We start from the raw sequence: 56,654 nt of genomic DNA, 5'->3' as shown, positions 1-56,654 counted from the left end.
TCCAGCGCGCCCATCACGCCGCTGGTCTCGTAGCCATGCACGCCACCGGTGACCAGCGCAGCCGGCAGCGCCGGGTTCCAGTCGCGGCTGCGCAGGGCGTACAGGGTGTAGGTCTCGCCCGCGTAATCGAGCTGGCCATAGGCCACCTTGTCAAAGCGCGATGCCAGCGCTTCGATGCGCGGCAGCACCTCCTCGTCGTAGCGACGCAGGCGCTGCTGGCGGCCACGCCACGCCTCCCGTTCCGCCGCTCCCCACGGCTGGCCAGGGGTTCCGACGGGGTAGAAAGCAGCTTGGGACATGGCGGATCTCAGCGAGTCAGTAAGCAATCTTCCACTTTACCACCGGGCCACCGGCATGAACCGGAGACGCATTCCATTGACGAATGGAATCAGCAATAATTCTCATTTACGACCTTCCACAACCTGCCCCGATGCCCACTCACGCCCTGCAACCGGCCCGCCTGCCCTTGGCCGCCGCCCTCGCCCTGTGCCTGCTTCCGGCTGCCAACACCTTCGCCCAGGACGGTGCCACCACGCTGGACAGCATCCAGGTTTCCGGCAGCTGGCTGGGCACCGGCCTGCATGACAGCGTCAAGAGCTTCGCCGGCGCGCGCACGGTGGTCGACCGCCAGCGCATCGAGGCCAGCGGCGCGGCCAGCATCGGCGATGCCATGCGCCGCATCCCCGGCGTGCAGGTCACCGACAACTCCGGTACCGCCGGCAGCTCGGTGTCGCTCAACATCGGCGTGCGCGGCCTGACCGGGCGCTACTCGCCGCGCTCGACCGTACTGCTGGATGGTGTACCGCTGGCGGTGGCACCGTATGGCCAGCCGCAGCTGTCGTTCGCACCGACCAGCCTGTCCAACATCGAGTCGATCGACGTGGTGCGTGGCGGCGGCGCGGTGCGCTACGGGCCGCAGAACGTGGGCGGCATCATCAACTTCAGCACCCGCGCCATTCCCACCGAGGCCGGCCTGCACGGCGAAGCGGGCGTGCGCTACACCGCCTACGACCATGGCGGCGGTGACAGCACCCAGTACAACGCCTTCCTCGGCGGCACCGGCGACAACGGCCTGGGCGCGGCCCTGCTGTACTCCGGCCAGGATGGCCGCGGCTGGCGCCAGGGCAGCGATGACCGTTTCAACGACCTCGCGCTGAAGTTCGCCTATGCCATCGACGAACAGCAGGAACTGCGCGCCAAGCTGTCCTACTACGATGTGCGCTCGCTGACGCCGGGCGGCCTGACCCGCGCCCAGTATGAGGCCGACCCGTTCCAGAACACGCGCCCCACCGATTTCTGGAAAGGCCACCGCACCGGCATCGACCTGGGTTACACCAACACGCTGTCGGCCAACAGCGAGTTCGAGGTAGTGGCCTATTACAACGAAAGCAGCCGTGCCAGCTCGCTGATCAACGCCGCCAATACCCAGCTGACCGTGCAGCCGCGCGACTACCGTGTGCTCGGCATCGAGCCGCGCTACACCCAGCGCCTGCACTGGGGCGCCAGTGTGCACGACATCACCGCCGGCTACCGCTTCCTGCGCGAGCGCGGCAACGACCGCAGCTACACCGTCACCCGCCGTACCGGTGTGGCCAGCGCAACCAACCGCTTCGACAACGCCACCGACGCACATGCCTTCTACATTGACGACCGCATCGCGATCGGCCAGTGGCGGATCACCCCGGGCGTGCGCATGGAGTGGATCGACATGGACCGCCGCCAGGCCGGAGGCGCGGCGACCTTCAGCAGCCGCAACGACAAGGCGCTGCCCTCGCTCAACATCGCCTACCTGCTGACCCCGCAGCTGACCGTGTTCGGCAACTACACCACCTCGTTCGGGCCGGTGCAGAACATCCAGCTCAATTCGCAGACCGCCAGCAACCCGCTGAATCCGGAAATCGCCAAGACCACCGAACTCGGTGCGCGCTGGCAGGACGGTGCACTGCGCGCGGAAGTGACCGTGTTCAAGATGCGCTTCGACAACCAGATCCTGCAGGTGCCGGGCATCACCCCGCCGACCTTCCAGAACATCGGCGCCACCGACCACAAGGGCGTGGAGAGCGCGCTGGAGTACCACTTCAGCGAAGACAGCGCACTGGCTGGGTTGGAGCTGTACGCCAACTACACCTGGACCAAGGCGATCCAGCAGTCGGGCGACAACCGTGGCCTGGACGTGCCGTTCTACTCGCGCGACACCGACAGCGTCGGCGCCCGCTACGCACTGGCCGGCTGGACCTTCAATGTCTCCAGCACCCACCAGAGCGGCCAGTTCTCCGATGCGGCCAACACCTGGGCCGAGAGCGCCGATGCGCGCGTGGGCCGCGTGCCCGGCGTGCGCCTGTGGAACGCGCAGGTGGCCTGGCAGGTGCCGGGACTGGGTGACAGCGAGATCGCGCTGGGCGTGAACAACCTGGCCGACAAGCGCTGGTACACCCGCAACGTCGATGGCAACGCCGGCCGCATGGTGGCCGCGCCACGCACCTTCTACCTGCAGGGCCGCTACCGCTTCTGACGCAGTAACCGCCCGATGCAGTGACGGCGGCGATCACGGTGGCGGCGTATCATGCCGCCACCATGTCACTGCCTGTTTCGCCATCGCGCCTGCATGCGGCCTTCCAGGGCCTGCGCCTGCGCCTGCGCGGCAGTGACCTGTGGTTCATTGCGCTTGCCCTGCTGGTCGGCCTGATCGCCGGCTACCTGACCCTGCTGCAGTCCGGCATCGCACGCTCGCTGCAGGGCACCCTGTACGGGCTGGACGAAGGCATGCGCCTGAGCTCCCTGCCCTCGCTGACCTGGACCGCGCTGCTGGTACTGCCACTGGGTGGCCTGCTGGTCGGGCTGGTCAGCCTGGCCGCGACCCGGCTCAAGCGGCCCCTGCTCGATGCGGTGGAAGCCAATGCCCTGCACGGCGGCCGCATGTCGATGCGCGACAACCTGATCGTGCTGACCCAGACCCTGCTGTCCAACGGCTGTGGCGCCTCGGTCGGGCTGGAGGCTTCCTATACGCAGATGGGCGCCGGCAGCGGCTCGCAGCTGGGCCGGGTGATGCGCCTGCGTCGCAACGATGTGCGCATTCTGGTCGGCGCCGGTGCCGCCGGTGCCATCGCCGCCGCCTTCGGTGCACCCTTGGCCGGTGCGTTCTACGCCTTCGAGATCGTCATCGGCGCCTATACCCCGGCCGCACTCGCCCCGGTCGCGGTCGCCGCACTGGCCGGCGCGTTCGTGGCCGACCAGGCCGGCATCGAGGCCTACCTGCTGCCGGCGGCCTCGACGATTGATGTCCGCGCCGCCGACTACGCCATCTACGGTCTGCTGGGGTGCTGCTGCGCGATGGTCGGCATCGCGGTGATGCGGTTGATCGCCTCGATCGAAGGCACGGTCAAGCGCAGCCCGTTGCCACTGTGGGGCCGGCCGGTGGTGGGCGGCCTGCTGCTGATTCCGCTGGCACTGGCCAGCCCACAGGTGCTGTCGTCCGGCCATGGCGCGCTGCACCTGGACCTGACCACGCATCTGCCACTGATCTGGATCGGCGGCCTGCTGACCCTGAAGTGCCTGGCCTCGGGCATCTCGCTGGGCTTCGGCTTCCGCGGTGGCCTGTTCTTCGCCTCGTTGTTCATGGGCACCCTGGTCGGTGCCCTGTTCGCCGGCCTGCTCGCCATGGCCACCGGCGTGCCGGTGATCGACGCCACCTCCGCCGCGCTGGCCGGCATGGCCGCACTGGCCGCTGCGGTGGTCGGCGCACCGATGACCATGGCCATGCTGGTGCTGGAAGGCACCCACGACTTCCTGCTGACCAGCGTGGTGATGAGCGCGGTGCTGGTCTCCAGCACGCTCGTGCGGCAGTGGTTCGGCTATTCGTTCTCGACCTGGCGCATGCACCTGCGCGGCGAGACCATCAAGAGCGCCCGCGACGTGGGCTGGGTGCAGAACCTCAACGCCGGCCGGTTGATGCGCAAGGGCGTGGCCACCGCCCCGGCCGACCTCGATGCCGCCGCCTTCCGCCAGCGCTTCCCGCTGGGCTCGGGCAGCCGCGTGATCCTGATCGACAGCGAAGGCCATTACGCCGGGATCGTGCAGATTCCGCGCGTGTACGGCGACGGCGTGAAGCCCGAAACCACGATCGGCGAACTGGCGGAAAACCGCGACGTGTCACTGCTGCCAAGCGCGGACGTGGTCACCGTGATGCAGCGCTTCGACCACACCCAGGCCGACGAACTGGCCGTGGTCGCTGCCGACGGCCAGGTGCTGGGCGTGGTCTCCGAAGCCTTCGTACGCAAGCGCTACGCCGAGGAACTGGACAAGCGCCAGCGCGAACTGATGGGCGAGCGGGTCGAGGACACCGACTGACCCCGCAAAAAGGGGACGGAGGGGATTAAGTCGTTCCTGGCCCCCTCGAAATCCACGCATGGCGTGGATCTACTGTCACGTCGGCGCGGTAGACTCCGGCCATGCGTTTCATTGAAACCTTCCAGGCCGGTCCCTTCGCCGACACCGTGGTCAGCCTGCTGGCCGCCTTCGTGCTGGGCACGCTGATCGGCGCCGAGCGCCAGTACCGGCAACGCACCGCCGGCCTGCGCACCAACGTACTGGTCGCCGTCGGCGCCGCTGCCTTCGTCGACCTGGGCATGCGCATCGCCGGCAGCGCCGAGGCGGTGCGGGTGATCTCCTACGTGGTCTCCGGCGTCGGCTTCCTCGGCGCCGGCGTGATCATGAAGGAAGGCATGAACGTGCGCGGCCTCAACACCGCCGCCACCCTGTGGTGCTCGGCGGCGGTCGGCAGCTGTACCGGCGCGGACATGCTGGCCGAAGGCGTGCTGCTGACAGTCTTGATCATCGCTGGCAACACCCTGCTGCGGCCGCTGGTGAATGCGATCAACCGCATCCCGATCAACGAGACGGCCACCGAGGCCACCTACGAAGTGCGCCTGAGCGTGGATGCCGAAGCCGTGCCGCGCGTCCGCGAGCGCCTGGTCGATGCGCTGGAAGCGGCGCAGTATCCGGTCGGTGATGTGCAGGTGGTCGAGCATGCCGACGCGCCCACCGATGTGATCGCGGTGCTGGTCAGTACCGCCGTCAGTGCCGACGAGCTGGACGTGGTGCTGGCACGGATGGAGCATGTGCCGGGCGTGCTGCACGCCACCTGGGAAGTCAGTACCCGCGATTGATTCATCCACCCGCCAGGCGCTGCTGGGCCCGCAGCAACTTACGGAACGAACCGCACTGGCGCGCATCCTGCGCTTCCGGGCAGGCCGCCGCGCGTTGTAGATGGCGGCGTACCCGCTGCAGCTGGGTGATCTGCTGCTGCAGCACATCGGCCTGTGCCAGCAGGGCTTCGCGATCCAGCGTAATGCATCCGCGCTGAGGCGGCAGCGACAACCCGATCTGCTGCAGCGACAACCCGGCCGACTGGCCAAGGCCGATCAACGCCAGGCGCTCCAGCACCTGCTCGTCGTACTGCCGGCGCAGGCCGCGACGGCCCAGCGACTGCAACAACCCGAGCTGCTCGTAGTAACGCAGGGTCGAGGCCGGCACGCCGCTGCGCTTCACCACCTCGCCGATATCCAGTTCACGCATGGGCTTGACCTCAAGTCGCCTTCAAGCATCAACCTATGGGCAACTTCCCGGCAGGACAAGGCCATGGCCAGTACATCCCCCGTTGATCAGAATGCGCTCTGGAATGGCCCTGGCGGCCAGATCTGGGTCGCCCAGCAGGCCATCCTCGACGGCCTGTTCCAGCCCATGGCCGACCTGCTGGTGGCCGAGCTTCCGCAAACCGTCACGCAACTGCTCGATATCGGCTGTGGCACCGGCGCCAGCCTGCTGGCATCAGCCGCCGCTCGCCCGGCGACACACAGCACCGGCCTGGACATCTCCGCGCCGATGCTGGCACTGGCCCGCCAGCGCGCCGAGGCGGCAGGACTGGACGCGGACTTCATCGTGGCCGATGCGCAGCAGCATCCGCTGCCCTCCGCGCACTTCGACTGGATCCAGTCGCGGCTGGGTGTGATGTTCTTCGAGGATACCGGCGCGGCCTTCGCCAACCTGCACCGCGCCGCGCGACCGGGTGCCGGCCTGCGTTTCATCGCCTGGCGCAGCACAGAGGAGAACCCATTCATGACGACGGCCGAGCGTGCCATTGGCGATGAACTCGATCTACCCCCACGCGCACCAGGAGCACCCGGCCAATTTGCCTTTGCCGATGGCCAGCGCGTGCAGCGTCTGTTGCAGGCCGCCGGCTGGAAGGATGTGGAGTTGGTCGCGGTAGACCTGCCGTGCTCGATCGCCCGCGATGAACTGCCGACCTATGTCGGCCAGCTGGGCCCGTTGGGCTTGGCGCTGCGGAACCTGCCCGAAGACCGCGCCGACGCACTTCGAAACAAGGCGCTGGCCGCGTTCGCGCCCTTCATCGAAGGCGACCGTGTGCGCGTCGATGCCGCCTGTTGGCTGGTCCGCGCCCGCGCCTGATACAAAAAAGGGGACGGAGGGGATTAAGTCGTTTCCGGCACAGCCGGGGCAAGAACGACTTAATCCCCTCCGTCCCCTTTTTCTACTACAGCGCCTCGCCGGCGTCCGCCAGGCGCGATTCAATCAGCGCATACCACTGCTGCAGCACGTCGATCAGCATGTCCAGCTCGGCGTCGGTGCGCTGCGCGCGCCCACTGCGCAGGCAGGCCTGCGCTTCCTGCAGCTGGGCCAGGAAGCCGGCCACGGTGTCTGCCTGCAGGATCAATCCCGGCAGTCGCCGCCCGGGAATGCGCACCACCGCATGATTGCCGAGCTGGCCGTACACACTCAGTGTGGTTTCCGTCTTCATGGAAAGAGGCAGGAATTGGGCGTTCATCGCGTGCACCATGGAAAACCTGAGCCGCCGGCAGGCGTGGACAACGGGGGAGACGTGGCCACGTCCTGCCGGCGGTCAGGGGGGACTCGAGATACCGGGGCGTGGCCCCGGTGCGGGACTCTCAGCGCGGCTGGGCCATTCCGGCGATCTGCACGCGCCGGTTCGGCGCCAGGCAGGCGATCAGCTCGCGACGGTTGCGCTGCTCGCACTGCACGATCGGCTCGGCCGCGCCGCGCCCTTCGGCACTGATGCTGGCTGCAGGCACGCCGCCCTGCACCAGCGCGCTGCGCACGGCCTCGGCACGTCGCTGCGACAGTGCCTGGTTGTAGCTGGCACTACCGATACGGTCGGTATACCCGGTCACCCGGATTGACTGCACCTGACTGGCCTCGCGCACCTGCGCCAGCACGCCCTGCACGGCCTGCTGGCCTTCGGCACTGAGCACCGCGCTGTCGAAACCGAACAGCGCATCGGCGGACAGGCGCAACGGCTGCTCCGGCAACGGCGCCGGTGCAGGCGGGGCCGGCGGCCGCGGCGGGTCCAGCACCGCCGCACATGATTCAGGCTTCCAGTAGCCACCCTGGGCGATGCCCTTGCTGTCGAATCGCACCTGGAACTGGCAGGTGAAGTACTCCGCGCCCTGCGCAGTGCGGAAGTTGAACAGGTAGTTCCACTCGCGCACGCCCCACATGCCCTCGTTGAAATGCGGCGTGCCCAGCAGCGTGTACAGCTGGCGCTTGCTCATGCCCGGCGCGAAGCGGCGCAGGTCGGCGACGTCGGGATAGATGCCTTCCTTCAACGAGGCCTTCGAGGCCTCCGGGAACTGCACGGCGGTGGTTTCGGCAGGACCTTCGGCGACCGGCGCATGGCTGCGGCAGGCGGCCAGCAGGCCCATTCCCAGGACCAGGCCCAGCACTGCGGCCATCTGGCCGGTGCGGGCGATGCGATGCTGTTTCATGTCATTCCCCCTTTGGACGTTTCCGCGATGCCGGGCCGCGCGTGCGGCCCGGCGGCGGGGATCACCACTGGATGCCGGCACCGACGGCCACACCGGCCTCGCCACGGCTGTTGGTGGAGCCGCTGAACTTGTAGATCCAGCGCCCTCCTTCGGAGACACCGGAGATACCAACCGCCACGCCCGACTCGCCGTTGTAGCTGCCGGCGGCGACCGAGGCCATGCTGCGGCCCGCTTCGCTGGGCTGCGGCAGTGCTGCGGTGGCCATTGCCGAGGCGATACCGGCCGAGGCGCGGTTGTCGGTCTTGCGCAGGTCGCGCTCGAAGCCACCCATGCGCTCGTCGGTGTAGGCCTTCGACCAGTCCAGGGTCTGCGCCATGCCCGACTTCAGCTGGTCGACGTTGACTGCGTCGGTACCGGCGGTGCCGGCGGCGACGTTACGCACCGTGGTCGGGCCGCTGTTGGTGCTGCCCAGCGTGACACTGTTGTAGTTGGTCGCGCCGTTCACCGTGGTGTCGTAACGGATCGTACCCTGCTGCGAGGCCTGCAGCTGGCGTACGTTGACCGCGTCGGTCGCCTGCGAACCGTCGGCCACGTTGACCACCTGGCGTTCGGCACCGGCGGCACCCACTGAGACCGTGTTGGCCCGGTTCGCCACCGAACCCGCACCCAGCGCCACCGAGTTGTCGGCCTGCGCCTGCGAGCCATTGCCCAGCGCGGTGGAGTTGGCACCGGCGGCGGTGGAACCTGCGCCACCTGCGGCCGAGTTGGCACCGCTGGCGGACGGATCGGCCAGGTTGTTGGTGTTGTTGGCGCGGAAGCTGCCGGCCACGTTGGTGATGTTCTGGATCTTCTGGTCGGTGTACTTCTTCGATTCGTCGATGGCGTAGTTCACGCCGTTCTTCAGCTGGCCGACGTTGGTTGCGTCGTACGTATCGGAACCGTCGGCGACATGGGTGATCTTGCGCTCGCTGCCGGTGCTGCCGACCGAAACCTCACCGGCCGAGTTGCTGGCGCCGGTCTGGCCATAGGCGCCGGTGTAGCCGCTCTGCGCACCGACGCTGGCCACCGACCCGGCACCCAGGGCGACGCTGTTGCCGGCATTGGCGCTGGCGCCGTTGCCGACCGCCACGCTGTTGGCACCGGCCGCACTGGCCTGCGGGCCGACCGCCACCGCTTCCGCACCGGCAGCCGTTGCAGGCGCTGCGGTCGAGTTCACTGCCAGGTAGGCACTGCCACCGCTGTTGTTGGTGATGCGTTGGTTGAGGACCTTCAGCGAGCCGTCCACCGCAGTGAAGGCGGCGGTGACATTGTTGTAGTCGCCGCTGGTGAAGGTGCCGTCGGTGGCGATGCTGGAGATGCTGAACTTCGGCGCGGTCCACACGTTGGTGGTGCCGTTGTACGCGGTGGTGCCACCGAAGTAGTTGGCGATGGTGCTGTTCGTGCTGAACAGCTGGTCGCCGGTGATGGCATCACTGCTGCCGGCCAGGATGCTGCCGGCGGCGACGTTGGTGATCTTCACCGCGCCGGTGCCGGTACCCGTCAGCGTCACGCTGTTGAGCACGTTGCCACTGCCATCGACGTCGTACTTCACGGCCAGCTTGTCGATCTCATCGGTCTGGTCGGCAACGTTGGCCAGCGAGTTGCTGACCGCATCGAAGGCGGTACCGACGTCGTTGTAGCTGCCCCTGGTCACGGTGCCGTTGGCGGCGACGTTGTTGATCGAGTAGGTCGGTGCGGTCAGCACGCCGCTGGCGTTGACCGCCGCGCCACCACCGAGGTGGGTGGCCACGGCCTGGTTGGCCGCAAACAGCTGGGCACCGTTGATGGCCTCGCTGCTGGTGGCACTGACCTGGCCCGGGCCGAGATTACGCAGCGTGGTGGCCGTGCCGGTCTGGCCGAGCGTGGCACTGGCGTAGTTGACGCTGCCATCGCCATTGAGGTCATAGCGCAGTGCCCCCTGTTCCGACGCCTGCAGCTGGCCGACATTGACCGCATCGGTGGCGGCGGTACCCGCAGCCAGGTTGGTGACCTGACGCTCGGCACCGGCGGCACCGATGGACACGCTGTTGGCACGGTCAGCCAGGCTGCCGGCACCCACCGCGATGCTGTTGGCGGCGGTGGCGCGGGCGTTGGTACCGACCGCGATCGAGTCGGCGCCGCTGGCCAGTGCCTCGGTACCGGTCGAGTTCACCCGCAGATACTTGGTGCCACCGTTGCGGATGTCGGTGATCTGCGTGTTGAGGTTGACCAGCGAACCATCGACCGCGGCGAAGGCATCGGTGGCGTTCTCATACAGACCCTTGGCGATCGCACCGCCGGTGGAGATGGTGCTGATCTCGAACAGTGGTGCGGTGAAGGCACCGCTGGCCGGATCGAAGGCTGCGCGACCGCCGAAGAAGCTGGCGATGGCCGCATTGGTCGCCGCCAACTGGCCGCCATTGACCGCTTCCAGGCTGCCGGCGGTGACCGCACCGCCGGCCAGGTTGCCGATGGTGGTAGTGCCGGTGCCCGCACCGAGCGTGACGCGGCGATAGTTCGGATTGCCGGCACCGTCCAGATCGTAGGTCACCGCAGCGGCCGCCACATCATCGATCAGGCTGATGGCACCCTTCAGCTGGGCCACGTTGACCGCATCGGTATTGACACTACCGGCGGCCACGTTGGTGATCTGGCGCTCGCCGCCACCGGCGGTACCCACCGACACTTCACCGGCCGAGACCTGCGGCGCAGTGAGGCCATAGGCGCTGTAGCTGGCCTGGGCACCGCGCAGCGCGGCCGAACGGTAGCCCAGTGCGACCGAATTGGCCTGGTTAGAGGTCGCCTCGGCACCGAGCAGGGTCTGCCCGTTGGCCGTGCCCACCGCGCTGTCGCCGACGATCACCGAATGGCCCATGCGTGCGGCGTAGTCCGCGGTCGGCACGCCGGTCGGGTTGCTCGGGTCATTGGTGCCTGCACCCGGGAAGGCGACGTTGGCATCGACCTTCGGCAGCTCGTGGCGGGCATTGGCACCGATCACCACTTCCTTCGAACCGTTGGCAAAGGCGCCGTCACCCATCAGCACCTGGTAGTCCTGCGCGGCGTTGACGGCCCAGCAGGAGATGTCGGCGAGGACAATATCCAGGCACTTGGCCGCCCATGCCGGCGAATCCTTCGGCAGCAGCAGCCCGAGCAGGCCGCCCGGATTGCCGTTGTTGATGTTGTAGATGTAGCTGTCGGAGGTGACACCACCGATCAGGGTCAGGTGCGAGCTGCCGCCGGTGACGGCGCCACCCAGGCCATTGAGGGTGCTGCCGACCGGCGACAGGTTGACCACGGGCAGGCCCAGCACATTGACCGTCGAGTAGGTCTGCATCACGTTGGCGTTGCTGAGCTTGAGGTTGCCGTTGCTCAGGTAGCCGTTGCCGCCGAACAGGCTGGTGGTGGTCGGGCCGATCAGCTGCCCGACATTGCCGACCAGGCCACCGGTGCCGATGATCAGGCCCGCGTTCGGATCGGCCGGAGCCGGCGCCTTCGGGCTGGTCGGCGGGATCGCCGAGGGCTTGGTCAGGCCGAGACCGCCGAGGGTGCCGCCGACCAGGCCGCCTACGGCACTGCCGAGATTGCCGATGGTGCCGTTGAGGTTGCCATTGAGCAGGTTGCCGACGGCGCCGCCGACATTGCCGAGCGTATCGCCCAGCAGGCCCCCCAGGCCGCCGGTGCTGCCACCTGTAGCGCCATTGAGTACACCGCCGACGGTGCTGCCCACTGCACCCACTGTATTGTTAAGCGTGCCGCCCACGGTGCCGCCCACTGCACCCACCGTGCCAACTGCACCGTTGAGTGCACCGCCGACGGTGCTGCCGACCGAACCGACCGTGCCGTTGAGCGCACCACCGACGGTGCCGCCAACCGCACCAACCGTGCCAACTGCACCGTTGAGTGCCCCGCCGACGGTGCTGCCGACCGAGCCGACCGTGCCGTTGAGTGCACCACCCACAGTGCCGCCGACTGCACCAACCGTGCCAACCGCACCGTTGAGTGCGCCGCCGACGGTGCTGCCGACCGAACCGACCGTGCCGTTGAGCGCACCACCGACGGTGCCACCGACTGCACCAACCGTACCAACGGCGCCATTGAGCGTGCTGCCCAGTGCGCCGCCTACCGTTCCAACCGTGCCGTGCAAGGCGCCGCCGACCGCACCAACCGTGTTGCCGACGGTGCCATCAAGCACGCCACCCACGGCGCCACCTGCCGCGCCGACAACGCCGCCCACCAGGCCACCCACGCCCAGTGCGCTGTTCTGCGCTGCCACAGTCGCTTGGCCGGCCAGCTTCAGATTGCGGTCGGCCACGACTTCCTGGCCATCGGGCGCCTGCACGCGCACTTTGCCGGCAACACCGGTATCGAAAGCTGCGGTGATCGCACGATCATGGGTCTCGCCCGGCAGCTCCTCCTTTGCCGGCAACGTGACCGCCGCCGTCGCCTTGACCTGCCCCTGACCGTCGATCTGGTGGCCCGCCAGCTTCAGCTGCGAATCCACCTTGCCGTCAACGGACGCCTTGAGGCCGGACAGCGAGCCAGCGGATGCGCCAGCAACAGCGGCGGCCGCCTTGGCACCGGTATCGATCGAGGCCGCCTGGGCACCGGCGATGCCAACCCTGGCCTTCGCCTGCGCATCCGCAGCCACACCGAGCGGCGCATGCGCGGACGGCGCAACGTTGGCCGCCAGTGAGGCATCAATCTTCGCCACATTGGACGCTGCGTGCCCCAGCCCGACATTGGCGCGAACATCGGCGGCCAGTGCAGGAACCGCGACCTGCTTCGGCGCGGCGTTCGCCGCCAGCTTCACCTGTACGGTAGCCGGCAGCACGTCGCGCACGATCGGCAGCGAGGTCGTACTCAGCTGCAGGCCCACACGCGCGTCTGCGCTGATCGCCGGACTGCTTTGCGCCTGGCGCGATGCCGCGGCCAGCGCGACTTCTGCGTCGACCTTGACCGGCATCGGCTGCGCGTATTTCGCGGCCAATGCCTGCAGATCACGCAGCGACTGATTGGATTCGGATGCTCCTGCATGCCCGCTGGCCAGCGCACACAGCAGGGCCAGCGCCAGTGCGGTCGGCATCAGCAGGACACTGCGCGGATCGCGGGCGGCGCTGCCGCCGCTATCGCCGGTGGCCAGTTCCGAGGCCACAACCAAAGCATTGAGCTGGCGGTTCCATACACGCCGGTAGATGCGGTTCATGAGCATTTCCCCCGTAGGCGAACAACTGGAATGTCAGTGGACTTGCCGTTAGGCAGGTGACTGACATTTCAGCGTTTGCAACGGCGGCTGCGCACTTCATTCCGGCACGGCAATCGCGCATTCCGGCAAATCCACGGTCGGAATCGGCAGCCGGTTATGCAGAAGCGGCAACCATATCGGCAAGCGGATATGCAATTCCGGCAGGAACCGCCGGGAAACCCTTATGGGGCCTGGATCAGGCGGGCTGGCCGATCTGCGCGGGTGCGCGCATCAGCGTGTCACGCGGCAGTTCACCGAAGACCTTGCGGTAGTTGTCGGCGAAACGCGAAAGGTCCCACAGGCCACAACTGAGGGCGATGGCCTTGACCGAACGGCGGCTGGAATCGGCCATCGACAGGCTGCGGCAGGCTGCGCACAGGCGCAGCATCGACAGGTAACGATTGGGCGACGTACCGAACAGGTCCTCGAACGCGTAACGCAGCCCACGCTCACTGACACCGGCAGCGTCGCAGATCTCATTCATGTAGATATTGCGGCGCAGGTTGAGGCGCATGAAGTTTTCCGCCCGCTGTGCGATCAGATAATGGGTGCGCCGCGCACGGCTGCAACCCGGGCGTTCGGCGGAACCCGCACCCAGCAGTGCCTGCACGTGTTCGTGCAGCAGCCGCTCGGTTTCTTCCGGCTGCAGGCCCGTGCCCTGGCCCAGCTGCAGGTGCAGCTGCTGGTAATGCTGTGCCAGCGGGGCGGCCTCGCTGGCGAGATTGAACAGTGAAAGCGCCTGTCCGGCCGGCGGCGTGCTGCGCAGGCTCAGTTCGGTCAGCTTGCGTTGCACCCGTGCCACCGGCACCAGCATCAGGGTCATGTGCGTGCCCGGGCTCAGGGTGAACTCGCTGATGCCCTCGGGCATCACGGTCAGCGCCATCCCAGGGGCAAGCGGTACGCCATGGCACCAGCTCAGGGTTTCATCGGTCGCATGCAGATACCCCAGCATCGCCCAGTCCGGGGGCAGCATGAAACGTCCACGGCAATGGAATCCACAGCTGATGCTGCAGAACAACGCCTCCTCGTGCACGCGTGACGCGAAGGCCGCCCGCGGCCCATTGCCATCGAGCAGAAGCAGTTCGACATCACATACACGAAGCACGCCGCTCAGCGTCGCCAGGTCGATCGACCGCAGGCCGCTGTCGTCGCTGTCTCCTACCCCACCATCGACCATGACAGTGTCGTCCCCCCGATTATCCGCCGTGCGGTACGGCCCCCACTGCCTGACAGGGCGCGCACCTCTCATGGAATCTCTTCCATCACCGGAATGCGCGCCGCCAAGGTGCGCACCCCAAAAGAAACGCGAGTACTTGAATGCGAGTATGCCCGATAATTCAGCGGGGTAAACATCTGCACCGCGCTGAATAAGATGGATACAGAGGTGAAAATCAGATTGTCGCGTTTGGCACAGTTTTCGCATGCGGCCTGAAGCCTGCCTCACATTATCTGCACGTCGATGAATCGTTGTGCGGGCGAACGGATTTCCGTCACAGAACCCGGCCTGAAAATTAAGAACCAATGGGATTCTGCCGAATTTGCATATAGGTTCCGGTTGCAGCCGGCCGCCATTCAGGCAAAGTCGATAACACGGTGATCCGGTCTTTGATAATGACCGCACCCAGGGGGACAGCATGACCATGCACGTATCGCTCGACACGTCGACCACCGGCCCCGCGCCGCGCGGTCGCGGTTGCGCGAACGGCGTCCCGCCTGGAAACGATCACCCCGCTTGAGCACAGCGGGTCCATCCCGCCGTGCCTCCTCCGCCAGGACGTGCGGAGGTCCACGGACGATCCCGGCGGAGCCGGGCCACCGCCCAACAGGTGTCCTGTAGCAGACAGGTAGAGGGAGACAAACGTCATGAACGCATCGATCCGCAAGTTCCTGAAGGAAGAAGATGGCGTTACCGCACTCGAGTACGGCCTGCTGGCGGCTGTGATTGCCGGCATCCTGATCGCGGTCGGCAATGCGCAGATCAAGTCCTTCTTCGAGACCCTGTTCACCAATCTCTCCGCATTGGCCACCAAGGCCTCCGGTAGTGCAGCACCGCCTGCCGGCGGCGGGGGCTGACCGGGACCGCGCGCAGCCGTCGGCTGCGCTTGCGGCTCATTGCAGAAGGCGGCGGCTGACCGTCCACTGACGGACAATGGAGGGTGCGATGACACTGCTGGGATTGCTGGCCATCGGTGTGTGCCTGCGGATCGCGATCAGCGATCTGTACGCCCGTCGGGTGCCCAACGCCTGGCTGCTGTCCGCATGCGCGATCACCGTTGTCGTGCTCATCGCCGGACAGTTCAACGCGCCGCGCCTGCCGTGGGCTTCCCACGTTGCCGGCGCGGCGCTCGGCCTGGTCGCATTGCTGCCTTTCCACGCAGTGCGCTGGATGGGCGCCGGCGATGTCAAATTCTTTTCGGTACTGGGATTGATGCTGGGCTGGCAGGCACTGCTGCCGATCTGGATCGCGGCCAGCCTGGCAGCGGGCGCACATGCCGCACTGGTGCTGGTATCGCGCCGGTTGGGCCCAGTACTGCCCATCGGCCTTCAAGCCCATATGCATCGGGCAAGTTCGCAATGGCATTCGCACCCGGCGCTGCGCGGGATGCAGAGCGCCCGCCAGGGACGCCAAGGCATTCCCTACGCCGCCTACCTGGCGGTATCCGCCATCGCCTGGGTCCTCATCAACACGTACGGAGGTGTGGCATGAACATCCACAACCGACGCCGGCAATGTGGCGCGGCCAGCATCGAGTTCGCGCTGATGGTGATGCTGGGCCTGCTGCCGCTGCTGCTGTTCACGTTCTCCGGCGTGATGATCATGGCGGCCCAGCAGACGTTGGCAACCGCCTCGGCCGAGGGTGCACGCGCATCGCTGCGCTATGGCAGCGCCAACGAACGCCGTACTGCCGCCTGCGTTGCAGCGCGTAGTTCGATGCAGTGGCTGCTGAACTTCTCGGGTCAGCCGGTCGACTGCAGCAATGGCGGAAACAACGCCATTCTGGTCTCCGCGCAGGCCCCCTGCGCCGGACTGGCCAGCGTCCAGTGCATGACCGTGACGGTCAGCTACGACTACGCAAGCCATCCCTTCCTGCCCGGCACCGCCACGCTTTACAAGTGGGTGATGCGGGCTCCCATCCGCAGCGTCGCGGTCGCTCAGCTCGACCTCGGCAGCGGCAACTGACGTTCGGTACAGGAGACGGTTCCATGCTCAAGTTGACCCGCATTGCTGCCGTCGCCCTGATCGGGCTGGCCGTGCTGCTGGCGGTGATCGCCTTGATGATCGGGCGCAAGCAGGCCGCACCGGCAACGGTTGCCCCGATGACGCAGAGCGAAGCCCAGGCGATCACCGTGGTGGAAGCGGTGGCGCGACTGCCGGCCGGCGAACCGATCTCTGCCAACGGACTGCGTCTCGCACAGCGCAGCGCCCCGGTTGCCGGTGCCGCCACCAGCATTTCCGCCGTGGTCGGAAAGGTGCCGGTGCAGGACATCGCCGAAGGCACGGCGATCAGCAGCAACGCACTCGCGCAGGGATTCTCGCTGCAGCTGCGCCCCGGGGAACGCGCACTGGCGGTCCCGGTCGACGAGCTGGTGGGGGCCGGCAACCGCATCCTGCCCGGTGATTTCGTCGACGTGTTCCTCAACCTGCGCACTGCCCAATCCAACCCCAGCGGCCCGGCCGACGCAGCACAGACGCGCCTGCTGCTGTCGCGCCTGCGCGTGCTCAGCTATGGCCAGCAGGACATCGCCCCGGCCAACCATGACGCTGTTGCCAGCAACGAGGCCGATGGCCGCAACGATCCACGCGCCGCCGACATCACCGGAAGCAGCAGCACCCAGAGCACGGGCAGCGGGACCGCCCAGCCGGCACGCAGCGCGGTACTGGCGGTGCCGGTGGCCGATGCCAACCGGCTGCTGCTGGGTGCGCAGCAGGGCAAGCTGTTCCTCGCCCTGCGCAACCCTGCCGATTCCGGCCAGCCCGATCTGGCGCTGTTCCCGCAGGCACGCGGGGTGATTGATCCCCTGCGTGGCCTGGATGCGGAACAGCAGCTTGCGCTGCAGCGGCCAGAGAATCACGCCTTCGCCGGCATCGACGGCGATGCATTGGCCGGCCGCAGCAACGCGCCCGCGCGCAGCACCCAGGATGCCCCGGCACGCGCACCCGCACCACGGCGCAGCGCCCCACGCGCATCGGGCATCGAAATCATCCGAGGTGACAGCTCCGCCCCCCGTGGTTCCCTTTGACCTGCATCGAGCGCATCCATGACCGAACGTCGCCGCAGTCCACGCCCTTCCCCCCGCCAGCGCTGGCTGGCCCTGCTGCTGGTGCTGCTGGCACCGGCGACAAGCGTGGCCGCCGACGACCTGGTGCTGCAGGCGCGTGAGCAGCGCCCCTGGACCCTGCCGGGTGATCTGGAGCGGGTCGCCATTGCCGATCCGGGCGTGGCCGATATCGTGATGCTGCGCGGCCAGCGCCAGGCCCTGCTGGTCGGCAAGGCGCCGGGCACCACCACGCTCCTGCTCTGGCACCGCAAGCAGACCGAACCACAGCGCCTGCAGGTGCGGGTACAAAGTGCGGTGCAGGGTGCGGCCGACGCCGGCGCGAACGGGCTGGTATTCACCCAGCAGGACAATCAGGGCCTGCTGCAGGGAAGCACCGAGAGCGTGCTGTCGCACATGCAGGAGCAGAAGACTGCTGCCATGGCCCTGGGCAAGGATGGCCTGCTTGCCGACGCATCCACAGTGAGCAGCGGCGGCGTGGTCCAGGTCGAAGTCAAGGTGGTCGAGTTCAACAAGACTGCACTGAAGCAGATCGGCATCAGCTTCCAGAACCGCAATGGCAACTTCGCCTACGGCTTCGCCCGCCCGGGCGGCCAGCTGCCGGGCAATACCGGCATCCTGCCCGGCATGAAGGAAGGCAACTCCGGAAACGAAGCCGAATCGCCCATTTCTTCGGCCTTCCGCCTGGTGTTCGGCTCGACCAAGGGCCTGTGGAATGCCGACGTCGACCTGCTGCAGAGCAATGGCATGGCGCGTGTGCTGGCCGAGCCGACACTGGTCGCGCTGTCCGGGCAGAGCGCCAGTTTCCTGGCCGGCGGCGAGCTGCCGATCCTGGAACCGCAGGGGCTGGGCACCACCACCATCACCTACAAGCCCTTCGGCATCGGCCTGACCGTGACACCGACGGTACTGGCGCCGAACCGCATCGCCCTGAAAGTCGCACCGGAAGCCAGCGACCTGGACTACAGCAACGCCATCGCGCTCAACGGCGTGCAGATTCCCTCGATCACCACCCGCCGCGCCGACACCACGGTCGAACTGGGCGATGGCGAGAGCTTCGTGATCGGTGGCCTGGTCAGTTCCAACGTGGTTTCCAGCGTCGGCAAGATCCCGCTGCTGGGTGACCTGCCGATCATCGGCTCGTTCTTCCGCAACTTCGACTACAAGCGCCAGGACAAGGAACTGGTGATCATCGTCACGCCACGCCTGGTGAAGCCGCTGGCACGCAACACCGAGCTGCCGCTGCCCGGCGACCGCGAAGCCAAGCCGCACATGCCCGAATGGGGCGCCTGGCTGCTGGGTCCGATCAGCCAGGACCCGGTGCCCGGCTTCTCACGCTGATTCCATGATGCCTGCGATACCACGCCCATGCCCTACGCCACTGCCCAGCCGCTGCATCCGCAAGGACCGCCGATGAACCTGGTCCTGTACGGAATGGATCGCGAACTGCTGCCCCGGCTGGCGGCCAAACTGCCGCCGACCACCACCCTGCACTGGCAGGACAGCAGCACGCCGACCTCCGCCCAGGACCTGCAACGCGGGCCGCAGAGCCTTGTGCTGCTCGACTTCCGCCCGGAACATGCGGCCGCCTCCAGCGTGCTGGCGCAGCAACTGCAGCAGACCGAGCCGGATCTGGCATTGGTTGCAGTCGGTGCCACCAGTGCCGGCCAGGTGGAAGGCGTTGTCATCGCATTGCGGGCGGGCCTGCGTGATGTGCTGGACCTGGACAGCGACAACGTCGGCATCGAGGCCGCGCTGCGTCGCGCCCTGTCACCACGACCGGCTGCCGCCGCGCAGCAGGCGCACAAGGCCCGCCTGATCGTCCTGCTCGGCGTGCGCGCCGGGGTCGGCACCAGTACGCTGGCCGCGCATCTTTCGGTGCTGGCACAGCAGACCCGTGCACTGGCACAGGGCGAGGCACTGCAGCAGGATGGCCTGCTGATGGAGCTGGCCCAGCCTTCGGGCGACCTCGCCCTGTACCTCAACCTGGACAGCCGCTTCCACTACGAAGACGCGCTGCGCAACGCCAGTCGCATCGACGCCACCCTCGCCCGTACGGCCATGGCCCGTCACGATTCCGGACTGGTGCTGCTGGACCGCGCCAGCGGCAGCGATGCGGTACCGCCGTCCGATCCGGGTGCGCTGCTGCAGCGCCTGCGGACCGTGTTCGCCAGCGTGCTGTGTGATGCCGGTGGCTGCCCGTTACGTCAGCTGCCGCCGCTGCTGCTGGACCAGGCCGACGAGATCTGGCTGGTCACCGATGCCTCCATTGCCACGCTGGTGTCGCTCGACCAGGCACTGAAGCATCTTGCCGGCCAGCGCGAACGCGAGAAGCGCCTGCAGCTGGTGATCAACCGCCACGATGACAGCAGCGGCATGAGCCCGGAGCAGATCGCGCGCCGCTTCGAGGTGCCGCTGCTGGCCACGCTTCCCGAACGACCGCGCGTGCGCCTGGCTGCCAGCCAGGGCCACCTGCTGCTGCAGGATGCGCCGCGCGACCCCTACCTGCGTGCCCTCGCCCCGCTGGTTTCGCGCCTGGATCCGGCTGCCTGCCCGGTCCAGGCGCAGGGCCTGCGGGAAAGACTCTCCCTTGCCCTGGGTGGATCGCAATGGAAGACAAGGTAACCCCGTTCCCGCATGCCGTTGCCCGGCCGGTGCTGCCCGAAAGCTCGCCGGGCCATCAGCCGTTCGCGCAGACCGAGCAGTACCAGAAGGTGCTGTCGGCCGCGCATGAGCACCTGCTCAACAGCATCGAGGACGAGCGCATCGACATCGATTCCTGGGCCCCCGACACCATCGCCCGCTGGGTGCAGGTGCAGACGGTGGGCTTCATCCAGGAGTGGCGCATCCCGATCAACGAAGAGGAGATGCAGGTGGTCGCCGACGGCCTGGTCAAGGAGCTGACCGGCTTCGGCCCGCTGGACGACCTGCTGCACGACCCGTCCATCGAAGACATCCTGATCAACGGTTTCAAGGATGTGCACGTGTCCCAGGGCGGCCAGCTCAAGCGGGCCACCCAGCGCTTCACCGACGATACGCATCTGCTGCGCATCCTGCGCCGCATCCTCGCCCCGCTTGGGCGCCGCCTGGATGACTCCAATCCGATGGTCGATGCGCGCCTGCCCAACGGCGGCCGTCTCAACGCGATCATCTCGCCGCTGGCGGTGGATGGACCGATGGTGTCCATCCGCAAGTTCCGCAAGGATCCGTTCACCCCCGATGAACTGCTGGCCAAGGGCACCTTCGATGCGCCGATGCAGGCCTTGCTGAAGGCGATGGTACTGGGGCGCTGCAACATCCTGGTGTCCGGCGGAACCAGCTCGGGCAAGACCTCGCTGCTGAACGCCCTGGCCAGCTACGTCCCCGCGAACGAGCGCGTGATCACCGTCGAAGACACCGCCGAGCTCTCGCTCAACCACCCGCATGTAGTTCGCCTGGAAAGCCGTATCGGCGGCGCCGAAGGCCACGGTGCGGTCAGCATCCGCGATCTGGTCCGCAACAGCCTGCGCATGCGCCCCGACCGCATCGTCGTCGGCGAGGTACGCGGTGCCGAGGTGCTGGAAATGCTGCAGGCGATGAACACCGGCCACGACGGCTCGATGGCCACCATCCACGCCAATTCGCCCCGCGACTGCCTGTACCGGATCGAGATGCTGGCCGGCTTTGCCGGCTTCCAGGGCAGCGAGGACAGCCTGCGCCGGCAGATTGCCAGTGCCATCGACTTCATCGTGCAGATCTCGCGCCTGGGCAGCGGGCGCCGCGTGCTGGTCTCGATCACCGAGATCACCGGGGTCAGCGACAACCTGATCACCACCCAGGAAATGTTCCGCCACGAGCTGCAGATCGACGGCAACGGCAAAGAGATCGATCGCTGGGTCGGGCTGGGCTTCCATCCGCACTCGCACAAGCTGGAGCCGTTCCGCCAGCAGCTGCGCGAATCGCTCTACGGAGACTTCTGAGCATGAGAACCGGCGCGCTGCTGGGCATGCTGAGCATCATCGCGGTGCTGCTGGCGCTGGCAGCCTGGCTGTGGGGCACGGCCAGCAGCCGTGAGCAGCGCCAGGTTTCAATGCGGCACGCCGAGCAGCAGCTTTCGCGCGGAAGCGCCACGGGCGGAGCACCCGCCGGGCCGTCCGTCACCGCTGCCAACGACCCGGCGCGGCCCGCCAGCGCCGGGCGCCGCGTGCTGCCGCTGGATGGCCTGCTGCAGCGCGCAGGGCTGCCGACCGGCTGGAAAATTCCCATCATGCTGCTGGTACCGGGGCTGGTACTGTCGGTGGTGGCGATGCTGCGGCTGGGCACCGCATGGATGTTTCCGCTGACCCTGCTGCTGTACCTGCTTGGCTGCTGGCTGTGGGTGATGCGGCGGACCACGAAGCTGCGTGCGCAACTGCTGCATCAGCTGCCGGACTTCCTCGACAACCTGGTGCGGCTGACCGCACTGGGCAACAGCCTGCAGGCCGCGTTCCAGGTTGCGTCGATGCAGACGAGCGCGCCGTTGCGCGGGCTGCTGGACACCACGGTGCGCTTTGCACGCAGCGGCATGGAGCTGGACCGTGCACTCGCACAGGCCTCGCATCCCTATCGCATGGATGTGCTGAAGGTGTTGTCGGTGGTGATCGGTGTCAGCGTGCGCATCGGCGGGCGCTCCGACCAGATCCTGCAGCGTATGGGCGATTTCATGCGCGATCTGGAACAGGCCCAGCAGGAGCTTGCAGCGACCACCTCGGAGACGCGGATGTCAGCGTGGGTGCTGGGCCTGTTGCCACCGGCCTGCGCGGTATTGATGGCGATCACCAGCCCGGACTTCTTCCAGCCGGTGCTGCACGATCCGCTCGGCCACAAGATCCTGCTGCTTGCACTGGGCATGGAACTTGTCGGTGGCTTCCTGCTGTATCGCCTGGCCAAGTCGCTATGAACCCCCTTCGCCCCGCCGGAGACAACCGATGAGCGCCAGCGCCTGGTTCGCCCTCTCCCTGCTCGTGCTGGCCGCCGGTATCGCCCTGCTCGGTATCGGCGGCTGGGTACGCAGCCATCGTGAGCAACGTACAACGGCCACCTTGAAGACCGCCCTGCAGCCGCGCGAGGCGTCCCGTGACACCGAGCCTGCGCGGCACGATTCGCTGGGCTGGCTGGAACGCTTCGGCCGTGCCCTCAGCGGCGGCCGGCTGGAAACGGCATTGCTGGCCAATGAAGACCGGCTGCTGTTGGATCTGGCCGGGTGGAACACCCGCCGCGGTACGGCCATCTACCTCGGCCTGCGCCTGCTGCTGGCCGTGCTGGTGCTGGTACTGGTGCTGACATTCAGCAGCGTCACCGGGCTGGCCAGGATCATGGTGATCATCGGCGCCCTCGCCGCCGGCCTGCTGCTGCCCAAGTTCGTTCTCTCCTCCTGGGTGAAACGGCGCCGACGAGCGGTCGACAACGAGCTGCCGCTGCTGATCGACCTGCTGCGTCTGCTGCAAGGCGTGGGCTTCAGCATGGACCAGAGCCTGCAGACGCTCGGCGACAAGCTGCGCGATGCATTGCCGGTCCTCGGCGGCGAGCTGCAGGAGGCCAACATCGCCTATACCCACGGCCGCACGCGCGCACAATCCCTGCGCCGGCTGAGCGAGGTCTATGCCGACGATGACCTGACCAGCCTGATGCAGCTGATCCTGCAGGTGCACGCCCATGGCGGCGCGGTGCAGGAGCCCCTGCGGCAGTTCAGCATCCGCCTGCGCGAACAGCGTCGCAACACGCTGAAGGAAAAGGTCGGCAAGCTCTCGGTGAAGATGACCGTGGTGATGATGCTGACCCTGCTGCCAGCGTTGATGCTGGTCCTTGCCGGTCCGGCGCTGGTCGCGCTGGCTACCACCATGTCCAAGATGGGGTCCCCCTGATGCCTGCCCTGCGCACTTCCTGCCTCATTGTTGCCCTGGCTGCCGTTGCCGGCGCCAGCGGCTGTGCATCGACCACGCCCAAGTACCTGCGCGCGCCCAGCCTGGCCGCGCCCGAACCGGCGCCGCAGGACAGCCGCAATGCCTACCTGGAGCTGATCGAGCGCATGCAGCAACAAGGCGCATGGTATGCCTCGCTCGCCCACGTCGACGCCTTCCGCCAGCGCTACGGCGATCCGCCGGCGTTGCGCCTGCTGCAGGCCGACGCGCTGCGCGAGACCGGCCAGGCCGATGCCGCGGTCACCCTGTACCGCGATCTTTCCAGTGGCCCCCAGGCCGCCGCGGCCGCCCATGGCCTGGGCCTGATTGCCGCGCGCCGCGACGACGACGCCGGCAGTGAGCAGGCGTTGGCGCGGGCGACCGAACTGCAGCCATTGAATACAAGTTATCTCGGCGACCTGGGCTATGCGCGGCTGCGCGCCGGGCAGTTCGAGCGCGCGCGCGAACCCCTGGCCAAGGCGCTGGAGCTGTCGCCGGGCAATGCCAAGGCCACCGCCAACCTCGCCCTCTGGGCGGTGCTGCGGGGCGACACCGCCACTGCCGAACGCCTCGCCCAGCAAGCGAACCTCAATGAAGAGACCCGGCTCAGCATCCAGCAGCAGGCGGCGCAGATCCGTGCCCGCCTGCAGCAGCGCCAGGCCGCAGCGGCAGCCGCCGCAGTCGTGCCGGCCACTGCCCGTGCTCTCGCCAGCGATGCCGCCGGCAACCCGCCCGGCGCCACGCGACTGGCGGCGGAACCGCGCCGCGACAACCGCGATGAACGCGATCCGCAGCGCCTGCCGCCCTCGATGCTGGAACGCTTCAGCGCCTCCGACCACCCGAACGGGAACACACCATGACCGCGACGCCCCTGACCCGACGCCTGCTGCCCGTTCTGATCTGCCTGCTGCCGGCCGCCGCCGTGCAGGCGCAGCAACAGCCGCTGACCGGGCAGATGCTTGGCGGCAGCACGCCGGCTGCGTCGGCTTCGCAGCCGCTGCAGTCCGAGTCACTGCCCACCGTGGACCTGGCGGCCCCGCCAGCACCGGTGCCGCAGGCGGCGCCTGCAGCAGTGGCCAACACCGACGGCAGTACTGCAGCCCCGCGGCCCGGCCGCAGCCAGATCGGCGATACCACGCGCAACCTGTTCCGCCTGCAGGCATCGGGGCAACAGGCCGGACAGCATCTGCCGATCCTCGGCGACCAGGCGACGCTGAGCTACGCCCGCTACATGAAGAGTTTCGAACACGAGATCCCGGACTTCTTTGAAGCCGATGTCGCCAAGTCCAAGGGATCATCCTCATCCGGACGCTGAGGTAGGCCATGAAACGCCCACGCCAGTTCAGTTTCAGCCGCCCACGGGGCGGCATGTCGATCACCATGATGCTGGTCATGCTGGCACTGCTGGCGATGCTGGGCCTGATCGAGATCGGTTACCTGTTCTGGGCCAAGCGCGATGCACAGAAAGTCGCTGATCTGGCCGCACTGGCCGGAGCGCAGCGACTGGAACTGTGCACCTCGGACAACAGCGACAACAGTGCTGCGCGGCAGAGCGCACTCACCCAGAACACCTTCGCAGGAAGCCTGGAAATCCGCTGCGGAAACTGGAACGTGACCCGCGCCACCGAAGGGCACTTCAGCCCGGTCGTCGATGCAGCGAATCAACGCAACGCTGTCCGTGTCATCACCCGCCGCGCGGTGCTTCCCTTCTTCGGGCAGAACAGCAGCCTGCCGACCGTGACCGCACAGGCGGTGGCGCGCCGTGCAGAACCGACGGCGGTTTTCAGTGTCGGCTCGCAACTGCTGCGCATCAATGGCAACACGCCATTGGGAAATGTCCTGAAACTGGTGGGTGCCGACCTCGACAAGACCACCCTGCTCGGCTACGACGGCCTTGCACAGGCGCATATCACCCCGAACGGACTGCTGCAGGCGCTGGGCATTCCGATCGACGTCAACATGGGCGTGGCGGAGTTCAACAATCTGCTGGCCGGCCGCAAGGTCAAGCTGGGCAAGATCCTTCAGGCGACCGTTGACCTGCTCACCCAGCAGGGCGTTGCCCACGTGGACCTGAGTGCACTGGAGAATGCCCTGGTCGTGAAGGGCATCGACCTCAAGCAGCTGGAGGTGAAACTCGGCACCGATGACAGCGGTGGCGGCCTGTTCGCACGCGTGGTCGCGCCGGATGGAACGATTTCCAGCGCTCTGCAGGCCGATGTCAATGTGCTGGACCTGATCGGCACCAGCATCAGCATCGCCAATGGCGGCCGTGCGGTCTCGGTCGATGAACTCAACCTGCTGGGCCTGGTCAATGCCAAAGCCGCCGTGGTGGAACCGCCGTCCATCGCCATCGGTGGCGTTGGCTCGCGCGCTTACAACGCGCAGATCCGTGTCTTCCTCGACATCGACACCAACAACATTCCCGTTGCAGGCGGCGTGCTTTCACTGCTGGGCATCCGCCTGAAGCTGCCGGTCCATGCGGACGTGACCAATGCAATGGCGACCCTGACCAGCCTGCAATGTGGCAGCACGCCTCCCACGGCGACGATCAAGGTCGAGTCTTCCGTGCTGCGCGCCTGCGTCGGCAAGGTGGCCGACAGCGAGCGGTTCTCCAAGCAGAATGTCTGTGGCGACACCCTGCAGAAGGAACAGATGCTCACACTGCTCGGCGCCCCGTTGATCAATGACAGCATCAAGGTCAATACGCTGACCGACACGCAAAGCCTCACCCTCCCCGCCGGCGCGACCGGTTCAACCCAGGTCAACTCCCTGGAGGTGGGCACCGCCGTGTCCGAGCTGGTCAGCGAACTGCTGCGCGTACTGTCCGGCATGCTCGATCCGCGCGACGATGGCATGAGCCAGGGCTCGACCGCAGCGCAGTTGGCCGATCGCTACCTGAAAGCAGCCAACGTTGGTCGCAAGCGATACGATGTTGACGCAACCATCAAGCTGCTGGAATTCGGAGACAGCACGCAGGGATTGAAACCACTTGGAAACTGGGACATCACCAAGGGGGTACCTACCAGCTGTGTGCTGGTGACCTGCATGGTCGACGGCAAGGTCTGGCAAGGATTCCGCAACGCAGTGACCGGGGTTGGCTCGGGGCTCCTCGATGGCGTACTGGGAGCGCTTGTGGGTGGGCTGCTGGTCAAGCAGTGCAACAGCCTGATTGGCGCGCTGGATGACACCACCTACAACAACTGCATGAAGTACAACCTGACTTCCTACCTGCAGACCGCCGATGCCGGCTTCCTGGACCAGTTCGCCGGCGACGGCGTCACCGCCCCCGGCAATGGCCCGGTCAGTTGTTCGGGCCTGCTGTGCTTGCTGCTGAAGCCCGCCCTGGACGTCCTGAAGCCGCTGCTCAACAGCGTCGGCTCCCTGCTGCGCTCGCTGCTGGCGCAGGTGCTGGGCCTGGAACTGGGCCGTACGGATGTGCATGTCCAGTCCATCCAGTGCACGCCCGCACAGCTGGTCTACTGACCCGTGACGGGCGCCCTTGGCGGCGCCCGCGCACATGCTAGACTCCCGGCGGGGAACCACCTTCATCTCAACCCACACTCATCCGTGGATGGTCTAGACATGCGAGAAACTTCAGGGGGCGCGGTCTTCGCCCGGCACGCGCGCGGCGCGGCACTGCTGGCCGTGGCCATGATGCTGGTGGCACCGGCGGCGATGGCTGCCCGTGGCGACCGCGAAGCAGCCGCAGAGCCGGCCGCACGTACCGCACCGGTGGTGCGCAACACTGTTGACGAGCTCAAGCAGCTGATGGATGCCCGCCAGCTGACCGAGCTGCGCACCACCTACAACGGCAACTACGGCGCCAGCCTGCTGTTCAATGCCAACACCCTGACCTACTACGTCGCCCTGTTCCAGGAGAAGAACTTCTGGCGGGTGATCAAGACCGATGCCGTCGACAACGCCGAGCGTGTCTACCGCACCTTCGCGCAGCAGTCAGAGCAGCTGGCCCAGGTCTACATCGACACCACCCGACTGGAAGCCGGCAAGCGCTATACCGAGCGCCTGGTGGCCTACAACGAGGAGCGCCTGCGCACGCTGCAGCAGGAAATGGAACAGCAGCAGGCACAGTCGGCCCAGGTCAGCGCTGCCCTGCAGCAGGCCCAGCAGCAGGCGGTCAGCCTGAGCAGCGATGTGCAGAGCACCAACAGCCAGCTGGATTCCCTGCAGCGCCGCATCCAGATCCTGCAGGCCGAACAGGGCAACCCGGAGCTGAGTCTGCCCAAGCCGGACAGCGTGCCCTCGCCGTCACCGGCGGCCGCCAGCGACGGTCGCTGAGGTCCAGCGCCTGGCATGCCGTCCAACGGCGCCTACGGGCGCCGTTGTCGTTTCCGGCACCATTCCATTTCAACGGCACGCCTCATGCACGGCATCGTCCAGTTGCCGGCGCTGCACGAAGTCCATGCGCTTGCCATTGGCCAGCACCTTCCCACGATGCTGCCGCGCGCGCTCACAGGCGGCGGGATCCGCGCTGATCGGTATCAGTGCAGCCCGCGCACGCCGCTGCTGCACCACACGCGGACGCATTGAAGCTGGGCTCGCTGCCTTGGCCGCGCTCGCACCTGTCGAGGGCGGCTCCGCCGGCACCTCCCAGCGCCATTCCGCGCGCCCCTGGCACGGCGTCTGCTGGTAGACCGGATGCGGCCCGTCCACACATTTGTAGACGTTGGTCTGAGCATGCGCCCCCGTGGCCAGCAGCAGGTACAACAGCGGGCTCCAACACGCGTTCGACATTGCAGGCTCCTCGTCAGGGCTGCCGCCATCCTCGATGCCGGCACGGCTTCGTGCCAGAGCGATACACGTCACATCCGGCGTAATCCAGCACAGCCGTGCAAGTCGTCGGTCTGGCGCTGCGCTGTACTGCCGAAGGCACCGGCATCCACGCCAGCGCCTTCCCTCCCTTCCGTCAAGGAAACCACAATGAGCAACTTCGTCACCGTCGCCGACGGCGCCCGCATCTTCTACAAGGATTGGGGTACCGGCCAGCCGATCGTGTTCGCCCACGGCTGGCCGCTGTCCTCCGATGCCTGGGACCCGCAGATGCTGTTCATGGGCCAGAACGGCTTCCGCGTGATCGCCCACGATCGTCGCAGCCACGGTCGCTCCAGCCAGACCTGGGATGGCAACAACATGGACACCTACGCCGACGATCTGGCGGCGGTGATCGAGGCGCTGGACCTGAAGGACGCGATCCTGGTCGGCCATTCCACCGGTGGCGGCGAAGTGGCCCACTACGTGGGTCGCCATGGCAGCAAGCGCGTGGCCAAGGTGGTGCTGGTCGGTGCTGTACCGCCGCTGATGCTGAAGACCGCCGGCAACCCGGCCGGTACCCCGCTGGAGGTCTTCGACGGTATCCGCAAGGGTACCGGCGGCGACCGCTCGCAGTTCTTCAAGGACCTGACCACCCCGTTCTTCGGCGCCAACCGCGACGGCAACACGGTCACCCAGGGCATGCGTGACTCGTTCTGGCTGCAGGGCATGCTCGGTGGCGTCAAGGGCCAGTACGACTGCGTGCACGAATTCTCGGAAGTGGATTACACCGAAGACCTGAAGAAGATCGATGTGCCAGCGCTGGTGGTGCATGGCGATGACGACCAGATCGTGCCATTCGATGCCTCGGCCAAGCTGTCCTCGCAGATCATCAAGGGAGCCGAGTTGAAGGTGTACGCCGGTGCGCCGCACGGCCTGACCGTCACCCACGCCGACCGGTTCAACGCCGACCTGCTGGCGTTCGCACGCGGGTGAGGCACTGCGGCGGCGCCACCCAGCGCCGCCGCCCCTGTGGTAGAGCCGACCGCTGGCCGGCTGCGCAGGATCGGGATGGATTGATCGCGCAAAAAGGGGACGGAGGGGATTAAGTCGTTTGTGCACAAACGACTTAATCCCCTCCGTCCCCTTTTTGGGTCAGATGTCGCTGTGGTGGTGCGGGACCCCGTTCTTCGGCAGCGGGTCATGGCCGCCGACGAAGTGGCGTACCACCGGTGCACGCTCACCGCGATGCAGCCCGCGCAGCACTTCCTGGATCGCCTTGTCATCGGCGGTGATGCGTTCGTGCTGGCGCAGATGCTCCAGCCACGACGGGGTCACGAAATACTCAAGGTGGATGCCCGGGCTGGCCACATCCTCGACCACGCCCCAGACCACGGCGCCATCGCGGCGGCGGATCGTGCCCAGCGCGCGCATCTGCGCCTGGAACGCGGCGCGATCAGCATCCTCGATGCGGTATTCGATGGTCACCAGCACCGGGCCGCGATCGTTGGATACCGGTACCGACAGTTCAGGGGCCGGCCAGTGCCCGGCCGGGCTCAGGTTCAGGTCTTCAGTACCGGCAATGCGCACGCGCCACACCAGCAATCCGCCGATCACCGCACCCGCGGCAGCCACCAGCAAGGCCAGCTCCGGCGAGGTGCGCTGCGCCAGTGCACCCCAGCTCAGGCCACCAGCCGCCATGCCAGCGGAAAACACCATGATGTACAGCGCCAGTGCACGCGCCCGTACCCACGCTGGCACTGCGGTCTGCGCGGCAATCTGCAGCGACGACAGCACGGTGATCCAGGCAAAGCCATTGATCAGCATCACCAATGGCAGCACGTACCAGCTGCGGGTCAGCGCCAGCCCGACCAGGCTGAGCGCCAGCGACAGCGTGGCCAGCAGCACCAGCAGGTCGCGATCCATCTGCGCGCGCAGCTTCGGCAGCAACAACGCACCACCCACGGCACCGATCCCGATGCAGCCGAGCAGCATGCCGTACTGCCCCGCCCCACCCTGCATCTGGCCGCGTACCACCACCGGCAGCAGTGCATTCATTGCTGCAGCAAAGAAGAAGAAGCCGACCGACTTGATCAACACCGCCTGCAGGCGCCCGGCGCGGCTGGCATAGCGCAGGCCCGCCTTCAGGCCGGCACCGAAGCCTTCCGGCGGCAGGCTGGACTGTTTCGGGTCGCGCTTCCAGCCCCACACCACGAACAGCATCGCGGCGAAGGTGATGGCGTTGAAACCGAACGCCCAGACCGCACCAAGCTGGGCCACGATTACGCCACCGATGGCCGGGCCGATCGAGCGTGCGATGTTGATGCCGATCGAGTTCAGCGCCACCGCCGAGGCCAGCATCGGCTGCGGCACCAGTTCGGATACGATCGCGGCCTGTGCCGGCATCGCCATCGCCGCACCGCAGCCCATGCAGAAGGTCAGCAGCACCAGCAGCTGCGGCGTCAGCATGTCCATCGCGGTCAGCGCCGCCATCACCGCGGCGACCAGCAGCATCCAGCCCTGGGTGGCCAGCAGATACCTGCGGCGATCGACGATGTCGGCCAGGGTGCCGGCGGCCAGCGCCAGCAGCACGATCGGCACCGTGGTGGCCGACTGCACCAGCGCCACCATCAGTGGTGAGCCGGTGCGCTCGGCCATTACCCAGGCGGCGGCCACATCGTTGACCCAGGTGCCGATGTTGCTGGCCAGGATCGCCAGCCAGATCGAGCGGAACATCCGGATCTTCAGCGGGGACCAGGCACCTGCGGCCTGTGCGGGGGGTTGCGACGCGGTTGCGTTCACCATTGCCATGCTCCAACGATCGAGGCGAACAGCGTGTCCTGGCCTCCGGCCTGCTTCAGTGCAGGACCGGCATCGACCCAGGCCAGCTGCAGCTGCCATTGCCAGTGTTCGCTGGCCTGCCAGCGTGTTTCGGATTTGTATTGATTGCCAATGCGGCGCGCGCCACCGGCGCTGCCCGGCAGTGCCACCAGCGGCGCCGGCGTGGTGTAGACCGCATCGGCGCGCCGATGCTTCCAGGCCATCTGTACGCCCAGCTCCGTCGTCAGCGTGTCACGCAGCCGCAGGGACAGCGTAGGCTGGACGTCCATCAGATTGGCTGGAGCCAGCAGGCTGGCCTCGCTGAAGTAGGCCGATTTCGGGAACAAGGCGTTGAAGGTTCCCAGGCGGCCGTCATGCAGGTTGCCATCGCCACTGGCGATGTCTGCCTTCAACCCCAGCCGCGGCTGCAGCGGCAGGTTCGTCCAGCGCCACCCCGTATCGGTCGCCAGCGTCCAGGCGCGGATATCGAGGGTGCCGGCGGTCGTCCGAAGCTCACCGCCCTGCGCCACCAGCTCGCTGTTCCAGTCCAGTGCACCGGCATGGCCGAACCAGCGCGCGCCCAGGGTCTGCCGACGTTCGGTACCGCTGCCTGCGGCGAAGCGCGCGCCTTCGCGGTGGTAGTCCAGCAGATACAGATCCCACTGTCCCGCGCCCTGTCCCCGCACCGTGGTGGCATAGGCACCCCACAGGTGGGCACCGTGCTCGCCGCGATCATCAAAGGCACCCGGTCGGTTTTCCACTGGCCGCAATGCCATCAGATCAAGCGTACCCAGGCGGCCTTTCCAACCCACACGCGCACCGTCGAACGCCAGGCGGATGTTCGGCCCGTCGCGCACCGACAGCAGCCGTGAACTGCCATAGCCGGCTTCCTGCCGGCCGAGTTGCAGATGGAAGCCATCGCGCTGCCAGCGCCAGTACGCCTGCTGCACATCCAGCGCGCTGCGGTCGGTGCGACCCGGGCCGCCGGCCTTGCCACTCTCACCATGCACACCCAGCTGCAGTTTCGCCTGCCAGGTGTCTTCCACATAGGTGGCCGATGCCAAGGCACGCAGCAGGCCATAGCCATCCTCGCTGCCGCCAATGCCGAACCGGGTCGGGTCGTAGTACAGCCCACGCACACGCAGCGACGCATCCCATTGCAGTTGGCCGTCACCGGCGTCGCTGCAATGACCGCCGTCGCAGGCCTGCACCAGCGACGGTGCGGCCAGCAATGCCAGGCTCAGAACGCGAAGCACGAGCATCCCATCGCGCCCCAGAACGCGGTCAGGTCATCGGTGGGCGCCGCGTGCCGGGCCGCATGACCATGAGCACCGTGAGTGCTGCAGGCTACGCCGTGATGGTGACGATGGGCGGCGGCCAACCCGGTGGCGGTACCGCCGACGTGGTAGCCGCCGAACCGGTTGACCGGCGACCAGTTGGGCATCGCCGGCGGCAGCTGCGGCGCAAGCCCTGCATAGTCGGCGTCGGCATGCACGATGCGGCCACCGACCACGGTCAACACGCTGGTGATGTCGGCGATCTGCGCATCATCCACGCGGAAGAAATCGGCCGAGAGCAGGATGAAATCGGCCAACTGGCCGACCTTCAACGTACCCTTCACTGCTTCGTCGCCGGAGAACCAGGCACTGCCCTGGGTCCACAGGCGCAGCGCCTGCTCGCGTTCGAGCAGGTTCTCATCGCCATACAGGGCCAGCCCGCCGACGGTGCGCCCGGTCACCAGCCAGGACAACGCCACCCACGGGTTGTAGCTGGCCACACGGGTGGCATCGGTTCCAGCACCGACCGGCACGCCTTCGGCCAGCATGCGCTTGACCGGCGGCGTATGCCGCGCGGCCTGCACGCCGTAGCGCTCGACGAAGGCTTCGCCCTGATAGGCCATGCGATGCTGCACTGCGATGCCGCCACCCAGCGCACGGATGCGCTCGATGTTGCGCGGGGTGATGGTTTCGGCGTGATCGATGAACCAGTGCAGGCCATCGAACGGCACCTCGCGGTTGACCTGTTCGTACACATCGAGGATGCGGGTGATGCTCTCGTCGTACGTCGCATGGATGCGGAACGGCCAACGCTTCTCGACCAGCAGCTTCACCACATCGTGCAGTTCCGGCTCCAGCTCCGGCGGCAGTTCCGGGCGCGGCTCGTTAAACAACTCGAAGTCGGCCGCGGAGAACACCAGCATCTCGCCGGCACCGTTGTGGCGCAGCAGGTCATCACCCTGCCGCGGCTGCAGCATCTCGCTCCATCCGCGGAAGTCATCCACTTCCTTGCCCTTGTTCTGGGTGAACAGGTTGTAGGCGATGCGCACGGTCAGCTGGTCATCGCGGTGCAGCTGCTCGATGACCTGGTAGTCCTCGGGGTAGTTCTGGAAACCACCGCCGGCGTCGATCACCGAGGTGATGCCGAGACGGTTCAACTCACGCATGAAATGACGGGTGGAATTGGCCTGGTACTCGATCGGCAGCTTCGGACCCTTGGCCAGGGTCGCGTACAGGATCAGCGCGTTGGGCTTGGCCAGCAGCAGCCCGGTCGGGTTGCCGAGCGAATCACGCACGATCTGCCCGCCCGGCGGATCCGGGGTGTCCTTGGTATAGCCACAGGCACGCAGTGCGGCGCGGTTGAGCAGCGCACGGTCGTACAGGTGCAGCAGGAACACCGGCGTGTCCGGCGCGATGTCGTTGAGCTCCTGCAGCGTGGGCAGGCGCTTCTCGTTGAACTGGGTGGCGGTGAAACCACCGACCACGCGCACCCACTGCGGTGCAGGCGTGCGGTCGACCTGCGCCTTCAGCATGTCCAAGGCATCGCCCAGCGAACGCAGGCCGTCCCAGCGCAGTTCCAGGTTGTAGTTCAGGCCACCACGTATCAGGTGGGTATGGCTGTCGTTGAGGCCGGGCAGCAGGCGCCGGCCCTGGGCGTCGATCAGGGTCGCTTCATTGCCCCAGCCACGCATGATCTCCTCGTCGCTGCCGACGGCGACGATGCGCCCTTCCTGCACGGCCAGTGCCTGTGCATGCGGTTGCTGTGGGTCAAGGGTGGTGATGCGGGCATTGCGGATGACCAGCGTGCTCATGCGACGCTCCTTGGAAGTGGAATCGAGTGCGGCACCGGCACGGCCGGCCAGGCCCAGCGCCACCGCGGCGCTGCCGGCCAGCACCACGTTGCGGCGGCCGTGATCGAGTGGATCGTGACTCATGCGAGATCTCCCGGAAGGCGTTGGCCGTCCAGTGCCCAGGCGCCGGGCCCGGTCAGCGCGAGGGCCAGCAGTACCGTGGTCCACATCAACGGGTACTCACTGCCGCCGCGCATCCAGAACCAGCCCTTGGGCAGGGCCAACAGAACGGTGAAGCCGATGAAGGCCGCCGCTGCAAGCGCGGCGACGCGGGTCTGCCAGCCCAGCAGCACGGCCAGCCCTGACAGCACCTGCAGCAGGGCCAGCAGCAGCGGCAGCGGTGCCACCGCTGGCAGGCCGAAGCCGCGCAGTTCGGTGGCGAAGCCGGCCAGCCCAGGACCGCCGAACCAACCGAACAGCTTGCCGAGCGCGTGTGGCAGCAGGAATCCCCCGGCTGCCGCGCGCAGCATCAGCAGGGCCAGGTCGAGGCCATGGCCAGCCAGCATGCTCAGTGCCCGCCTTCCTGCGCGCCGAACATGCGCTTGGCGTACTGGATGCCGATGCCATAGCCGCCGGCATGGTCGCGGGCAATGCCGGTGGTCAGCTCGTAGGTCTCGCCACGCGCCCAGTCACGCTGCAGCTCCAGCAGGTACTGCACGCTGGTCATCGGCACTGCACCGGCCTGCACCATGCGGGTGATCGCACGCTCGTGGGCTTCTTCGCTGACATCGCCGCAGGCATCGGTGATCACATACACCTCGAAGCCCTGTGCCAGCGCCGACAGCGCCGGTCCCACGATGCAGACGCTGGTCCACAGGCCGGCAACAACCAGGCGACGCTTGCCGATGCGGTTGATCTCGTCGATCACCGGCTGGTCTTCCCAGGTGTTCATCGAGGTGCGGTCGAACACCGTCTGGCCCGGGAAGATCTCCGGCAGTTCCGGGAACATCGGGCCGGAGAACGACGCTTCGGCGACGGTGGTCAGCAGCACCGGCACGTTGAAGCCCTTGGCGGCCTTGCTGATCAACGACACGTTGTTGCGCAGCGCGGAGATATCGATGGTGTGGGTGGCGAATGCCATCTGCGACTGGAAGTCGATCAGCACCAGGGCATGGTCGGTGGGCGACAACAGGGCCGGGGCGGGCGTGGCGGTGGCAAGGCTCATGGTTGGACTCCGTTGGAAACACGATCAGGGGGAAGCAACAGGGCCGCATCGCCGGCCAGGTACTGGCCGGGGCTGCAGCCGGTCTCGGCGCGGAAGCTGCGGACGAAATGGCTCTGGTCGAAGAAGCCCAGCTGCTGCGCCAGGCAGGACATCGGCAGCTGCGCGACCGGCAACAACTGGCGCGCACGTTCGATGCGGCGACGGCGCACGTAGCGCAGCGGGCTGGCGCCGGTACCGGTCCGGAACAGGCGCACCAGATGGAAGCGGCTGACGCAGGCGGCTGCGGCCAGCTCGGTCACCCGCAGCGGCTGCGACAGGTGCTCATCGACATAGCGCAGGGCGCGCTGCAATGCGGCGGCCTGCTGCGGTGCCAGCGCCACGGCGGGCGGATCGGGCGAAAAGACGGTGGCCATGCGGGACGCCGCGAGGGGGTGCCCCATGGTGCGTGGCTGCCGCACGATGCCCTACCCCCGTCGGTCGAGGCCAGCACCTACCCGAATGGGGGAGGCCGACGCCCGAGCAGGCGACGACCGAACAACCGCGCATCCAGTGAATAGGCGCCAGGGCCCAACATCAACAGCGCCAAGGGCAGCACCACCTGTGACCACGGCGCCTGCTGCGCGAACAGGCCCACGGCCGCCATCAGCACGGCCAGTGGCGTCAACACACCCAGCGTGAGCATCGGCACTGCCAGCAGGCACAGCGCCGACCACCCGCCCGCATGCGTGCCGGGCGTGCACAGTGCCGCGGACAGGCACAGCCGCAGCCACAGCAGGCCGATGCCCGGCCCGCGGTCGGGGAACATCACGAACAGGCGCTGCATGGCCGGGCTCCACAGGGCATTCCGGCGTGATAACCGACCGCGGCGGCGACCGCCTACCCCGTTCGGGTCACCCCGGACTGCCCCGCACCTGCCAGAATGCGCGCCATGCGTGGCCGCCCCTTCCCGTTCCTGCGTCGCCTGCCGACGCTGCTGACGTGCCTGCTGCTGTGGACCGCCCTGCCCGCTTTTGCCGTGCAGCGCCCGCCGGTGAGCGGCGGGCTGCCCGGTTACGAGCACACCGCGTGGCGGGTCGGCCAGGGTGCACCCGGCGATATCTGGGACATCACCCAGGACCGCGACGGCCTGCTGTGGCTGGCCACCGGCTCGGGCCTGTACCGCTTCGATGGCCGTCGCTTCGAACGGCAGGCAGCGCCCGTCGGCAGCCAGTTCCCGTCCACCAACATGGTCACGCTGGCGCATGCCGCCGACCGTGCCCTGTGGATCGGCTACTTCCAGGCCGGCATCAGCCGGTTCGCGCAGGGGAGGCTGCACAACTACGGCCGCGAGCAGGGGGTACCGGTCGGCGTGGTCCCACGCTTCAGCCAGGATCGCCAGGGCCAGCTGTGGGCGGCGATCAATGGCGGGCTGCGCCGCTTTGATGGACAGCGCTGGCAGCCATTGCCGGCCGCAGCCGGCCTGCCCGAACGCCGTGTGCAGTGGGTGCTGCACGACAGCCGGGGCAGGTTCTGGGTGCTGGCCGACCTGAAGATCTGGATGCGTGCGGCCGGCCAGACCACGTTCGAGGACACCGGCATCGCGGTCTCGCAGATGGCAACGCTGGCCGAAAGCCCGCAGGGTGAAGTGTGGTTGGCCGACCGGGTGCGCGGCACCTCACCCCTGGCCAACGCGCAGGGCCTGTTGGCGGCCAGCGAACGTGAAGCGCGGCGTCTTCCGGAACTGGTTGCTGCACGCCTGCAGTTCACTGCCGATGGCGCGCTGTGGGCCACGATGAGCCCGCACGGCGGCGTCGCCCGCATCACCTTCGACGGCAGCCGCGCCGTGCGCATGGAGCGTTTCGATTCGCCGCACGGGCTGACCGCCACCTCCGCGGTGCCGATCATCGTCGATCGCGAAGGCAATCTCTGGGTCGGCACCAACCTCGGCCTCAACCGCTTCCGCGCACGCAGCGTGCACACCCTGGCAGTCGGCCCGAGTGATCCCTACCGCTCGCTGGTGCGGGCCAGCGATGGCCGCGTGTATGGCTATGGCGAAGACCTCAAACCCTACGATCTGCGGCGCACTCTGCTGGATGGCAGTGCCCCGCAGCTGCAGGCCGCCGCGCGCCAGGCACCCACGCCGATCTGGCAGTTCGACTGGGTCAATCTTGCGCGCACGGTCGCCGGCCACACCTCGTTGATCCCGCTGCCGGCCCCGTTCACCGGGCAACCGCTGCACGCCCTGCTGTTCCCCGACGACGCGCAGGCCTGGGTATGCACGGGTGAACGCGGCGTCCTGCACTACCTGCATGGCCAATGGCAGCGCGAGGTCCGCCTGCCCGAGCAGGCCTGCTCATCGCTGGCACTGGATGCCCATGGTCAGCTTCTGCTCGGCTATGCCGACGGCCGCCTGCGCCGGATGAGCGCGGGCCACATCGAGAGCTTCGATGCCAGCCAGGGCCTGTCGGTGGGGCCGATCACCGCAATGCTGCATCACCAGGACCTGCTGCTGGTCGCCGGCGAAGCCGGTCTGGCTGCGCGCGTTGGCAACGGTCGTTTCGTTCCGGTGCGAACCGACATGGCCGGTGTACTGGAAGGCATCACCGGCATGGTGGCCGATCCGAACGGACACCTCTGGTTCAATGGCAGCCGTGGCCTGGTCCGGCTGGGGAGCGATGAGCTGCGACGGACGCTGCGGACCGGGCTGCCGGTGACGCCACGCCTGTTCGATGCGGTGGATGGCATGCCGGGCATCGCCCTGCAGAGCGGACCGATCGCCACCGCCACGCTGGCCGATGACGGACTGCTGTGGCTGGCCACCAACCAGGGCCTGGCCTGGCTGGACACCACCCGCTCGCACGTCAACACCATGGCGCCCAGCGTGCGCATCGGCGAAGTGCTGTATGGCAGTGAGCACGAGCCACTGCGCGATGGCCTGCGCCTTCCGGCCGGCACCAGCCAATTGCAGATCGATTACGTGGCGCTGTCGCTGGCGCGCCCGGAGCGCAACCGCTACCGCTATCGCCTGTCCGGCGTCGACGACGGCTGGCAGGATGCCGGCAGCAGCACCCGCGCGTATTACACCAACCTCGCTCCGGGCAACTACCGGTTCGACGTGGAAGCCGCCAACGAGGACGGCATCTGGAGCACTGCACCGGCCAGTCGCGGCTTCCGCATCGCCCCCACCTTCATGCAGACGGTGTGGTTCAAGCTGCTGTGTGCGGCCGCGATCCTCGCACTGCTGGTGATGGCGGTGCGCATTCGCAGCGGGCAGCTGGCCGCGCTGTTCCGCGCGCGCCTGCAGGAACGCAATGGCGAACGCGAACGCATCGCACGCGACCTGCACGACACCCTGCTGCAGGGCAGCCAGGGCCTGATCCTGCGCCTGCACGCGATCAGCCAGTCGCCGCAGACCCCGGAGCAGGTACGCGGCCAGCTGGAATCGGCGATGCAACTGGCCGAGCGCAACCTGGCCGAGGGCCGCGAGCGGGTCAATGCCCTGCGTGAGGGACCGTTCGCTGGCCGCGACCTCGCTTCGGCACTGGCCGATGTGCACGCCGAGTACGCCGGGCATGGCACCAACCCACTGCGCCTGACCGTGGAAGGTGCAACGCCACCGCTGCAGGCCGACGCGGCCGAAGAAGTGTTCCTGATCGGGCGTGAGGCGATCCGCAATGCGTTGCGTCACGCCAACGCCAGCGCCATCGAAGTGGAGCTGTCCTACGGCACGCGGTGCTTCCTGCTGCACGTGCGCGACGATGGCGTCGGCATCGCCGACGACAATGCCGGCCATGGTCATTGGGGCCTGCAGGGCATGCGTGAGCGCGCGCAGCGCCTCGGTGCGGAACTACAGCTGTGGACCCGCGCCGGACTGGGAACCGAAGTCGCGCTGGCGGTTCCCGCCCGGCGCCTGTATCACCGCCGCCCATCGCGCTGGCGCTGGCCCTGGAGTAAAGCAAACCATGACTGAGTCCCCTGCCCTGATCGGCGTGCTGGTGGTCGACGACCACCCGCTGCTGCGTGACGGCCTGGCGGCGCTGCTGGGCGCACAACCCGATCTGCGCCTGCTCGGCGAAGCCGCCGATGGCGAGGAAGCCATCGCCTGCTACCAGCGGCTGCAGCCCGACGTGGTGCTGATGGACCTGCAGATGCCACGGCTGGATGGTGTGGAAGCGATCGTGCGGATCCGCGCGATGGATCCGCGCGCGCGCATCATCGTGCTGACCACCTACCGCGGTGACGTACGCGCGGTCCGCGCGCTGCAGGCCGGCGCCAGCGCCTATCTGCTGAAGGACATGCTGCGCCATGAGCTGGTCGATACGATCCGCATGGTCGCTGGCGGCCGCCGCGCACCGATTCCCCCGGCGGTGGCGGCCAGCATCGCCGCGCATGTGGTGGAAGACCGGTTGTCGCCGCGCGAAACCGAGGTACTGAGGCATGTGGCCGGCGGCCTGTCGAACAAGCGCATCGGCGAGCGCATGCAGATTTCCGAGCAGACAGTGAAGGCGCACATGAAGAGCCTGATGGACAAGCTGGGCGTGGGTGATCGCACGCATGCGGTGACCCAGGCGCTGCGGCGCGGGATCATCAGCCTGGACGACAGCGGTCACGATTAGGGAGTTGTTCGGCAGGGCTTGCAGCCCTGCACCTGCGGTAGTGCCGGTCGCTGGCCGGCAACCTCTACAGCAACAGCGGGCTTTCCGTGGGATGGCGGGGCGGTGTTGGTAGGTGTCGACCTTGGTCGACACGGTAGATCCAGGCCATGCGTGGATGAAGCTCAATCGGATCGGAATCGAACATCTGGAAGGAAGAACAGGGGTCAGCACTTTCGGCTACAGCGCCTCGGCAAGGAACTCTAGCACCGCTGGCCCTACCTCTCGGTCCGCGCGGGCATGACCTTCGGCCGTGCCCCCCACTTCAATGTACGGGCCAACATCATTGCGGTGGGTAGTCGGCTGCAGGAGCGGTGTGATCAGATGCCCTGCATCTGAGTAGTACAGGAAACGGTCGCGGTCACCACGACCCGCCGCCGCAAGCCGACGCTGCGCAACAGCCAGCATCGTGCCTGAGTCACCCAGCCGATCGTCACCACCTCCGATCCACAACGTGCGTGCAGCAATGTCCTCGATGGGCAGCATCGCGGTACGCAATGCCGGTTCCCACTGCGGCCCCGGTCTGCCCCAGTCAACCTCCTCGCGATACGGCAGCCACGGCAGGGGTTCGCCCTGCCAGCTCAAGGGGGAACGGTCCACCGCTCGGAAATCGGCCGGGGCCACGTCACGGGCGATGCCACGAAACGGGGCTGGACTGCCTACCCAGGACACAGCGACGCGGAGCTCAGGCAGATGCACCGCCGTGGCCATGGTCACGATGCCGCCCCAGGAGCCTCCCATCAGCCCTACCCGCTGTGGATCCACCCGGGGATGGCGCTGCAGCCAGTGCACTGCGTCGCGTACGGTTTCCAACGGAACCTCGATCAGGTCCTTGGGCACGCCCGGCCCGCGATACCACGCCACCGACAAGGCGACGTAGCCATTGCTGGCTAGCCAGGCGGCATAGAGGTCGCCACCGTCGAATCCGCCTTCGGCACCGCCCAGCGCCACCAATGCTGGCGCCCGTGCATCAGCCTGCTGGCCCGATGGCAGGTACAGATGTGCTTCGCGGCCACCGATTTCGACCCGTTGCACCTCCACGCCCGGCAGCATCAGATGGCGCTGCAGGGTCCGCCGTGCGACCACCGATCCTGCACGCTCCACCTCCAGTTCGAAGGCCTGCGACTGGAATCCCAAGCCGTCATCGCAGCGCTGCCACTGCAGGGGAAGTGCGTTGGCCCTTCCTTCCTGCGGCTGCATCGACCAGATCAGCGCGCTCGCATCGACGCCTCGATAGCTGCCCTGTTCCGAGCCGCTGCGTGCGGTGTCGACCGTCCCCTGCGGGTCCGCGCGCAGTGCAGCCTGTGACTGCCAGCGCTGGCCCCGGCTGTCCCGCATCGACAACCGTAGTTGCACCACCTCGGCCGCCGCCAGTCCCTCAACCCTAATGGCTGGAATACGATCAGCGCGCCCCTGATGGTCATCGACAATGACCCGCACATCGGCCAACGCAGGCAGCGCCAGCACGCCCAGCAACACACCCAAGCACCATCGCATCCGCATGCTCCACCCTGATCTGGAAAGGCGCAGGGTGCACTGGCCGCAACGACCGGATTGCGTACTTCGGCGACGATGGCACCAACCGTGCCGCTGCAGGCACCAGCCGTGTGTCAGGCGCGTGCCGCCAAGGCCGCCTCCAGCACCGGCCGGTAGCTGCGGCTCACCGGCAGCTGCACGCCATCGGCCAGTTCAAGCAGCGCATCACCGTTATGGCGCTCGATCAGTGATCGCACCCGCAGCGGGTTGACCAGCGCCGAGCGGTGCACGCGCAACAGTCCTCCATCCGCCAGCCGTTCGGCCAGCTGCGCCAGCGGCTCACGCAGCAGGTGCAGTCGCTGCCCCACGTGCACGCATGCGTAATGACCGGCCATGTCGATGTAGTCGATCTCCGCCAGCGGTACATACTGGACACCACCACTACCAGGCACCGCCAGGGTCTGCTCACAGTCCTCCGTACGCGGTGCCAGGCCTGCCAGGCGGCGCACGCGCTCGATCGCTTCACGCAACCGCTGCGCTGCCACCGGCTTGAGCAGATAGTCTGCGACGCCCAGTTCGAACGCGCGCAGCGCATGCTGCGGCAGCGCGGTCACGAAGATGGTGTGCGCGGCCAGCGCCGGCTGCTGCTGGGGCAACTCCCAGCCACGACCGTCGGGCAGGACCAGATCCAGCAGCAGCAGATCGAAACGGCGCCCCTGAAGCTGCTCGCGTGCCTGCGCGAGGGTGGCGGCTTCGGCATCGACCCTGACCTGCGGAGTGCCCGCCAGCAACTGGCGCAGGCGGTCACGTGCCAGCGCCACGTCATCCACCAGCAGCACGCTCAGCGGACGCGTCACGCGATGCACTCCGGCAAGGTCACGCGAGCACGATAGCCGCCGCCCTCGCTGGCGGTCTGCAACCGGCCTCCCATCATCGCCAGGCGCCGCTGCAGTGCAGCCTGGCCAGTGCCCAGTCCATCGTTCGTGCCGGGACGCAGGCAGGGGTTGAACAGCACCACATCAAGCAGGCCGTCTTCCACACCGGCCCATAGCTCGATCCGCAACGGCCCGTCCCCCGGCTGCCAGCCACTGTGCAATACCGCATTCTCGATCAATGGCTGCAGCAACAGGCCAGGAACTGTCCAGGCCAATGCGTCAGCGCTGGCCTGCAGATGCAGATGCACTTCCTGATCGTGCAGCAGCGACTGCAGCGCGACATAGTCCTGTGCTGCGCCCAGTTCATCGGCGAAGCAGCGCTGCGGCGGGCATTGCAGGGTATCGCGCAGCAGCGACGACAGCTGTGCCAGTGCGGCATCCGCCGCGCGTGGACGTTGCAGCGCCAAGCCACCGATGGCGTTGAGCGCATTGAACAGGAAGTGGTGCTGGAGATGCTGGCGCAGGGCTGTTTCACGAGCCTGCTGCAGCACCTCTGACTGCGCCCTCAACCGCTGCAGTCCGGCCAGGCCATGGCCCACGCCCGCCACCGCAATGAAGGTCGGCAACGCAAACAGCGCGGTAATACCAATCGCGCGCAACACCTGCTGCGGTGCTGGCCAGGGTTGCCCCTGCCACAGCTGCAGCAGCACATGGCCCAGGGTCCATCCCAATGCCGTCAACAGCGGAGTCAGCAGCAGGCACAGCGCCAACCATCCGGCCAGATGCCGGCGTCCAGACAGTGGCCAGCGCCGGCACGCATCCCACAACAATGGCGTCGCCAGCATCCAGGGCAGCTCGGCGCCAAGGATGAACAACGCTGCCGGAATCAGACCGCCAGGCTGTTGGCTCAGGTGCACCGCCGGCACGGCGGTGGCGATCAACACCCCCCACAGGGCCAGCATCACCCAGTGTGGGCGTGGCAGCGGAAGCGGCGCCTCATGGGCTGGCAGCAGCAAGGCAGGCGAAACAGGCATGCACGGATTCGAACGGGAAACGGGCACCATGCTAGATGCCCGCACCGAATCATTCCCGTGCCGGAAGCAAGGGGCTGTCCACTGCCACGGATCCGCATCGTGCCTGGATTCCGTTCGACGCTGGGGTCAGAGCCCTTCCCGGTCGGAAGGGATCCGACCCCGCCGATCATTGCGCCTTCGCCGCCTCGGCATTCCACGCTGCGACCTTGGCCTTGGTGTCGGCCAGCATCCTGTCCAGTGCGGCGCGGTCATACACGTTGCCACGCAGGATCACGCTGTCGATTTTCTCGGTCGCCGCAATGTTCTGCAGCGGATTGGCGGTCAGCAGCACCAGATCGGCAGCCTTGCCCTGCGCAACACCACCGTAGCGGTCCATCTGGCCGAACCAGGCCGGGCCGGAACGGGTTGCGGCCGACAGCGCCTGCGGTGCGCTCAGGCCTTCCTTCACGAACAGCTGCAATTCCTGGTGCAGGGCGATGCCCGGGAAGTTGAACGAGTTGAGGAAGCCCGCATCGGTGCCGCAATGATCGTCACACCGGCCTCCTGCAGCATCGGCAGCACCGCGGCCACCTGGTGGTACTGCGCGTGGCGCGCTTCGATCTGTGCCGGCGTGGCCTTCGCCGCGCGGTCCACGCGCCACTGGTAGGTCGCGCGCAGGCCCGGGCCGATGTAGGCCAGGTACGGATCGTTGGCGTGGTCATCCTGGTCAAGGAAATCGAGGATGCGGCCACCGTTGAGGGTCGGGGTCACGAACACGCCGCGCTTGGCGAAATCGCGATAGGCGTGCATCGCCGTGTCACGATCGAAGCTGGCGTCGAGGCGGCGGTTGGCTTCGGCGCGGTCGATGCGACCGGCACCGAAGTCGGCGGCGATCTGCGCTTCGTCCTTGCTGCCGGCCTTGAATGCATAATCCAGATGCTCGATCGAGGCCAGGCCCGCATCGACCGCCTGCTCCACGGTCAGTGCCATTGGAATATGCCCCGAGGCCTTGAAGCCGGCCTTGCGCGCAGCACTGGCCGAGTACAGGAACAGTTCCGGCTTCAGCGTGCTGTCGGTGATCTTCACGAAATCAACCTTGTCGTGCTGCAGGCGGGTGATCGCCTTGTCGGCGTCAGCCTCGCTACCCACCTCGATCGTGCCCTTCCAGACCGGCTTGATGCCTTCGATCTTCGCGCCGGAACTGAGCAGGCGCGGGCCGAACAGCGTGCCCTTGGCAATCTCGCCACGCCACTGCAGTACCTGTTCGGGCAGGTCGCCGGAGCAGTCACGCACCGTGGTGATGCCATGCGCGATGTACAGCGGCAACAGCGCCTTGTTCTCTTCGATCAGCGCCGGGCCACCACCAAAGTGCACGTGCATGTCCCACAGGCCCGGGATCAGGTACTTGCCCTTGGCATCGATCTGGCGGGCCGCGCTCCATTGGCTGCGCAGCTGTGCATCCGGGCCGACGGCGACGATGTCCTCGCCACGGATCACCACGCTCTGCCCGGCCAGGGTGCTGGCGTGCTCGACATCGACCACGGTGGCATTGCGGATCAGCAGGTCGGCGCGCTCAGCGGCAGACGCCGACAGCGGTGCCACCGCAAGGAGGATGGCAAGGGACAACGGACGGGAACGGAACATGGACAGCATCCTGATTGGCACGCCCAGCGTGCGGGTGGAAGGGAACAGTCTTCAGCGCACCGCGCCGTGCTGGCGCAGCAGGGTTTCAATTCCGGTATAGCCGCGCTGGCGCGCGTGCGCCAGCGGCGTCACACCGTCGCCGTCGGCCAGCTCGGGGTCGGCGCCGGCCTCCAGCAGCAGCTGCACGATCTGCACGTGGCGCGCGCCGCCATCGCCAAGCAGGATGGCCTCCAGCAGCGCGGTCCAGTGCAGGCGGTTGACATGGTCCACAGCGACGCCGGCACGCAGCAGCGTGCGCACGGTGGCGACGTGGCCGCGCTCGGCGGCGGGAATCAAGGCGGTGCCGCCGTAGCGGTTGGTGCTGCGCAGGTCAGCGCCATGCGCTAGCGTCATCGCCAGGATCTCGTCCAGACCACGCGCGCCGGCGTACAGGTAGGCGCTGTCCTGCAACGCATCCTTGGCGTTGACGTCGGCGCCGGCTTCGATCAGTTCACGCGCGGCGTCTACATTGTTGCCATGCGTGGCCAGCAGCAGCGCGGTGCGGCCCTGGCCATCACGCGCCTCCAGATCGGCGCCGTCTTCCAGCGCCCCACGCACTGCCTCGGCATCGCCGCGGGTGGCGGCATCGCGCAGGCGGGCATCGGCCGAACCCGCGGTGGCCGAGCAGGCTGGAATGACCATCGCCAGCAGGCACAGCAGCAACAGGCGACCCATCGGGGCGGGCCAGCGACGGCAACGATGGATTCGCATCTTCGGTTCTCCTGTGCGGCGAGCACTGCGGGCGATGCCGGTACAACCGGGGCGCGGTGCTTGCTGCCCCCTCACCTGCATGGTAGAAGTCGTCACGCGCATCCAGAAGTGAAATGTTCAAATGCAAGACAGTGCCAAATCGAATAGAACCCTGTTCGAACTGGACCTGCTGCGGGCGCTGGTGATGGTGGCCGACTGCGGCAGCTTCACCACTGCGGCCACGCGCCTGCATTCGACCCAGTCCACCGTCAGCCAGAAGGTGCGCCGGCTGGAGGAACTGGCCGGGCATCGCCTGCTCGAACGCGGCCACCGCGACGTACACCCCACCGACGCCGGCCACACCCTGCTCGGCTACGCGCGGCGCATGCTCGACCTGAACGAGGAAATGGCACAGGCGCTGGCCGGCGCCACCGTGGAAACCGCGGTGCGCATCGGTGTCCCCGAGGACTTCGTCAACGCGCAGACCACACGCATGCTGGCCGCTTTCAGCCGCCGCCACCCGCAGGTGAAGCTGGAGATCAGCAGCGGCCTCAGCCGTGACCTCGCGCAGGGCTTCGACCACGGCGAGCTGGACCTGGTGCTGGTCAAGCAACGCCGCAACAGCCGCCAGGCGGTGCATTGCCGGCGCGAGCCGATGCACTGGATCGACAGCCTGCGCAGCAGCTGCCTGCAGCTGGACCCGCTGCCGCTGGTCACCTTCCCGCCACGCGGGCTGTACCGCGACGAGATGATCCACGCCGTGGAAGCGCTGGGCCTGCGCTGGCGCATCGCCTTCACCAGTTCGTCGCTGAGTGGCATCCAGGGTGCGGTGGCCGATGGCATCGGCATCAGCCTGCTGCCGCGCCGCGCGGTCACCCGCGAACACCGCATCATCGATGGCGAGCGCGAGCTGCCGGTGATCGACAACTACGAGATCGGCCTGCTGCATCGCTCCGATGCCGATGATGCCGTGCGAGCGCTGGCCAGCGAACTGTGGCGGCAGGTGCAGCGCGAACCGGACTGAGCACCGCACATGAGGTAGTGCCGGCCGCTGGCCGGCAACCTCGACAGCCACATTGTCCAGGCGCGGGCATGGATCTAGCGCATTGATCATCGATATCTGATCAGACCTGCCGCACCAGGGCACTACATCGCCGGCTACAGTCCCCGTTGTTTCCGTGTCCCACGGCGCTCTGCCATGTCCGATGAAATCCCCACCCGCTTCGATCCCCTGCCCGCTGCGCTGCAGACGCATCTGCAGCACCAGCGCTCGCTGATCGCTGCGCGCGTGGCCGCCGGCTTTCCCACCCTGCCGGTGCAGTGGCCGCTGGCGGCCACCACGCTGCAGCGCGTGGTCGATGCCGAGCTGATCGACCGTGATGACGGCGATGGCTGGGAAGCGCTGGGCGTGGCGTTCGGTGACACCCTGGCCCAGCGCGTGCCGGGCCTGGCCTGGATGCAGGTGACCGATGCCTGGGGCATCGACGCGGTGCTGCGCTATGCCGACAGCAGCCTGCAGATCGGCGCCAGCACGCTGCTGCTCAAGCGCATCGAGCAGGGCGAGCTCATCGACATCGCCCATCTGCTTGCGTGGCTGGAAGAGTTCGTCGCTACCCGCGCCGACGATTACGTATGAAAAGCCGCCGAGCGTGGCTCGGCGCTACACGGGTTGGCCCGGCGTGGATCTACAGCCAACGGCCATCAACTACCACGCGTCGCTCCACCGGCACTGCGGCCACAGCGGCCGGGCCGTGGTCGGCACGCACCGCCACGAAAGTGGCCGGATGCCCTTCCACAAGACCGTACTGCGGCAGCCCGATCACCTGCGCGGCATGGGTGGTCACCATGTCCAGCGCCAGCATCAGGTCGGCATCGGTATGGAAGCCGGAGCGGTAGCCCAGCAGCATCGCCCGCTGCAGCAGGTCGCCGTTGCCATACGGCCACCAGCAGTCACGAATGTTGTCGTTGCCGGCGAACACGCGCACACCAGCGTCATGCAACGCGCGCAGCGGCGGGAACGGATGATCGCCCGGCGCGTTGCTCATGATCGCTACGCCGGCCGTGGCCAGCGCCTCGCCCACCTGCAGCGCGCGCGCCAGCGGCACGTCGCCCAGCGAATAGGCATGGCTGACCGCCACCCGCCCCTGCAGGCCAGCGGCCCGGGTGCGCGCGGCGATGCGCAGCAGCTGCGCCAGGCCGGTTTCGCCGGGCTCATGCAGATGGATGTCCAGCTGAACGCCGTAACGCTCGGCCAAGCCGAACAGCAGCGCCAGCTGGCCTTCGGCATCACCGTCGAGCGTGGTCGGGTCGATGCCGCCGAGCACCTCCACGCCCGCAGCAAGGGCCTGCTCAAGCACCGCTGCGGTACCAGCGCAGGACATCACCCCGGCCTGTGGGAACGCCACCAGCTGGATGCGCATGATGTCGGCACAGCGCAATGCGGCCTCGCGTACCGCTTCCAGGTGACGCAGGCCGGTGCTGCCATCGATATCGACATGGCAGCGCATTGCCACTGTGCCGAAGCCGCTGCATTGGCGGATCAGCGCCTCGGCGCGATCGACCATCGGCGCCGCAGCCGCCACTGCCGCCTTTTCCACCGCCAACCGCTCACGCAGGCTGTTCACCGGCTGATGCGGATGCCAACGGTCGCCGACGAAGCTCTTGTCGAGGTGAATGTGGCCGTCGACCAGACCGGGCAGCACCGCGAAGCCCTGCAGGTCGACGCATTCCGCCCCTTCCGCCGGCGCGGCCTCGTCATTGAGCCCGCTGATGCGGCCATCACGGATATGGAAATGCAGTGGCGCGCCGTCACGGTCGACACCACCGTGGATGAACTGCAGGGTCATCGGGAATTCCCGGAAAGCCAAGACTGGCGCCATCCTGCGCCTCGATAGCGCCATCGGCCAACGAAATATCTGGATGGCACGCATTCACCAGAACGATGATTCCCCCTGCGACAACCGGTCGCAGCCACGCCGTGCACACCCCTGAACGGGTAACATGGGCGCCTGTTTCCGCTGTGATGCCGCATGGGCCCGTCCGACCGCCACGATCGTCTCCGCCGCTGGCAGGCCGCGTCCCTGCTTGCCGCCGCTCCGATCGCCAGCCTGTCCGCCACTGATGCTGCGGCCGCTGCGCCGCTGCAGTCGCCGCCGGGCCAGCAGCGGATCGCCCCGGCTGCGCTGGTCGAGCGCCTGCACCAGCGCGTGCTGTCCGGGCAGAGCGCCACCGCCACGCTGGAACACTGGTGCGCCGAGCACGGCCTGGCCGAACAGGCGCGGGTGCGCGCCGTGCGCATACACGGCCAGGACAAGCCTCCCCCCGCCGACGTGCTGCAGGCGCTGGGCGTGAAGCCGGGTACCGACCTGCGCTATCGCCGCGTGCAGCTGGTCTGCGGCAGCCGCGTGCTGTCCGAGGCCGACAACTGGTACCTGCCTGGTCACCTCAGCCCGGCCATGAACCAGGTGCTGGACAGCACCGACGAACCGTTCGGTCGCGTGGTCGGCCCGCTCGGCTTCCAGCGCCAGACCCTGGCTGACCAGACGTTCTGGCCGCCGCGGGGCGAAGGCGATCACGGCGTGATCCTGGAAGTGCGTGCCCTGCTGCGCGACCGCCAGCAGCAGCCTTTCAGCTACGTCATCGAGTCGTACCTGCAGCAGACGCTTCCGTAACGCGCCGCGGCGCCGGGCATCCGCCGGCTACGGGCCCGTGATGGCGTTGGCTGCAGGATCCACCGAGAACACGAAGCGCCCACCACGCTGGTCCCTGCCCCATGTCATCGGCGCCGTGGTCAGACTGTAGACCGGGGCCGCCTTGTCCGTGCCGATCGCCTCGGACCAGGCACTGAAATCCTCATCGGTACGGCTTCGGATCTCGCCAACACACAGGCTGTAGCCACAGGCGAAAGACACCAGCGTGCCGTCGCTGCCGATGAGCCGCGTCGCGGCCGTCCTGTAGAGCCGGGTCAGGTCCTGCACTTCCGGGTGGCCAGCCGCATCGCGCTCGAACTGGCTGATCGCCTGCGCGAAAGCCTTGTCGGAACCCAGCAGCGCCTCACTCTTCTGCACGGACACCGCACCCTCGCTCAGCAGCATGCGCTCGCCCTCGAGGAAGTGCCCCTCCGGTTGCGCGAGCCCAGCGGCAGCCGTCGTGGCACTCGATGCCGTTGCCGCGCGCGATGGCCCAGCGTGCTTCGCTGGCTGCGCGTGAGACTGCGCAGGCGCGGCATTGGCCACCTCCGCGGCATCCTCCACGCTGGCCGCCTGCCTGCCACTGCAACCTGCAATGGCCACCACTGCAATCACACTCCACACCCTGACATCCATGCGCATCCTCCTCCGGGTAGCGCCACAGCATGCCACGCGCGCAGCGGCAACACGGGTGCACTGCACAAAGAAAAGCCCAGCAATGCTGGGCCTTTCGTTCGCCTGCGGAATCAGCGGAACCGGTAGTCCAGTTGCACCCAGTACTGGCGGCCATATGGGTCGTAGTTGCCAACCGGATAGAACGGCCAGCCGCCTCCGTTCTTGTCCGCCGGCGGGCGGCTGTCACGCAGGTTGTTGACGATCACACCCACCGACAGGTTCTCGCCGAACTGGCGGAACACGCTGGCGTTGTAAGTCATGTACGGCGCGATGCGGCCACTGCCATCGGTCTTCGGCAGCGAGCCGAAGCGGTTGCCGTACAGCGTGGTGGTCCAGTCACCCTGGTTCCAGGTGATGCTGCCGTTGGCCTTGCTGCGCCACTGGTAGTCATCCAGCGAATTGCGGATGTCACGCTCCGGATCATCGGAGAACTGTCGGTATTTGTGCTCCAGCACCACGGTGTAGGCCAGGCGCGTGGTGAAGCGGCCATAGCGGCCGGCATCGAAACGCCAGTTGCCCTTCAGGTCCAGGCCGCGAACCGATTCAGAGGCCGCGTTGATCGGATTGATCAGCACGCGGGTCACCTGGTCCGGCTGCACGCTGGCATTGGACGGATTGCGGATCACCCGCGACAGCGCGTCCTGGCACAGCGGCGAACCGATATCGCGCGCTTCGCCGCCCAGCGTCCGGCCCAGGCGGCAATCGGCCTCATCACGCAGGATGCGGCTGGTATCGAGGCTGGTCACTTCGTTGTCGATGCGGATGTCGTAGTAGTCAGCGCTGAAATCCAGGCCGGACAGCGGCGACCAGACCACGCCGAAACCATACGACTTGGCCGATTCCGGCTGCAGCTGCGCATTGGCGCGGTTGCTGTAATCAATCGACAGGCCGTTGTAGTCGCAGTTGTCGTACGACTGGCCCGCCGTGCGGCAGCGCCAGTAATCGGTCATGCCCGGGTTGTAGCCGCGGGTTTCGGTGGCAAACACGTAGTTCATGTCCGGCGCACGGAAGCTGGTCGCCGCCGTACCACGGATCAGCAGGCTCTCGATCGGACGGAACTCGACGCCGAAACTCCAGGTGGCCTTGCCGATGTGCTCGCCACCGGCACGGTACTGGTCATAACGACCGGCCAGGGTGGTGGTCAGCGACTGCAGCAGCGGCAATTGCAGCTCCACACCTGCAGCGTAGCGGTCACGCTCGCCACCGGCGCCGACGCCTGCACTGGTGTTCCAGAACTCGCCGCTGCCCAGGCGCGGGTCCGGTCGGTTGCGATAGCCCTGGCTGCCGGCCTCGACCACCGCTGCCAACGCCGCATCGCCCCCAGGCAGCGCGAACAGGCGGCCGTTGACGCTGGCGCTGAAGGTCTGCAGCCATGCCGCGTTACGGCTTTCCTGGTAGTCGGACAGCCCCTCGTATTCGTTCGGGGTCAACGGCTGGAACAGGCGCGCCGGATCCGGCGCATAGACCTCAACGCCGTTGCGCACACCCAGCTTCGGGCCGAGCAGGTATTCGTTGATGCCGGCCAGCAGCACCGGCCGGCGGGTGCGGTTCTCGTATCGCGAGCGGCTGTAGACCGCCTCATAGTCCCAGCCGCTGTCGCCGATCTGGCCACGTGCACCGACGTTGAACGACCACGAGTTTTCCAGGAAGCGGTTGGCATTGCGCGGCAGCCCGCCGATTTCCTCCGGCGCGAAGCGGCGGTACCAGCTTTCCAGGTTGCCGGTGGTCTGGTTGTAGAAGTAGTTGCGGGCCGAGGTCCAGGTCGGCGCACGCGTGTTGTTGTAGATCCGCGCGCTGCCCACGGCGACATCGGCAAACAGGTCAGTGGTCTCGTTGACGTGGAAGGTCAGCAGGCCATAGCCATTGAGGTTGCGCTTCTGGGTCTGCACGGTCCAGTAGCTGGCGGCGGCCTCGTTGCTGCCGCAGTACCAGCCCTGGCGAGGGTTGAAGGCGCGGAACACGCTGCCGCCATAGATGTCAGACGCCCCGTCGCAGCCAGTGACGCCCGGATCGATGTTGCGGCCGGTGGCGGCATTGCGGCGATAGGCGATCGCGGTCGCCTGCGGTGCCTTGCCGGCCGGATCATCGTCCAGCGAATCCATGAAATCGCGCTGGCGCGCGTGGATCGCCTTGCGCACATCGAACTCGAAGCCGAACAGCGCATCCCAACGCTCGCCGGAACTACCACCGACCACCTGCGCGCGCTGGTTGTCGCCGCCGCCCTGCTGGGTGCCACCGGCGCGCACGTTCACATCCACGCCCTCAAAGCGGTCCTTGAGGATGATGTTGACCACGCCGGCGATCGCATCGGAGCCGTATACCGCCGACGCACCTGCCGCCAGGACCTCGATGCGCTCGATCAGCGCACTGGGGATGTTGGCCAGGTTGACCACGTTCACCGACCCTTCGTAGGCCAGCGGGTAGTCGGCCTGGCGGCGGCCGTTGACCAGCACCAGCGTGCGGTTCGGGCCCAGCCCGCGCAGGTTGATGGTGTTGGCGGCCGGGGTGAAGGTGTTGCCGAAGTCCTCGCCCTGTACGTTGCCGGTGTTCTCGGTCAGCGCGCTCAGTGCGTCGAAGGCATTGCGGTAGCCCTGCGCATCGATCTGTTCGCGGCTGATCACCGTCACCGGCGACGGGCCCTCGACACTGGCGCGTGGAATGCGCGAGCCGGTGACCTTCACTTCCTGCAATGTGGTGGGTGCGCTTTCCTGCGCGAAAGCCGGCAGCGAGACCAGCATCAGGGACGACAGTGCGAGCACCAGCGGACGCGGGCGCAGCGCCTTGTGGGAGGCGGACATGGGCTTCCTGGGGAGTTGGGCGGGTGGTGGTACGGGGGCAGCGGCCTGTACGGCGCATAACGATCCCGTAACGAAAGTGTCCTGAATGGGGGGGGGCAACGGAAATGACCAGGCCTGATGGCCTTATGCCTGAACCGAATCAGACCCGCAGTGCCATCCACCACACTTTTGCAATGTTTTGAATGGTGCAGGGCTGCAGGCACAGCCATCGTGCCGGGGATGATGACCCCGTACCCCACTTCCCTCCTTCCCCCATTGCGCCCGGTGCTGCGCCGTCACCTGCTGCAGCTGCAGGCCGCACCGGTCACCCTGCGCCCTTTCCAGCGTGCCGACCTGCCGCGCTGGCGCCTGTTCGATGACCGCCGCCGGCGCGGCCGCCGCGATCCGTCCGTCATCGATGAGGAAGCGCGCTTCCTCGCCCACATGCATCGCTCACGCCTGGAACAGGACAACGACCAGCTGCTGCTGGGGGTGTTCGATGACGAGCACGGCAACGTACTGGACCAGCTGCACGTACGGCTGCAATCACTACACGCGCGCAGCGCCGAACTGCTGTCGCTGCAGCATTGGCACCCGCATGCCGACGCGGCGCTGCAGGCGCTGTGCCCGTTCCTGTTCGAGGACGTCGGCCTGCATCGCCTGTTCGTGATGCTGCCACCGGACTGCAGTGATCCGTTCGCCACCGCGCTGCGGGCCTTCGGCTTCGAGCAGGAAGGCCTGCTGCGCGACCATCATCTGGATCTGGATGGCTGGCAGGATCGCCAGCTGCTGGCGCTGACCGCCCCCATGTGGCGGAGCAAGCACAGCGTGCTGGACTAGCGCACCCGCTCCAGCGCGTTGCCGGCACCGGTCAGCACCGAGCAGGCGTGGTCCTGCAGCTCTTCGGCGCTGGCCTCGTTGCCGGTGCCCGCGTCCACACGGGTGGCCAGCAGGATGAAGCCCGGGACGCCCTGCACGGCGTCCCGGCCCGCCACAACCAGGCTCCACTGGCCGACGTCGTCCACGCCTGCGAGGTCGTAGGCCAGCAGATTGAGCGGATTGGCGGTCAGTTCTGCGCCCGGCAGCAGGCGTGCCTGGTACTGATGGCCGCGCAGCAGCACCGGCAGCGGTGTCCACTGGCTGCCCAGAGCGGCAGCATGCGTGTCCAGCGCCTGCAGCACGTCGGCACGCAGGCAATCCACGTGAATATGCAGCTGGTGCTGCGAGCGGCCATGCGGTGAATTCAGCGCCAGGCTGGCGACGTTGCGCGGCAGCGGTTGGCCCAGCGCCCGTTCGGTGTGGGTGCGGGCCAGCCAGGCCGCGCCGAAGTAGTTGGGTGCACCACGCTGGTACAGGCTGCGGCTCTCGATGCCGCTGACCTTGTCCAGCGGCATCAGCAGGAACTGGTAGTCGCCGTGCGCGTCCTTGACCAGCACATCGCGGCGGTCTGCTGCCGTCTCCACCCGCAGGCAATCGCCACGCGGGCCTTCGGCGCCCTGGCAGTCACGTTCAATCAATCGCCACAATGCATCGGAATGGGCCGGCGGCGGAGGCGCGCTGGCACAGGCAGACAACAGCAGCAGGGACGACAGCAGGAAGGGGCGCAAGGACACGGCACGACTCACGGAGCAGGCACGGCAGACAGCGCCGCGCTGCATTCTAGCCAGTGCAACGCTGCAATCAGTAGGTGCCGAACGGCACTTCAACCACGATCGGGGCGGCACGCTCGCCGGCCTGCAGGCTGTAGCGGTCCAGCGCGCCATCGTCATCGGCGTGTGGCTGGCGCTGGAAATGCAGCGGATAGCGGCTGTCCCCCAGGCGCACGGCACTGCCGTCGGCCTCCAGCGCGGCACCTTCCGGAATCAGCAGACCGCCCAGGTCGCTGTAGGCGCCAGGTACATCGGCGAAGCTGTAGTCGGCCAGCTCGTCCACCCGCTGCATCGCATAGACGTGCGGCACATAGGGTCGTGCAGGGCTACGGCCATTGCTCAGGTCCGTCACCCAGGCCTGCGGCAGGTGGTACTCCCCGCGCAGCGCAGCTACGCCCAGCGAGGGGCTGGCCACCTGCAGGCAGCACACCGCCCGCTTGCCCTCGCGGTCGAGGATGGCGAAACGGTCGCCGCGGGTGGCCGCCTGCGGCAGCATGGCGAAGGCCAGGTTACGCTGCGCCGGCGCGTAGCCGGATTCGGTCTGCAGGTTGCGCCAAGCGCCGAATACCGGGGATTGGACCTGCTCGGGTTCCGGATCGGCAGCGGAGGCGGCAAACGCCACGCCCAGCAACGACAACATCAGGGCCGTCATTGTCTTGTCCTTGCCGCGGAAACTGCCTGCCGTCATACCGTATCCAACACCTGCGCCGGAAAGGCCCGGCCTGCCCGCTGGCGTACTGCCAGCTATTCCTCCCACTATGCAATGACCACGCTGTGCCGGCAATGACCGGGGCGCTGACGCCTTTCGCACGCTCGGTGCTATCGTTCCCGCCATCGTCCCCTGCGCAGGAGCGCTCACATGTCTGCATTCCGTCTGTCCCTGTTGCTGCCGGCCTCCGCCCTGCTGCTGTCGGCCTGCGTCAGCACCCCTGGCCCGGAAGTCAAAGGCAGTGGCCGCTGCGACGCCAGCCAGCTGGGCTGGGCGATCGGCCAGCCGGCCAACGAGCCCAACATCCGTCGCCTGTCCCGCGAGAGCGGTGCCGGCCTGGTCAACCCGATCGGCCCCAGCACCATCACCACCAAGGACATCCGCCCGGACCGCCTGCGCGTGTTCGTGGACAAGGACAACATCATCACGTCCACCCGCTGCGAGTAAGCGCGGCAGCGGACTTTTGTAGAGTCGAGCCATGCTCGACTGGTTTTCGGATGGGTCGCGCGGAAAACCAGTCGAGCATCGCTCGACTCTACATTTCAGGGTTCGGTATACCCCGCGCAATCCGGCAGCGCCTGGTCGGGGTGGAATACCCCATCGCTGAAGCGGAACAGCCGCGTGTAGGTGCACGCCGGGTCCTGCTCGGTGCGCAGATCCTGCTTCTTCAACGGCCCCTTGGCCAGCGAATCCTCGAAGCGCGAAACACCGGCCGGGAACCGGGTCGCCACGGTCTGGTAGCGCAGCACCGGCATGCCCTCGGCGACTGTATCCAGCGCCAGCTTCGCCGAGAAGCCGTATTCGTCATGGCAGGCACCTGCGCGCTGCTTGATGTCCTGTTCGCTGAAACAGGCGCGGATCATCGCATTGCCCAGCCATGGCACGGTCAACACGTCGTCGTCCACCTGGATGTCGTCCTGCAGGTGGCGCACGCGTGCCAGTTGCAGCGTGGACGCGTCGGCACCTCCACCGGAGTACATGGCGCTGAACGTGACGATGCCACCCACCAGCACATTCTGGCGGGCGCGCTGCTGCGGGTCGGTCACCGGTTCATCGCTGCCCACGCCAGGTGCCAGCCGCACGATCCACGGCCACAGCGACAGCTCGCTTTCCTGCGGCACGTCGATGCTGACGTGGTAGGTGTGTGGCGTGCCCTGGCCCGGTTCCTTCTCAAGTACTTCCAGCACGGTCGGCCGGTCACCATCTTTGGCAACCGGCTGCACGCGCACGCACCAGTTGCCGTCCCGCGTGCACTCGTAGAGCCCCACCGGCCCCGTCTCACTGGCGATCAGCACCTGCCCCAACGGCTCCATCACGTTGCCCGCAGCGTCACGCTGCTGCGGCAGGATCGAGCCCTGCGTCAGCGCCAGCATCGGGGTGGCCAGCAGTGCAACGCACACGGTCGTGCGGGCAAGGACGGGGGGCATGGATGAGATTCCTGCTCGTGGAATCCAGATGGTAACCGCTGCTCCGGTAGAGTCGAGCTTGCTCGACTTTGCATTTGTAGAGTCGAGATCCTATGTTCGCGGTCAAGCCTGCTGGAAGCAGGCTTGACCCACCTTCAGCATGGCCGGATCGAAGTCCCGGCCGCTTTTGAAGACACCCCAGGCGATCCTGGCCAGCTTTCTGGCCAGGATGTTGAAGACGGCGGTGC

The 56,654-nt window shown here is 67.3% G+C and carries 49 protein-coding genes and 2 pseudogenes (1 of these 51 running past the window's edge); 25 read left to right on the top strand and 26 right to left on the bottom strand.

The window, feature by feature from the left end; genetic code table 11:
• Positions 1–299 carry the 5' end (the start) of a M14 family metallopeptidase gene (locus AC5O77_RS13665; protein WP_494506905.1) on the bottom strand. 622 nt of this gene lie to the left of the window's left edge, so 299 of the gene's 921 nt are visible here — the first part of the coding sequence; the start codon lies at positions 297–299; its stop codon lies beyond the left edge, outside the window.
• Positions 300–430: 131 nt separating this feature from the next.
• On the opposite strand from AC5O77_RS13665, the gene AC5O77_RS13660 reads away from it, so the two are divergent.
• From AC5O77_RS13660 to AC5O77_RS13650, 3 genes are all read left to right on the top strand, one after another.
• A complete protein-coding gene (locus tag AC5O77_RS13660) occupies positions 431–2,512 on the top strand; it encodes a TonB-dependent receptor family protein (protein ID WP_494506904.1) in 2,082 nt (693 codons plus the stop codon).
• A 62-nt stretch (positions 2,513–2,574) separates the two neighbouring features.
• Complete coding sequence (locus AC5O77_RS13655) at positions 2,575–4,347, top strand: chloride channel protein (RefSeq protein WP_317217151.1); 1,773 nt, start codon at positions 2,575–2,577, stop codon at positions 4,345–4,347.
• A gap of 101 nt (positions 4,348–4,448) precedes the next feature.
• Entirely contained in the window at positions 4,449–5,165 is a 717-nt protein-coding gene (locus AC5O77_RS13650) for an MgtC/SapB family protein (RefSeq protein WP_024957423.1), read from the top strand.
• A gap of 1 nt (position 5,166) precedes the next feature.
• On the opposite strand, the gene AC5O77_RS13645 is transcribed toward AC5O77_RS13650, so the two are convergent.
• A complete protein-coding gene (locus tag AC5O77_RS13645; RefSeq protein WP_049423068.1) occupies positions 5,167–5,574 on the bottom strand; it encodes a MerR family transcriptional regulator in 408 nt (135 codons plus the stop codon).
• Positions 5,575–5,637: 63 nt separating this feature from the next.
• On the opposite strand from AC5O77_RS13645, the gene AC5O77_RS13640 reads away from it, so the two are divergent.
• Positions 5,638–6,465 (top strand): class I SAM-dependent methyltransferase, encoded by an 828-nt coding sequence (locus tag AC5O77_RS13640; RefSeq protein ID WP_180837641.1) that lies wholly within the window; start codon positions 5,638–5,640, stop codon positions 6,463–6,465.
• A gap of 85 nt (positions 6,466–6,550) precedes the next feature.
• On the opposite strand, the gene AC5O77_RS13635 is transcribed toward AC5O77_RS13640, so the two are convergent.
• The 4 genes from AC5O77_RS13635 to AC5O77_RS13620 form a co-directional block, all read right to left on the bottom strand.
• Entirely contained in the window at positions 6,551–6,841 is a 291-nt protein-coding gene (locus AC5O77_RS13635) for a DUF6959 family protein (RefSeq protein WP_019659952.1), read from the bottom strand.
• A gap of 121 nt (positions 6,842–6,962) precedes the next feature.
• A complete protein-coding gene (locus AC5O77_RS13630; RefSeq protein ID WP_494506903.1) occupies positions 6,963–7,799 on the bottom strand; it encodes an outer membrane protein assembly factor BamE in 837 nt (278 codons plus the stop codon).
• Between the two features lie 61 nt (positions 7,800–7,860).
• The gene (locus tag AC5O77_RS13625) at positions 7,861–13,020 is read right to left on the bottom strand and encodes an ESPR-type extended signal peptide-containing protein (RefSeq protein ID WP_494506902.1); all 5,160 of its coding nucleotides are present in this window, start codon (positions 13,018–13,020) and stop codon (positions 7,861–7,863) included.
• Positions 13,021–13,255: 235 nt separating this feature from the next.
• Entirely contained in the window at positions 13,256–14,236 is a 981-nt protein-coding gene (locus tag AC5O77_RS13620; protein WP_032128070.1) for an AraC family transcriptional regulator, read from the bottom strand.
• A gap of 686 nt (positions 14,237–14,922) precedes the next feature.
• Here AC5O77_RS13620 and AC5O77_RS13615 point away from each other — a divergent pair.
• From AC5O77_RS13615 to AC5O77_RS13555, 13 genes are all read left to right on the top strand, one after another.
• Positions 14,923–15,132, top strand: a complete 210-nt coding sequence (locus tag AC5O77_RS13615) for a Flp family type IVb pilin (protein WP_049398483.1) — start codon at positions 14,923–14,925, stop codon at positions 15,130–15,132.
• An 88-nt stretch (positions 15,133–15,220) separates the two neighbouring features.
• Positions 15,221–15,766: an A24 family peptidase gene (locus AC5O77_RS13610; protein ID WP_478056724.1), complete on the top strand. Its 546-nt coding sequence runs from the start codon at positions 15,221–15,223 to the stop codon at positions 15,764–15,766.
• A complete protein-coding gene (locus AC5O77_RS13605; RefSeq protein WP_494506901.1) occupies positions 15,763–16,239 on the top strand; it encodes a TadE/TadG family type IV pilus assembly protein in 477 nt (158 codons plus the stop codon). The genes AC5O77_RS13610 and AC5O77_RS13605 overlap by 4 nt, the downstream gene beginning before the upstream one ends.
• A 23-nt stretch (positions 16,240–16,262) precedes the next feature.
• Positions 16,263–17,300: a Flp pilus assembly protein CpaB gene (gene cpaB, locus AC5O77_RS13600; RefSeq protein WP_478056726.1), complete on the top strand. Its 1,038-nt coding sequence runs from the start codon at positions 16,263–16,265 to the stop codon at positions 17,298–17,300.
• Positions 17,301–17,318: 18 nt separating this feature from the next.
• Positions 17,319–18,677, top strand: coding sequence for a type II and III secretion system protein family protein (locus tag AC5O77_RS13595; protein ID WP_049398479.1), 1,359 nt, complete (start codon positions 17,319–17,321; stop codon positions 18,675–18,677).
• A 27-nt stretch (positions 18,678–18,704) separates the two neighbouring features.
• Entirely contained in the window at positions 18,705–19,961 is a 1,257-nt protein-coding gene (locus AC5O77_RS13590) for a CpaE/TadZ family protein (protein ID WP_032128075.1), read from the top strand.
• Entirely contained in the window at positions 19,946–21,295 is a 1,350-nt protein-coding gene (locus tag AC5O77_RS13585) for a TadA family conjugal transfer-associated ATPase (protein WP_049398477.1), read from the top strand. The genes AC5O77_RS13590 and AC5O77_RS13585 overlap by 16 nt, the downstream gene beginning before the upstream one ends.
• A gap of 2 nt (positions 21,296–21,297) precedes the next feature.
• On the top strand, positions 21,298–22,254 hold the full coding sequence (locus tag AC5O77_RS13580) for a type II secretion system F family protein (protein WP_494506900.1): 957 nt from the start codon (positions 21,298–21,300) through the stop codon (positions 22,252–22,254).
• Positions 22,255–22,282: 28 nt separating this feature from the next.
• On the top strand, positions 22,283–23,218 hold the full coding sequence (locus AC5O77_RS13575; protein WP_032128078.1) for a type II secretion system F family protein: 936 nt from the start codon (positions 22,283–22,285) through the stop codon (positions 23,216–23,218).
• Complete coding sequence (locus AC5O77_RS13570) at positions 23,218–24,114, top strand: tetratricopeptide repeat protein (protein ID WP_494506899.1); 897 nt, start codon at positions 23,218–23,220, stop codon at positions 24,112–24,114. The genes AC5O77_RS13575 and AC5O77_RS13570 overlap by 1 nt, the downstream gene beginning before the upstream one ends.
• Positions 24,111–24,569 carry a DUF3613 domain-containing protein gene (locus AC5O77_RS13565; RefSeq protein ID WP_032128080.1) on the top strand — a complete coding sequence of 153 codons (459 nt, stop codon included), beginning with the start codon at positions 24,111–24,113 and terminating at the stop codon, positions 24,567–24,569. The genes AC5O77_RS13570 and AC5O77_RS13565 overlap by 4 nt, the downstream gene beginning before the upstream one ends.
• An 8-nt stretch (positions 24,570–24,577) precedes the next feature.
• Positions 24,578–26,737, top strand: a complete 2,160-nt coding sequence (locus AC5O77_RS13560) for a TadG family pilus assembly protein (protein WP_180844360.1) — start codon at positions 24,578–24,580, stop codon at positions 26,735–26,737.
• Between the two features lie 99 nt (positions 26,738–26,836).
• Positions 26,837–27,550, top strand: coding sequence for a DUF2968 domain-containing protein (locus AC5O77_RS13555; RefSeq protein ID WP_478056729.1), 714 nt, complete (start codon positions 26,837–26,839; stop codon positions 27,548–27,550).
• 69 nt (positions 27,551–27,619) lie between these two features.
• Here the strand turns inward: AC5O77_RS13555 and AC5O77_RS13550 are convergent, their stop codons facing one another.
• On the bottom strand, positions 27,620–28,006 hold the full coding sequence (locus AC5O77_RS13550) for a hypothetical protein (RefSeq protein ID WP_336685570.1): 387 nt from the start codon (positions 28,004–28,006) through the stop codon (positions 27,620–27,622).
• A 186-nt stretch (positions 28,007–28,192) separates the two neighbouring features.
• Between AC5O77_RS13550 and AC5O77_RS13545 the strand changes: the two genes are divergently transcribed.
• Positions 28,193–29,017 (top strand): alpha/beta fold hydrolase, encoded by an 825-nt coding sequence (locus tag AC5O77_RS13545; protein WP_478056730.1) that lies wholly within the window; start codon positions 28,193–28,195, stop codon positions 29,015–29,017.
• A 159-nt stretch (positions 29,018–29,176) separates the two neighbouring features.
• On the opposite strand, the gene AC5O77_RS13540 is transcribed toward AC5O77_RS13545, so the two are convergent.
• The 7 genes from AC5O77_RS13540 to AC5O77_RS13510 form a co-directional block, all read right to left on the bottom strand.
• Complete coding sequence (locus AC5O77_RS13540) at positions 29,177–30,826, bottom strand: MFS transporter (protein WP_494506898.1); 1,650 nt, start codon at positions 30,824–30,826, stop codon at positions 29,177–29,179.
• Positions 30,820–32,103 carry an alginate export family protein gene (locus AC5O77_RS13535; RefSeq protein WP_494506897.1) on the bottom strand — a complete coding sequence of 428 codons (1,284 nt, stop codon included), beginning with the start codon at positions 32,101–32,103 and terminating at the stop codon, positions 30,820–30,822. The genes AC5O77_RS13540 and AC5O77_RS13535 overlap by 7 nt, the downstream gene beginning before the upstream one ends.
• On the bottom strand, positions 32,082–33,929 hold the full coding sequence (locus AC5O77_RS13530; protein WP_180837664.1) for an amidohydrolase: 1,848 nt from the start codon (positions 33,927–33,929) through the stop codon (positions 32,082–32,084). The genes AC5O77_RS13535 and AC5O77_RS13530 overlap by 22 nt, the downstream gene beginning before the upstream one ends.
• A gap of 119 nt (positions 33,930–34,048) precedes the next feature.
• Positions 34,049–34,474, bottom strand: coding sequence for a DoxX family protein (locus tag AC5O77_RS13525; RefSeq protein WP_032128088.1), 426 nt, complete (start codon positions 34,472–34,474; stop codon positions 34,049–34,051).
• Positions 34,475–34,476: 2 nt separating this feature from the next.
• Positions 34,477–35,133, bottom strand: coding sequence for a hydrolase (locus AC5O77_RS13520; protein WP_478056733.1), 657 nt, complete (start codon positions 35,131–35,133; stop codon positions 34,477–34,479).
• Positions 35,130–35,573: a helix-turn-helix transcriptional regulator gene (locus AC5O77_RS13515; RefSeq protein ID WP_053091059.1), complete on the bottom strand. Its 444-nt coding sequence runs from the start codon at positions 35,571–35,573 to the stop codon at positions 35,130–35,132. Before AC5O77_RS13515 ends, AC5O77_RS13520 begins: the two co-directional genes overlap by 4 nt.
• A gap of 50 nt (positions 35,574–35,623) precedes the next feature.
• Positions 35,624–35,956 (bottom strand): hypothetical protein, encoded by a 333-nt coding sequence (locus AC5O77_RS13510; RefSeq protein WP_032128091.1) that lies wholly within the window; start codon positions 35,954–35,956, stop codon positions 35,624–35,626.
• A 96-nt stretch (positions 35,957–36,052) separates the two neighbouring features.
• On the opposite strand from AC5O77_RS13510, the gene AC5O77_RS13505 reads away from it, so the two are divergent.
• Both AC5O77_RS13505 and AC5O77_RS13500 read left to right on the top strand, forming a co-directional pair.
• Positions 36,053–39,082, top strand: coding sequence for a sensor histidine kinase (locus tag AC5O77_RS13505; RefSeq protein ID WP_478056734.1), 3,030 nt, complete (start codon positions 36,053–36,055; stop codon positions 39,080–39,082).
• Entirely contained in the window at positions 39,075–39,728 is a 654-nt protein-coding gene (locus AC5O77_RS13500; protein ID WP_107432195.1) for a response regulator, read from the top strand. The genes AC5O77_RS13505 and AC5O77_RS13500 overlap by 8 nt, the downstream gene beginning before the upstream one ends.
• Positions 39,729–39,944: 216 nt before the next feature.
• Here AC5O77_RS13500 and AC5O77_RS13495 read toward each other — a convergent pair whose 3' ends face one another.
• The 5 genes and pseudogenes from AC5O77_RS13495 to AC5O77_RS13475 all read right to left on the bottom strand — a co-directional run bounded on the left by AC5O77_RS13495 (position 39,945) and on the right by AC5O77_RS13475 (position 45,522).
• Positions 39,945–41,261, bottom strand: coding sequence for an acyl-CoA thioesterase/BAAT N-terminal domain-containing protein (locus tag AC5O77_RS13495; RefSeq protein ID WP_478056735.1), 1,317 nt, complete (start codon positions 41,259–41,261; stop codon positions 39,945–39,947).
• Positions 41,262–41,374: 113 nt separating this feature from the next.
• Positions 41,375–42,097: a LytR/AlgR family response regulator transcription factor gene (locus AC5O77_RS13490; protein WP_317217165.1), complete on the bottom strand. Its 723-nt coding sequence runs from the start codon at positions 42,095–42,097 to the stop codon at positions 41,375–41,377.
• Positions 42,094–43,149 carry a sensor histidine kinase gene (locus tag AC5O77_RS13485; RefSeq protein ID WP_478056736.1) on the bottom strand — a complete coding sequence of 352 codons (1,056 nt, stop codon included), beginning with the start codon at positions 43,147–43,149 and terminating at the stop codon, positions 42,094–42,096. Before AC5O77_RS13485 ends, AC5O77_RS13490 begins: the two co-directional genes overlap by 4 nt.
• 166 nt (positions 43,150–43,315) lie before the next feature.
• Positions 43,316–44,772, bottom strand: a pseudogene (locus tag AC5O77_RS13480) (amidohydrolase family protein).
• Positions 44,773–44,823: 51 nt separating this feature from the next.
• Positions 44,824–45,522, bottom strand: a complete 699-nt coding sequence (locus tag AC5O77_RS13475) for an ankyrin repeat domain-containing protein (protein ID WP_478056738.1) — start codon at positions 45,520–45,522, stop codon at positions 44,824–44,826.
• 121 nt (positions 45,523–45,643) lie between these two features.
• On the opposite strand from AC5O77_RS13475, the gene AC5O77_RS13470 reads away from it, so the two are divergent.
• Both AC5O77_RS13470 and AC5O77_RS13465 read left to right on the top strand, forming a co-directional pair.
• Positions 45,644–46,525 (top strand): LysR substrate-binding domain-containing protein, encoded by an 882-nt coding sequence (locus AC5O77_RS13470; RefSeq protein ID WP_071229107.1) that lies wholly within the window; start codon positions 45,644–45,646, stop codon positions 46,523–46,525.
• A 174-nt stretch (positions 46,526–46,699) separates the two neighbouring features.
• A complete protein-coding gene (locus AC5O77_RS13465) occupies positions 46,700–47,137 on the top strand; it encodes a DUF3806 domain-containing protein (RefSeq protein WP_071229108.1) in 438 nt (145 codons plus the stop codon).
• Between the two features lie 49 nt (positions 47,138–47,186).
• Here the strand turns inward: AC5O77_RS13465 and AC5O77_RS13460 are convergent, their stop codons facing one another.
• The gene (locus AC5O77_RS13460) at positions 47,187–48,347 is read right to left on the bottom strand and encodes an amidohydrolase family protein (RefSeq protein WP_478056739.1); all 1,161 of its coding nucleotides are present in this window, start codon (positions 48,345–48,347) and stop codon (positions 47,187–47,189) included.
• A 183-nt stretch (positions 48,348–48,530) separates the two neighbouring features.
• On the opposite strand from AC5O77_RS13460, the gene AC5O77_RS13455 reads away from it, so the two are divergent.
• Positions 48,531–49,172, top strand: coding sequence for a hypothetical protein (locus AC5O77_RS13455; protein ID WP_478056740.1), 642 nt, complete (start codon positions 48,531–48,533; stop codon positions 49,170–49,172).
• 27 nt (positions 49,173–49,199) lie between these two features.
• On the opposite strand, the gene AC5O77_RS13450 is transcribed toward AC5O77_RS13455, so the two are convergent.
• Together AC5O77_RS13450 and AC5O77_RS13445 are read right to left on the bottom strand one after the other, a co-directional pair.
• Positions 49,200–49,832, bottom strand: coding sequence for a hypothetical protein (locus tag AC5O77_RS13450; protein WP_232528009.1), 633 nt, complete (start codon positions 49,830–49,832; stop codon positions 49,200–49,202).
• Positions 49,833–49,936: 104 nt separating this feature from the next.
• Positions 49,937–52,663: a TonB-dependent receptor plug domain-containing protein gene (locus AC5O77_RS13445; protein WP_478056741.1), complete on the bottom strand. Its 2,727-nt coding sequence runs from the start codon at positions 52,661–52,663 to the stop codon at positions 49,937–49,939.
• A 219-nt stretch (positions 52,664–52,882) separates the two neighbouring features.
• On the opposite strand from AC5O77_RS13445, the gene AC5O77_RS13440 reads away from it, so the two are divergent.
• On the top strand, positions 52,883–53,482 hold the full coding sequence (locus AC5O77_RS13440; RefSeq protein WP_121503533.1) for a GNAT family N-acetyltransferase: 600 nt from the start codon (positions 52,883–52,885) through the stop codon (positions 53,480–53,482).
• On the opposite strand, the gene AC5O77_RS13435 is transcribed toward AC5O77_RS13440, so the two are convergent.
• Together AC5O77_RS13435 and AC5O77_RS13430 are read right to left on the bottom strand one after the other, a co-directional pair.
• Positions 53,479–54,255, bottom strand: a complete 777-nt coding sequence (locus AC5O77_RS13435; protein ID WP_125895867.1) for a CDP-diacylglycerol diphosphatase — start codon at positions 54,253–54,255, stop codon at positions 53,479–53,481. The genes AC5O77_RS13440 and AC5O77_RS13435 overlap by 4 nt on opposite strands.
• 67 nt (positions 54,256–54,322) lie before the next feature.
• Positions 54,323–54,979 carry a decarboxylase gene (locus tag AC5O77_RS13430; protein WP_478056742.1) on the bottom strand — a complete coding sequence of 219 codons (657 nt, stop codon included), beginning with the start codon at positions 54,977–54,979 and terminating at the stop codon, positions 54,323–54,325.
• A 171-nt stretch (positions 54,980–55,150) separates the two neighbouring features.
• On the opposite strand from AC5O77_RS13430, the gene AC5O77_RS13425 reads away from it, so the two are divergent.
• Positions 55,151–55,447, top strand: coding sequence for an I78 family peptidase inhibitor (locus AC5O77_RS13425; protein WP_006373100.1), 297 nt, complete (start codon positions 55,151–55,153; stop codon positions 55,445–55,447).
• Positions 55,448–55,542: 95 nt separating this feature from the next.
• On the opposite strand, the gene AC5O77_RS13420 is transcribed toward AC5O77_RS13425, so the two are convergent.
• Positions 55,543–56,427 (bottom strand): hypothetical protein, encoded by an 885-nt coding sequence (locus AC5O77_RS13420; protein WP_478056743.1) that lies wholly within the window; start codon positions 56,425–56,427, stop codon positions 55,543–55,545.
• A 102-nt stretch (positions 56,428–56,529) separates the two neighbouring features.
• Positions 56,530–56,654 (bottom strand): annotated as a pseudogene (locus AC5O77_RS13415) (IS110 family transposase); the annotation flags it as partial.

This window comes from Stenotrophomonas sp. INTA L402-1 (assembly GCF_059295135.1).
This window is presented reverse-complemented; position numbering and strand designations above follow the sequence as displayed.

Excerpts from the sequence above, each read along its gene's own strand:
- AC5O77_RS13660 (WP_494506904.1), top strand. The coding sequence starts at position 431 with ATGCCCACTCACGCCCTGCAACCGGCCCGCCTGCCCTTGGCCGCCGCC.
- AC5O77_RS13655 (WP_317217151.1), top strand. The coding sequence starts at position 2,575 with ATGTCACTGCCTGTTTCGCCATCGCGCCTGCATGCGGCCTTCCAGGGC.
- AC5O77_RS13650 (WP_024957423.1), top strand. The coding sequence starts at position 4,449 with ATGCGTTTCATTGAAACCTTCCAGGCCGGTCCCTTCGCCGACACCGTG.
- AC5O77_RS13645 (WP_049423068.1), bottom strand. The coding sequence starts at position 5,574 with ATGCGTGAACTGGATATCGGCGAGGTGGTGAAGCGCAGCGGCGTGCCG.
- AC5O77_RS13640 (WP_180837641.1), top strand. The coding sequence starts at position 5,638 with ATGGCCAGTACATCCCCCGTTGATCAGAATGCGCTCTGGAATGGCCCT.
- AC5O77_RS13635 (WP_019659952.1), bottom strand. The coding sequence starts at position 6,841 with ATGAACGCCCAATTCCTGCCTCTTTCCATGAAGACGGAAACCACACTG.
- AC5O77_RS13630 (WP_494506903.1), bottom strand. The coding sequence starts at position 7,799 with ATGAAACAGCATCGCATCGCCCGCACCGGCCAGATGGCCGCAGTGCTG.
- AC5O77_RS13625 (WP_494506902.1), bottom strand. The coding sequence starts at position 13,020 with ATGAACCGCATCTACCGGCGTGTATGGAACCGCCAGCTCAATGCTTTG.
- AC5O77_RS13620 (WP_032128070.1), bottom strand. The coding sequence starts at position 14,236 with ATGGTCGATGGTGGGGTAGGAGACAGCGACGACAGCGGCCTGCGGTCG.
- AC5O77_RS13615 (WP_049398483.1), top strand. The coding sequence starts at position 14,923 with ATGAACGCATCGATCCGCAAGTTCCTGAAGGAAGAAGATGGCGTTACC.
- AC5O77_RS13610 (WP_478056724.1), top strand. The coding sequence starts at position 15,221 with ATGACACTGCTGGGATTGCTGGCCATCGGTGTGTGCCTGCGGATCGCG.
- AC5O77_RS13605 (WP_494506901.1), top strand. The coding sequence starts at position 15,763 with ATGAACATCCACAACCGACGCCGGCAATGTGGCGCGGCCAGCATCGAG.
- cpaB (WP_478056726.1), top strand. The coding sequence starts at position 16,263 with ATGCTCAAGTTGACCCGCATTGCTGCCGTCGCCCTGATCGGGCTGGCC.
- AC5O77_RS13595 (WP_049398479.1), top strand. The coding sequence starts at position 17,319 with ATGACCGAACGTCGCCGCAGTCCACGCCCTTCCCCCCGCCAGCGCTGG.
- AC5O77_RS13590 (WP_032128075.1), top strand. The coding sequence starts at position 18,705 with ATGCCCTACGCCACTGCCCAGCCGCTGCATCCGCAAGGACCGCCGATG.
- AC5O77_RS13585 (WP_049398477.1), top strand. The coding sequence starts at position 19,946 with ATGGAAGACAAGGTAACCCCGTTCCCGCATGCCGTTGCCCGGCCGGTG.
- AC5O77_RS13580 (WP_494506900.1), top strand. The coding sequence starts at position 21,298 with ATGAGAACCGGCGCGCTGCTGGGCATGCTGAGCATCATCGCGGTGCTG.
- AC5O77_RS13575 (WP_032128078.1), top strand. The coding sequence starts at position 22,283 with ATGAGCGCCAGCGCCTGGTTCGCCCTCTCCCTGCTCGTGCTGGCCGCC.
- AC5O77_RS13570 (WP_494506899.1), top strand. The coding sequence starts at position 23,218 with ATGCCTGCCCTGCGCACTTCCTGCCTCATTGTTGCCCTGGCTGCCGTT.
- AC5O77_RS13565 (WP_032128080.1), top strand. The coding sequence starts at position 24,111 with ATGACCGCGACGCCCCTGACCCGACGCCTGCTGCCCGTTCTGATCTGC.
- AC5O77_RS13560 (WP_180844360.1), top strand. The coding sequence starts at position 24,578 with ATGAAACGCCCACGCCAGTTCAGTTTCAGCCGCCCACGGGGCGGCATG.
- AC5O77_RS13555 (WP_478056729.1), top strand. The coding sequence starts at position 26,837 with ATGCGAGAAACTTCAGGGGGCGCGGTCTTCGCCCGGCACGCGCGCGGC.
- AC5O77_RS13550 (WP_336685570.1), bottom strand. The coding sequence starts at position 28,006 with ATGTCGAACGCGTGTTGGAGCCCGCTGTTGTACCTGCTGCTGGCCACG.
- AC5O77_RS13545 (WP_478056730.1), top strand. The coding sequence starts at position 28,193 with ATGAGCAACTTCGTCACCGTCGCCGACGGCGCCCGCATCTTCTACAAG.
- AC5O77_RS13540 (WP_494506898.1), bottom strand. The coding sequence starts at position 30,826 with ATGGTGAACGCAACCGCGTCGCAACCCCCCGCACAGGCCGCAGGTGCC.
- AC5O77_RS13535 (WP_494506897.1), bottom strand. The coding sequence starts at position 32,103 with ATGCTCGTGCTTCGCGTTCTGAGCCTGGCATTGCTGGCCGCACCGTCG.
- AC5O77_RS13530 (WP_180837664.1), bottom strand. The coding sequence starts at position 33,929 with ATGAGCACGCTGGTCATCCGCAATGCCCGCATCACCACCCTTGACCCA.
- AC5O77_RS13525 (WP_032128088.1), bottom strand. The coding sequence starts at position 34,474 with ATGCTGGCTGGCCATGGCCTCGACCTGGCCCTGCTGATGCTGCGCGCG.
- AC5O77_RS13520 (WP_478056733.1), bottom strand. The coding sequence starts at position 35,133 with ATGAGCCTTGCCACCGCCACGCCCGCCCCGGCCCTGTTGTCGCCCACC.
- AC5O77_RS13515 (WP_053091059.1), bottom strand. The coding sequence starts at position 35,573 with ATGGGGCACCCCCTCGCGGCGTCCCGCATGGCCACCGTCTTTTCGCCC.
- AC5O77_RS13510 (WP_032128091.1), bottom strand. The coding sequence starts at position 35,956 with ATGCAGCGCCTGTTCGTGATGTTCCCCGACCGCGGGCCGGGCATCGGC.
- AC5O77_RS13505 (WP_478056734.1), top strand. The coding sequence starts at position 36,053 with ATGCGCGCCATGCGTGGCCGCCCCTTCCCGTTCCTGCGTCGCCTGCCG.
- AC5O77_RS13500 (WP_107432195.1), top strand. The coding sequence starts at position 39,075 with ATGACTGAGTCCCCTGCCCTGATCGGCGTGCTGGTGGTCGACGACCAC.
- AC5O77_RS13495 (WP_478056735.1), bottom strand. The coding sequence starts at position 41,261 with ATGCGATGGTGCTTGGGTGTGTTGCTGGGCGTGCTGGCGCTGCCTGCG.
- AC5O77_RS13485 (WP_478056736.1), bottom strand. The coding sequence starts at position 43,149 with ATGCCTGTTTCGCCTGCCTTGCTGCTGCCAGCCCATGAGGCGCCGCTT.
- AC5O77_RS13475 (WP_478056738.1), bottom strand. The coding sequence starts at position 45,522 with ATGCGAATCCATCGTTGCCGTCGCTGGCCCGCCCCGATGGGTCGCCTG.
- AC5O77_RS13470 (WP_071229107.1), top strand. The coding sequence starts at position 45,644 with ATGCAAGACAGTGCCAAATCGAATAGAACCCTGTTCGAACTGGACCTG.
- AC5O77_RS13465 (WP_071229108.1), top strand. The coding sequence starts at position 46,700 with ATGTCCGATGAAATCCCCACCCGCTTCGATCCCCTGCCCGCTGCGCTG.
- AC5O77_RS13460 (WP_478056739.1), bottom strand. The coding sequence starts at position 48,347 with ATGACCCTGCAGTTCATCCACGGTGGTGTCGACCGTGACGGCGCGCCA.
- AC5O77_RS13455 (WP_478056740.1), top strand. The coding sequence starts at position 48,531 with ATGGGCCCGTCCGACCGCCACGATCGTCTCCGCCGCTGGCAGGCCGCG.
- AC5O77_RS13450 (WP_232528009.1), bottom strand. The coding sequence starts at position 49,832 with ATGCGCATGGATGTCAGGGTGTGGAGTGTGATTGCAGTGGTGGCCATT.
- AC5O77_RS13445 (WP_478056741.1), bottom strand. The coding sequence starts at position 52,663 with ATGTCCGCCTCCCACAAGGCGCTGCGCCCGCGTCCGCTGGTGCTCGCA.
- AC5O77_RS13440 (WP_121503533.1), top strand. The coding sequence starts at position 52,883 with ATGATGACCCCGTACCCCACTTCCCTCCTTCCCCCATTGCGCCCGGTG.
- AC5O77_RS13430 (WP_478056742.1), bottom strand. The coding sequence starts at position 54,979 with ATGACGGCAGGCAGTTTCCGCGGCAAGGACAAGACAATGACGGCCCTG.
- AC5O77_RS13425 (WP_006373100.1), top strand. The coding sequence starts at position 55,151 with ATGTCTGCATTCCGTCTGTCCCTGTTGCTGCCGGCCTCCGCCCTGCTG.
- AC5O77_RS13420 (WP_478056743.1), bottom strand. The coding sequence starts at position 56,427 with ATGCCCCCCGTCCTTGCCCGCACGACCGTGTGCGTTGCACTGCTGGCC.